The organism is Streptomyces sp. WMMB 322 (assembly GCF_900090145.1).
Classification (GTDB): Bacteria; Actinomycetota; Actinomycetes; order Streptomycetales; family Streptomycetaceae; genus Streptomyces.
Map to the genome: position 1 here is coordinate 81,722 of NZ_FMHI01000003.1, position 57,202 is coordinate 138,923.

General features: G+C 71.7%; 45 protein-coding genes, 2 tRNA genes and 1 pseudogene (1 of these 48 only partly in view). 21 read left to right on the top strand and 27 right to left on the bottom strand.

Annotated elements, in window-relative coordinates; translation table 11 throughout:
* Positions 1-912, top strand: partial view of a hypothetical protein gene (locus tag H180DRAFT_RS06280; protein ID WP_055485002.1) — the 3' portion only. It extends 42 nt beyond the left edge of the window; 912 of the gene's 954 nt are visible here — the last part of the coding sequence; its start codon lies beyond the left edge, outside the window; it ends in the stop codon at positions 910-912.
* Between the two features lie 74 nt (positions 913-986).
* Positions 987-1,709, top strand: coding sequence for a hypothetical protein (locus tag H180DRAFT_RS06285; RefSeq protein WP_055485003.1), 723 nt, complete (start codon positions 987-989; stop codon positions 1,707-1,709).
* Positions 1,710-1,971: 262 nt separating this feature from the next.
* Here H180DRAFT_RS06285 and clpX read toward each other — a convergent pair whose 3' ends face one another.
* The 5 genes from clpX to H180DRAFT_RS06310 form a co-directional block, all read right to left on the bottom strand.
* Complete coding sequence (gene clpX / locus H180DRAFT_RS06290) at positions 1,972-3,258, bottom strand: ATP-dependent Clp protease ATP-binding subunit ClpX (protein ID WP_055485252.1); 1,287 nt, start codon at positions 3,256-3,258, stop codon at positions 1,972-1,974.
* A gap of 152 nt (positions 3,259-3,410) precedes the next feature.
* Positions 3,411-4,073, bottom strand: coding sequence for an ATP-dependent Clp protease proteolytic subunit (locus tag H180DRAFT_RS06295; RefSeq protein WP_055485253.1), 663 nt, complete (start codon positions 4,071-4,073; stop codon positions 3,411-3,413).
* A 118-nt stretch (positions 4,074-4,191) separates the two neighbouring features.
* A complete protein-coding gene (locus H180DRAFT_RS06300; protein WP_107097596.1) occupies positions 4,192-4,794 on the bottom strand; it encodes an ATP-dependent Clp protease proteolytic subunit in 603 nt (200 codons plus the stop codon).
* A gap of 247 nt (positions 4,795-5,041) precedes the next feature.
* Positions 5,042-6,502, bottom strand: a complete 1,461-nt coding sequence (tig, locus tag H180DRAFT_RS06305) for a trigger factor (RefSeq protein WP_055485005.1) — start codon at positions 6,500-6,502, stop codon at positions 5,042-5,044.
* 112 nt (positions 6,503-6,614) lie between these two features.
* Positions 6,615-6,691: transfer RNA gene (locus H180DRAFT_RS06310), tRNA-Pro, on the bottom strand.
* Positions 6,692-7,235: 544 nt separating this feature from the next.
* On the opposite strand from H180DRAFT_RS06310, the gene H180DRAFT_RS06315 reads away from it, so the two are divergent.
* Positions 7,236-8,114, top strand: coding sequence for a serine hydrolase (locus H180DRAFT_RS06315; protein WP_055485006.1), 879 nt, complete (start codon positions 7,236-7,238; stop codon positions 8,112-8,114).
* Between the two features lie 281 nt (positions 8,115-8,395).
* Positions 8,396-8,466: transfer RNA gene (locus tag H180DRAFT_RS06320), tRNA-Gly, on the top strand.
* A gap of 175 nt (positions 8,467-8,641) precedes the next feature.
* On the opposite strand, the gene H180DRAFT_RS06325 is transcribed toward H180DRAFT_RS06320, so the two are convergent.
* Positions 8,642-8,836 (bottom strand): hypothetical protein, encoded by a 195-nt coding sequence (locus H180DRAFT_RS06325; protein ID WP_055485007.1) that lies wholly within the window; start codon positions 8,834-8,836, stop codon positions 8,642-8,644.
* A 610-nt stretch (positions 8,837-9,446) separates the two neighbouring features.
* Here H180DRAFT_RS06325 and H180DRAFT_RS06330 point away from each other — a divergent pair.
* Entirely contained in the window at positions 9,447-10,754 is a 1,308-nt protein-coding gene (locus H180DRAFT_RS06330) for an acyltransferase family protein (RefSeq protein WP_079099893.1), read from the top strand.
* A 256-nt stretch (positions 10,755-11,010) separates the two neighbouring features.
* On the opposite strand, the gene H180DRAFT_RS06335 is transcribed toward H180DRAFT_RS06330, so the two are convergent.
* Positions 11,011-12,168 (bottom strand): PP2C family protein-serine/threonine phosphatase, encoded by a 1,158-nt coding sequence (locus tag H180DRAFT_RS06335; RefSeq protein WP_055485254.1) that lies wholly within the window; start codon positions 12,166-12,168, stop codon positions 11,011-11,013.
* 148 nt (positions 12,169-12,316) lie between these two features.
* Here H180DRAFT_RS06335 and H180DRAFT_RS06340 point away from each other — a divergent pair, with 148 nt between their 5' ends.
* On the top strand, positions 12,317-13,555 hold the full coding sequence (locus H180DRAFT_RS06340) for a GNAT family N-acetyltransferase (RefSeq protein WP_055485008.1): 1,239 nt from the start codon (positions 12,317-12,319) through the stop codon (positions 13,553-13,555).
* Between the two features lie 119 nt (positions 13,556-13,674).
* On the opposite strand, the gene H180DRAFT_RS06345 is transcribed toward H180DRAFT_RS06340, so the two are convergent.
* From H180DRAFT_RS06345 to H180DRAFT_RS06355, 3 genes are all read right to left on the bottom strand, one after another.
* Positions 13,675-14,508, bottom strand: coding sequence for an Fpg/Nei family DNA glycosylase (locus tag H180DRAFT_RS06345; protein ID WP_055485009.1), 834 nt, complete (start codon positions 14,506-14,508; stop codon positions 13,675-13,677).
* 4 nt (positions 14,509-14,512) lie between these two features.
* The gene (locus H180DRAFT_RS06350) at positions 14,513-14,998 is read right to left on the bottom strand and encodes a ribose-5-phosphate isomerase (RefSeq protein ID WP_055485010.1); all 486 of its coding nucleotides are present in this window, start codon (positions 14,996-14,998) and stop codon (positions 14,513-14,515) included.
* 129 nt (positions 14,999-15,127) lie between these two features.
* Complete coding sequence (locus tag H180DRAFT_RS06355; RefSeq protein ID WP_055485011.1) at positions 15,128-15,745, bottom strand: biotin transporter BioY; 618 nt, start codon at positions 15,743-15,745, stop codon at positions 15,128-15,130.
* 455 nt (positions 15,746-16,200) lie between these two features.
* Here H180DRAFT_RS06355 and H180DRAFT_RS06360 point away from each other — a divergent pair, with 455 nt between their 5' ends.
* Together H180DRAFT_RS06360 and H180DRAFT_RS06365 are read left to right on the top strand one after the other, a co-directional pair.
* On the top strand, positions 16,201-17,697 hold the full coding sequence (locus H180DRAFT_RS06360; RefSeq protein WP_079099894.1) for an amino acid permease: 1,497 nt from the start codon (positions 16,201-16,203) through the stop codon (positions 17,695-17,697).
* A 167-nt stretch (positions 17,698-17,864) separates the two neighbouring features.
* Entirely contained in the window at positions 17,865-18,506 is a 642-nt protein-coding gene (locus H180DRAFT_RS06365; protein ID WP_055485012.1) for a superoxide dismutase, read from the top strand.
* A 181-nt stretch (positions 18,507-18,687) separates the two neighbouring features.
* On the opposite strand, the gene H180DRAFT_RS06370 is transcribed toward H180DRAFT_RS06365, so the two are convergent.
* A complete protein-coding gene (locus H180DRAFT_RS06370; RefSeq protein ID WP_055485013.1) occupies positions 18,688-19,320 on the bottom strand; it encodes a mycothiol-dependent nitroreductase Rv2466c family protein in 633 nt (210 codons plus the stop codon).
* A 224-nt stretch (positions 19,321-19,544) separates the two neighbouring features.
* Between H180DRAFT_RS06370 and pepN (H180DRAFT_RS06375) the strand changes: the two genes are divergently transcribed.
* The gene (gene pepN, locus H180DRAFT_RS06375) at positions 19,545-22,247 is read left to right on the top strand and encodes an aminopeptidase N (RefSeq protein ID WP_055485014.1); all 2,703 of its coding nucleotides are present in this window, start codon (positions 19,545-19,547) and stop codon (positions 22,245-22,247) included.
* A gap of 69 nt (positions 22,248-22,316) precedes the next feature.
* On the opposite strand, the gene H180DRAFT_RS06380 is transcribed toward pepN (H180DRAFT_RS06375), so the two are convergent.
* Positions 22,317-23,321, bottom strand: a complete 1,005-nt coding sequence (locus tag H180DRAFT_RS06380; RefSeq protein ID WP_055485015.1) for a LysR family transcriptional regulator — start codon at positions 23,319-23,321, stop codon at positions 22,317-22,319.
* 206 nt (positions 23,322-23,527) lie between these two features.
* Between H180DRAFT_RS06380 and snpA the strand changes: the two genes are divergently transcribed.
* A complete protein-coding gene (gene snpA / locus H180DRAFT_RS06385; RefSeq protein ID WP_055485016.1) occupies positions 23,528-24,193 on the top strand; it encodes a snapalysin in 666 nt (221 codons plus the stop codon).
* A 299-nt stretch (positions 24,194-24,492) separates the two neighbouring features.
* Here the strand turns inward: snpA and pepN (H180DRAFT_RS06390) are convergent, their stop codons facing one another.
* Positions 24,493-27,072, bottom strand: a complete 2,580-nt coding sequence (gene pepN, locus H180DRAFT_RS06390; protein ID WP_055485255.1) for an aminopeptidase N — start codon at positions 27,070-27,072, stop codon at positions 24,493-24,495.
* Positions 27,073-27,618: 546 nt separating this feature from the next.
* On the opposite strand from pepN (H180DRAFT_RS06390), the gene H180DRAFT_RS06395 reads away from it, so the two are divergent.
* The 3 genes from H180DRAFT_RS06395 to H180DRAFT_RS06405 all read left to right on the top strand — a co-directional run bounded on the left by H180DRAFT_RS06395 (position 27,619) and on the right by H180DRAFT_RS06405 (position 31,869).
* Positions 27,619-29,364 carry a TIGR03767 family metallophosphoesterase gene (locus H180DRAFT_RS06395; RefSeq protein ID WP_055485017.1) on the top strand — a complete coding sequence of 582 codons (1,746 nt, stop codon included), beginning with the start codon at positions 27,619-27,621 and terminating at the stop codon, positions 29,362-29,364.
* 62 nt (positions 29,365-29,426) lie between these two features.
* Positions 29,427-30,734, top strand: a complete 1,308-nt coding sequence (locus tag H180DRAFT_RS30305) for a DMT family transporter (RefSeq protein WP_055485018.1) — start codon at positions 29,427-29,429, stop codon at positions 30,732-30,734.
* A 10-nt stretch (positions 30,735-30,744) separates the two neighbouring features.
* Positions 30,745-31,869, top strand: a complete 1,125-nt coding sequence (locus tag H180DRAFT_RS06405) for a serine hydrolase domain-containing protein (protein WP_175437724.1) — start codon at positions 30,745-30,747, stop codon at positions 31,867-31,869.
* 244 nt (positions 31,870-32,113) lie between these two features.
* Here H180DRAFT_RS06405 and H180DRAFT_RS06410 read toward each other — a convergent pair whose 3' ends face one another.
* The 3 genes from H180DRAFT_RS06410 to H180DRAFT_RS06420 form a co-directional block, all read right to left on the bottom strand.
* On the bottom strand, positions 32,114-33,229 hold the full coding sequence (locus H180DRAFT_RS06410) for a hypothetical protein (RefSeq protein WP_055485019.1): 1,116 nt from the start codon (positions 33,227-33,229) through the stop codon (positions 32,114-32,116).
* Positions 33,230-33,500: 271 nt separating this feature from the next.
* Positions 33,501-33,683: a hypothetical protein gene (locus tag H180DRAFT_RS06415; protein ID WP_254665920.1), complete on the bottom strand. Its 183-nt coding sequence runs from the start codon at positions 33,681-33,683 to the stop codon at positions 33,501-33,503.
* Between the two features lie 186 nt (positions 33,684-33,869).
* Positions 33,870-34,163, bottom strand: a complete 294-nt coding sequence (locus H180DRAFT_RS06420; RefSeq protein WP_055485020.1) for a hypothetical protein — start codon at positions 34,161-34,163, stop codon at positions 33,870-33,872.
* Positions 34,164-34,898: 735 nt separating this feature from the next.
* Here H180DRAFT_RS06420 and H180DRAFT_RS06425 point away from each other — a divergent pair.
* Positions 34,899-38,168, top strand: coding sequence for a glycoside hydrolase family 84 protein (locus tag H180DRAFT_RS06425; RefSeq protein WP_055485021.1), 3,270 nt, complete (start codon positions 34,899-34,901; stop codon positions 38,166-38,168).
* Positions 38,169-38,283: 115 nt separating this feature from the next.
* On the opposite strand, the gene H180DRAFT_RS06430 is transcribed toward H180DRAFT_RS06425, so the two are convergent.
* Positions 38,284-38,823 (bottom strand): HNH endonuclease, encoded by a 540-nt coding sequence (locus tag H180DRAFT_RS06430; protein WP_055485022.1) that lies wholly within the window; start codon positions 38,821-38,823, stop codon positions 38,284-38,286.
* A 385-nt stretch (positions 38,824-39,208) separates the two neighbouring features.
* Between H180DRAFT_RS06430 and H180DRAFT_RS06435 the strand changes: the two genes are divergently transcribed.
* The 4 genes from H180DRAFT_RS06435 to H180DRAFT_RS06450 all read left to right on the top strand — a co-directional run bounded on the left by H180DRAFT_RS06435 (position 39,209) and on the right by H180DRAFT_RS06450 (position 44,090).
* Positions 39,209-40,363 carry a mechanosensitive ion channel family protein gene (locus tag H180DRAFT_RS06435; RefSeq protein ID WP_107097597.1) on the top strand — a complete coding sequence of 385 codons (1,155 nt, stop codon included), beginning with the start codon at positions 39,209-39,211 and terminating at the stop codon, positions 40,361-40,363.
* A gap of 183 nt (positions 40,364-40,546) precedes the next feature.
* Positions 40,547-41,797 carry an ROK family transcriptional regulator gene (locus H180DRAFT_RS06440; protein ID WP_055485023.1) on the top strand — a complete coding sequence of 417 codons (1,251 nt, stop codon included), beginning with the start codon at positions 40,547-40,549 and terminating at the stop codon, positions 41,795-41,797.
* Positions 41,798-41,814: 17 nt separating this feature from the next.
* Positions 41,815-43,107 carry a 6-phospho-beta-glucosidase gene (locus tag H180DRAFT_RS06445; RefSeq protein WP_055485024.1) on the top strand — a complete coding sequence of 431 codons (1,293 nt, stop codon included), beginning with the start codon at positions 41,815-41,817 and terminating at the stop codon, positions 43,105-43,107.
* Positions 43,098-44,090 (top strand): N-acetylglucosamine kinase, encoded by a 993-nt coding sequence (locus H180DRAFT_RS06450; RefSeq protein ID WP_055485025.1) that lies wholly within the window; start codon positions 43,098-43,100, stop codon positions 44,088-44,090. Before H180DRAFT_RS06445 ends, H180DRAFT_RS06450 begins: the two co-directional genes overlap by 10 nt.
* Positions 44,091-44,172: 82 nt before the next feature.
* Here the strand turns inward: H180DRAFT_RS06450 and H180DRAFT_RS30310 are convergent, their stop codons facing one another.
* From H180DRAFT_RS30310 to H180DRAFT_RS06480, 7 genes and pseudogenes are all read right to left on the bottom strand, one after another.
* Positions 44,173-44,832, bottom strand: coding sequence for an FHA domain-containing protein (locus H180DRAFT_RS30310; protein WP_254665909.1), 660 nt, complete (start codon positions 44,830-44,832; stop codon positions 44,173-44,175).
* A gap of 1,004 nt (positions 44,833-45,836) precedes the next feature.
* Positions 45,837-46,045 (bottom strand): annotated as a pseudogene (locus tag H180DRAFT_RS06460) (hypothetical protein); the annotation flags it as partial.
* A 211-nt stretch (positions 46,046-46,256) separates the two neighbouring features.
* Positions 46,257-47,762, bottom strand: coding sequence for a PP2C family protein-serine/threonine phosphatase (locus H180DRAFT_RS06465; RefSeq protein ID WP_055485259.1), 1,506 nt, complete (start codon positions 47,760-47,762; stop codon positions 46,257-46,259).
* 177 nt (positions 47,763-47,939) lie between these two features.
* Complete coding sequence (locus H180DRAFT_RS06470; RefSeq protein ID WP_074466661.1) at positions 47,940-49,313, bottom strand: coiled-coil domain-containing protein; 1,374 nt, start codon at positions 49,311-49,313, stop codon at positions 47,940-47,942.
* A 135-nt stretch (positions 49,314-49,448) separates the two neighbouring features.
* On the bottom strand, positions 49,449-49,580 hold the full coding sequence (locus H180DRAFT_RS30770) for a hypothetical protein (RefSeq protein WP_302622431.1): 132 nt from the start codon (positions 49,578-49,580) through the stop codon (positions 49,449-49,451).
* Between the two features lie 239 nt (positions 49,581-49,819).
* Complete coding sequence (locus H180DRAFT_RS06475; protein ID WP_055485260.1) at positions 49,820-50,554, bottom strand: sulfite exporter TauE/SafE family protein; 735 nt, start codon at positions 50,552-50,554, stop codon at positions 49,820-49,822.
* Positions 50,555-50,777: 223 nt separating this feature from the next.
* Complete coding sequence (locus H180DRAFT_RS06480; protein ID WP_055485027.1) at positions 50,778-51,746, bottom strand: methyltransferase domain-containing protein; 969 nt, start codon at positions 51,744-51,746, stop codon at positions 50,778-50,780.
* Between the two features lie 71 nt (positions 51,747-51,817).
* Here H180DRAFT_RS06480 and H180DRAFT_RS06485 point away from each other — a divergent pair, with 71 nt between their 5' ends.
* The 3 genes from H180DRAFT_RS06485 (at position 51,818) to H180DRAFT_RS06495 (ending at position 54,276) form a co-directional block, all read left to right on the top strand.
* On the top strand, positions 51,818-52,546 hold the full coding sequence (locus H180DRAFT_RS06485; protein ID WP_055485028.1) for an ABC transporter ATP-binding protein: 729 nt from the start codon (positions 51,818-51,820) through the stop codon (positions 52,544-52,546).
* Positions 52,543-53,622 carry an ABC transporter permease gene (locus H180DRAFT_RS06490; RefSeq protein ID WP_055485029.1) on the top strand — a complete coding sequence of 360 codons (1,080 nt, stop codon included), beginning with the start codon at positions 52,543-52,545 and terminating at the stop codon, positions 53,620-53,622. The genes H180DRAFT_RS06485 and H180DRAFT_RS06490 overlap by 4 nt, the downstream gene beginning before the upstream one ends.
* Before the next feature lie 240 nt (positions 53,623-53,862).
* Positions 53,863-54,276: a globin gene (locus H180DRAFT_RS06495; RefSeq protein ID WP_175437725.1), complete on the top strand. Its 414-nt coding sequence runs from the start codon at positions 53,863-53,865 to the stop codon at positions 54,274-54,276.
* A 113-nt stretch (positions 54,277-54,389) separates the two neighbouring features.
* On the opposite strand, the gene H180DRAFT_RS06500 is transcribed toward H180DRAFT_RS06495, so the two are convergent.
* Genes H180DRAFT_RS06500 through ettA form a run of 3 tightly spaced genes read right to left on the bottom strand, consistent with a single transcriptional unit; the run spans position 54,390 to position 57,148 of the window.
* Positions 54,390-55,052, bottom strand: coding sequence for a DUF8185 domain-containing protein (locus H180DRAFT_RS06500; RefSeq protein WP_055485030.1), 663 nt, complete (start codon positions 55,050-55,052; stop codon positions 54,390-54,392).
* Positions 55,021-55,464: an acyl-CoA thioesterase gene (locus H180DRAFT_RS06505; protein WP_368073111.1), complete on the bottom strand. Its 444-nt coding sequence runs from the start codon at positions 55,462-55,464 to the stop codon at positions 55,021-55,023. The genes H180DRAFT_RS06500 and H180DRAFT_RS06505 overlap by 32 nt, the downstream gene beginning before the upstream one ends.
* Positions 55,465-55,483: 19 nt before the next feature.
* On the bottom strand, positions 55,484-57,148 hold the full coding sequence (gene ettA, locus H180DRAFT_RS06510; protein ID WP_055485031.1) for an energy-dependent translational throttle protein EttA: 1,665 nt from the start codon (positions 57,146-57,148) through the stop codon (positions 55,484-55,486).
* Positions 57,149-57,202: the final 54 nt, after the last annotated feature.

The following is a 57,202-nucleotide window of genomic DNA, read 5'->3' on the forward strand; positions in this document are numbered from 1 at the left end:
CCGCCCGGACCGTACGGACAGCCCCCGCAGGGCCCGAACCCGTACGCCCAGGGCGCTCCGGGCGGGGCCCCGGGCCAGCCCGGCTACGGCTATCCGCAGCAGCCGCCCGGCCAGCCCGGTTACGGCTATCCGCAGCAGCCGGGACCGTACGGTCAGCCCGGTCCCTACGGTCAGCCAGGTCCTCCCGTGCCCCCGCAGGGAGGCGGCGGCATGGGAGGCAGGACGGTCGCCATCATCATCGGCTCGCTGGTCATGGTGGGTGTCGTCATCGGCGGAGTCTTCCTCTTCGGCGGGCTGGGGGGCGGCGGCGGTTCCGTCGCCGACGACGGGAAGAAGTACAAGCTGACGTCGCCGCAGACGGTCGCCGGCGAGTACCGGAAGGACGACGGCTACGGCAGCACGAGCTCGATGACGCAGTCCGAGCTCTCGGAGTTCGAGAAGGCGGGCGTCGGCGCCCCCAAGAACGAGCACGGCACGTACAAGTCCGGCAGCGGCACGGCCGTGAAGCAGCTCAGGTTCCAGGGGGTCTGGGGCGAGGTCGAGGACCCGGAGGCCACGGTCGACACGGCCTTCGCGAAGATGGCCGAGGACAGCGAGAAGAACGCGGAGCGCTCCGGCAGCAAGGCCGAACTCGAGGGCAGCCCCGAGAAGGTCGAGCCGGCCGGTCTTAAGGACGACGCCGTGATGAAGTGCCAGGTCATCAAGGTCAGCCTCGGCGCATCCACGTCGGCAGGAAGCGGCCGTCCGTCCGAGATCAAGTCGCCGCTGTGCATGTGGGGCGACCACAGCACGGTGGCGATGGTCTCCGCTCAGGACTCCGCCGCCGTCCTGACCGGCAGGAGCATGACGATCGATGAAGTCGCCGAGCTGTCGACGAAGCTGCGCGACGAGGCAAGGGTCGAGATCAAGTAGCCCGCGGGGCTGCGGTACCGGGACCTCCGGCCGGTGTGCCGGGGGTCCTTCGCCTGACGGAGGAGACGCAAGCGATGAGTGACGGTCAGCCGGCCGTGCACGGACAGGCGGAGGCGCCCGGCGCACCGGTGCCCCCGGAGGGCGGCGGCACCCGCCAGGACGGCACGGGCACGACGGCCGGTGGCAGGGGCGGCTTCAGCGGCCCGGCCAAGGCGGTGGCCGCCGGCGCGGCGGTCGTCGTGTGCCTCGTCCTGGGCGGGTACTTCTACCTGGGCGCGGACGACGCTCCCGAGTACAGGCTGACGACGCCGAAGACGGTCGCAGGCGAGTACCAGCGGGACGGCAAGGGCGAGAAGGGCGACGGCGAGGCCTTCGACAACAAGAAGGTGCCCGGGATGACGTCCAACGCCGACGTCAGCGCCGAGTACAAGGCCGGAACCACCAGGAAGCTGCAACTCGGCGGCGCCTACGGCTCCGTGGCGAACCCGGAGAAGGCCGTCGACTGGGTCTTCGAGCAGACGGGCAAGTCGCTGAAGACGGAGACCGGCGCGAAGGCGGAGGGCGCCCTCGGGAAGTTCTCCCCGTCCGGCTTCGACGGCGACGTGCTCAAGTGCCAGGAGTACAAAATATCCAGGATGAGCCTGGTCATGTGCGGCTGGGCCGACTCCAGCACCGTGGGCACGGTCTCCTCCATGATCCTCACCAGCGACGGCACGTCGACGGAGCCCGTGGACCTGAAGGAGACCGCCGAACTGACGGCGAAAGTGCGCAAGGACGCGCTCGTCGAGGCCGGCTGACGGCTCGGCTGGAGCTTGAACGGCCGAGCACGAGGGCCGGGCCGGCGGTCCCGCGGGGGCCAGGGCACACCGCAGGAGAACGGCACAGGAGTCACAGCACGACGAGAGGGGTGCCCGGCACACGAGGCCGGGCGCCCCTCTCGTCGTGCATGCCTCGTCGTGCCTATGTCTTCGTACTCGGCGGACAAGTGCACAACTGCCGTTGCTTTCAGCGAAGAAGAGCGAAGGCCCGCGGCCGGGCGCGGGCAGGGCCTGATGCGCGTTACGCGCTCTTCTCGTGCCGTTCCTGTTCGTTGCTGCGCGAGCGGGGCACGAGCGTCGGGTTCACGTTGGAGTGAACGACCTCTTCGGTGATCACGACGCGCTCGACATCCTTACGGGACGGCACCTCGTACATCACCGACATCAGGACCTCCTCCATGATGGCGCGCAGTCCGCGCGCCCCGGTGCCGCGCAGGATCGCCTGGTCGGCGATGGCCTCGAGCGCGGGACGGTCGAAGTCCAGTTCCACACCATCGAGTTCGAAGAGACGCTGGTACTGCTTGACGAGGGCGTTGCGCGGCTCCATGAGGATCTGCAGCAGCGCCTCACGGTCGAGGTTGTGCACGCTCGTCATCACCGGCAGCCGGCCGATGAACTCGGGGATCATCCCGAACTTCACCAAGTCCTCGGGCATGACGTCCTCGAACTGGTTGCTGTCCTCGATCTCCCGCTTGGAGCGGATGGTGGCGCCGAAGCCGATGCCCTTCGCACCCGCGCGGGCCTCGATGATCTTCTCCAGCCCGGCGAAGGCGCCACCCACGATGAACAGCACGTTCGTCGTGTCGATCTGGATGAACTCCTGGTGCGGGTGCTTCCGTCCGCCCTGCGGCGGCACCGAGGCCGTCGTGCCCTCCAGGATCTTCAGCAGCGCCTGCTGGACGCCCTCACCGGACACGTCACGCGTGATCGAGGGATTCTCACTCTTGCGGGCGACCTTGTCGATCTCGTCGATGTAGATGATCCCGGTCTCGGCCTTCTTGACGTCGTAGTCCGCCGCCTGGATCAGTTTCAGAAGGATGTTCTCGACGTCCTCGCCGACGTAGCCCGCCTCCGTCAGAGCCGTGGCGTCCGCGATGGCGAAGGGGACGTTCAGCATGCGGGCGAGGGTCTGCGCAAGCAGCGTCTTGCCGGAACCGGTGGGGCCGAGCAGCAGGATGTTGGACTTGGCGAGCTCGATGCCGTCCTCACGGCCCTGGGGGCCGCCGTTCTCACCGGCCTGCACACGCTTGTAGTGGTTGTAGACCGCGACGGAGAGCGCCTTCTTGGCAGCCTCCTGGCCGACCACGTACCCCTCGAGGAACTCCGAGATCTCGCGGGGCTTGGGCAGTTCGTCCCAGCGCACCTCGGAGGACTCGGCGAGCTCCTCCTCGATGATCTCGTTGCACAGGTCGATGCACTCGTCGCAGATGTACACGCCTGGCCCTGCGATCAGCTTCTTCACCTGCTTCTGGCTCTTCCCGCAGAACGAGCACTTGAGCAGATCGCCGCCATCACCGATGCGTGCCACGAGGTGCTTCCCCTTCGCCTGGGACCGGTCCATCAGCCGTCGGACCGAGGTACGTGCGTGTACGACGGTACCCTGCCGGGCCGTCGAATTGGGCCCCCCTTGGGACGACTCGATAGAGGCGCCCCAAGAGGGATACGTGACATGCGCCGGAGTCAGACTCCCATGCCGACGGACGACTTGCGGGTGGAGACGATCTGGTCGATCAGCCCGTACTCGAGCGACTCCTCAGCCGTGAGGATCTTGTCGCGCTCGATGTCGTCGCGGATCTGCTCGATCTCCTTGGTGGAGTGCTTCGCCAGCATCTCCTCCAACTGGACACGCATGCGCTGGATCTCGTTCGCGGCGATCTCCAGGTCGGAGACCTGACCGCGGCCCGTCTCGCTGTAGGGCTGGTGGATCAGGATGCGTGCGTTGGGAAGCGCCATCCGCTTGCCGGGGGTGCCGGCCGCGAGCAGCACGGCGGCGGCGGAGGCCGCCTGCCCCATGCAGACCGTCTGGATGTCCGGCTTCACGAACTGCATGGTGTCGTAGATGGCCGTGAGCGCCGTGAAGGAGCCGCCGGGCGAGTTGATGTAGAGCGAGATGTCCCTGTCCGGGTCCATCGACTCAAGGCACAGCAGCTGCGCCATGATGTCGTTGGCCGAGGCGTCGTCGATCTGGACGCCGAGGAAGATCACGCGCTCCTCGAAGAGCTTCGCGTACGGGTCGTACTCGCGCACGCCCTGCGAGGTGCGCTCGACGAACCGCGGCACGATGTAGCGGGAGTCGGGCTGCGGGCCCGTGTAGCGGCCCTCGGAGGCGTTCGCGCTCTCCATGCCGGGGCGTCCGCCGGGGGCGGGGAGTCCGGAAAGATTGGTCATCGGAGCCTTCTCCTGGTGATGGGCTGACTGCGGTCGCTGCGCTGCTGCTGAGCCTGCTGTCCTGCGGCGCGGCTCACGCGCCCGTACCGCCGCCTCCCGGAACCTGCGACGCCCTGCCGTACACCTCGTCGATCAGGCCGTATTCCTTGGCCTCCTCGGCGGAGAACCAGCGGTCGCGGTCGGCGTCACGGGTCCACTGCTCGATCGTCTGACCGGTGTGCTGGGCGGAGAGCTCCGCCATCTTCTTCTTCGTACGCAGCAGTTGCTCGGCGTGGATCTTGATGTCCGAGGCGGAGCCCGCCAGGCCGGCGGAGGGCTGGTGGATCAGGATGTCCGCGTTCGGCAGCGCGAAGCGCTTGCCGGGGGTGCCGGCGCTCAGCAGGAACTGGCCCATCGAAGCGGCGAGGCCCATGGCGATGGTGACCACGTCGTTCTTGATGTACTGCATGGTGTCGTAGATCGCCATGCCCGCCTGGATCGAGCCACCGGGGCTGTTGATGTAAAGGAAGATGTCCTTGTCCGGGTCGGCCGCCAGGAGCAGCAACTGAGCGGTGATCTGGTTGGCGATCTCGTCGTCGACGGGCTGGCCGAGGAAGATGATCCGCTCGTTGAGCAGCCGGTTGTAGACCTGGTCGCCGAGGCCACCACCAAGGTGCTCAGCGGCGGCGGAAGGCATCGGAAGCGTCACGTGTCCACCTGCTCGTGTCCGGACGGTAGCCGAAGGCGTGCCGTCTCTGGGGTCTTCATGCACTTGGGACCCTAACGCGCGGCACCGACGGAGCCATCCCGCATCGGGAGCTGTTCGCTGTCAGCGCAGGTCCCATGGGCCCTCCGTGCAGCCCCGGGGCCCGCGCACCGGAGAGGTGCGCGGGCCCGGCCGTGATCTTCCGGTGCGGGCTGCGGGGAGGGCGTGGAGAGGGAGGTCAGCCCTCTGACTTCTTCTCCTGCCCCTCGTCGGAGCTCTTGTCCGAGGCGTCCTCGGAGGCCGTCGCGGCCGCCTGCCCGGACTCGTCGCCGGTTCCGGCGCCCGCCTCGGCCGTGGTGGCCTCGACCGTCTCGGCGGTCTCGTCCTCCTCGTCGTCGAGGTCGACCGTCTCGCCGTTGGTGTCCTTGACGGTGGCCTTCTCGACGACGGAGGCGAGCGCCTTGCCGCGGGCGACCTCGCCGACGAGCATCGGCACCTGGCCGCCCTCGACGACGGCCTGCGCGAACTGGTCGGGGCTCATGCCGGAGGACTGGGCGCGGCGCATGAGGTGCTCGGTCAGCTCTTCCTGGCTGACGTTGAGCTTCTCCTTGTTCACCAGCTCGTCGAGCACGAACTGGGTGCGGATGCCCTTCTCCGCCTGCTCCTTGAGCTCCGCGTCGAAGTCCTCCTCGGACTTGTCCTGCATCTGCAGGTACGTCGCGAGATCGAGGCCCATCTGACCGAGCTGGTTGTTGACGAGGTTGTCCTTGCGGGTGCTGACCTCGTCCGCCAGCAGCTTGTCCGGGACGGGGACCTCGACGAGGCCGAGGAGGGCGTCAAGCACCTTCTCCTGCGCCTCCGTGGCCTGCTCGTACTTCTTCTGCTGGCCGAGGCGCTTGCGGCTGTCCTCGCGCAGCTCGTCGAGGGTGTCGAACTCGCTGGCGAGCTGCGCGAAGTCGTCGTCCAGCGCGGGGAGTTCACGCGAGGAGACCGTCTGCACCCGGACCGAGACCTCGGCCTCCTTGCCGGCGGCGGAACCGCCCTTGAGCTCGGAGGTGAAGGTGGCCTCGCCGCCGGCCTCGAGACCGGTGACGGCGGCGTCGATGCCGTCGAGGAGCTCGCCGGAGCCGATGGTGTAGTCGACGCCTTCCGCGACGCCGTCCTCGAGGACCTCGCCGTCGACCTTCGCCTGAAGGTCGACCTTGACCACGTCGCCCTCGGCGGCGGCCCGCTCGACGACCGTGGTGGAGGCGAAGCGCTCACGCAGCTGCTCGACGGCCTTGTCCACGTCCTCGTCTGAGACCTCGGCGGCCTCGACCTCGACCTCGATGCCCGAGTAGTCGGGGATCGCGATCTCGGGGCGGATGTCCACCTCGGCGGTGAAGGACAGCAGCTCGTTGTCCTTCAGGTCCGTGATGTCGACCTCGGGCTGGCCCAGCGGGTTCAGCTCGCCCTCCTCGACAGCCGACTGGTAGAGCTTCGGAAGCGCGTCGTTGACCGCTTCCTCCAGCACCGCGCCGCGTCCGAACCGCTGGTCGATCACCCGGGCAGGGATCTTGCCCTTGCGGAAACCGGGGACGGTGACCTGCTGGTTGATCTTCTTGTACGCCGCGTCGAGGCTGTCCTTGAGCTCCTCGAAGGGCACCTCGACTGTGAGCCGAACCCGGGTGGGGTTCAGGGTCTCCACGGCGCTCTTCACGGTCGGTCTCCTTGGGGGCTGACTGCTTGGGGAATTCGCGCTCTGCCGGGTGCCCCGCAAACCGCTCGGAATCCGGACACGACACAGGCACGCGCGCGTCTTGCATAGTACGTGGTCGGGGTGGCCGGATTCGAACCGACGACCTTCCGCTCCCAAAGCGGACGCGCTACCAAGCTGCGCCACACCCCGCTGGTGCGACACGTAGAGTACATGCCCTTCTACCGGGCCGCCCCGGCTCTTCCCCCTCCCCTCCGGGCGTTCTCCGCCGTCCGCACACCCCTTGTCCGCTGCGTTCCCGGCTCTCGCCGACAGGGATGTGAGCACACGCCCGCACCCTCGTGGGCGAGGGCGGTGACATCGCCCACGGCGGGAGAGCGGCGGCAGTGGGTGACACTGGGAAAAGCCGCGCGGCCAGCCCTCGGGCCGGGCCGACGGTCCCGCGGTGGGCAGCCCGGCATTCCCGGGAGCGGGACGGCGGCCCAGGGAGCGGGACGGCGACGGGACGCCCCGGACGCCTCCCCTCGCGTCGGACGCCTCCCCTCGCGCCGCCGCCCGCAGTTCTCACCGTCGACGCGACACAGGCCCGCGGAACACCTCGGCTGCCGCCCGGGGACCCTCGGCACATGTGGCATTCTTCGCAACCATGAACAACCCGGACCTCAGGTCGCCTCCTTCGCGGCCGGAGCCGGAAGGCCACCACCACAGAGCAACCCCAGACCGGGACGGAACCTCCATGTTCGGATCGCACACATCGGGCGCCGGGAGACGGGCGGCAGCGGCGGCCGTCGCCGCCGCGTCCGCGCTCACCGTCCTGACGTCGGCCGGCCCCGCCTCGGCGAGCACGGCACAGGCCCGCGTGGGGGGCTCGCAGGTCGTGTGCACCTCGCCCCAGCCGGGTCTGGCCTCGCGGCTGGCGCAGGACATCGCGGGCGCGGTCCGCGACCGCCGGGACAGCCCGGCGCTCGCCGTGTACGACCGGCGCACGGGGAGCAGGTGTGAGTTCAGGGCCGACGCCCGCTACGACTCGGCCAGCATCGTCAAGGTCTCGGTGCTCGCGGCGCTGCTGCGCAAGGCCCAGGAGGAGCACCGTGAGCTGACACCCCGCGAAGTGCGCTCGACCACCGCGATGATCACCAGGTCGGACAACGCGGCGACGTCCACGCTGTGGCGCCGGATCGGCCGGGACCGCTTCGCGCAGTTCCTGTCGCTGGCCGGCATGCGGGACACCGCTCCCGGCCGGAAGGCCTCCTGGGGCCTCACCCAGGTCACCGCCCGGGACCAGGTCAAACTGCTGCGGCTGCTCACGGCGCCCAATCCGGTCCTCACGCCGGCGTCACGCGCGTACGCCCTCGGACTGATGAACCGGGTTGTGCCGAGCCAGCGTTGGGGCGTGCCGGCCGGAGCACCCGGTTCGGCCACGGTCCACGTCAAGAACGGCTGGCTGCCGCGCAGCACGGGTGCCTGGCGCGTGCACAGCGTCGGGGCGTTCACACACGGCGGCAACGACTACGGCATCGCCGTTCTCTCGCAGGGCAACAGGACGATGAGGTACGGCATCGCCACCATCCAGGACGTCGCGGAGGCGGTTCACCGGGACCTCGGCCGCCGCTGAGCGCCCCGTCGGGGCCGGGACGGCCCGGAGAGTGTGCGGGGCGGACGAGTTGAAAGGCCGGGGCGCAGGCCCACCGCCTCCCGTTCGCCGGGGACGCATACCGGCAGGTCGGCGGTGCCGGGGCCTGCTCGTGCGCCCCCCGGCGCCAGGTCACGATCGTGAGCCGGGTGAGGATGCACTACGATGCAGTGCGTACCGCTTCGACGGACGTACCGGCCGAGGCCGTGACCGCGTCGAACAGACGCCGGGAGCATGCGGCGGACGTACGGAGCGGGGTGCTTGCGGGCGTAGCTCAATGGTAGAGCCCTGGTCTTCCAAACCAGCTACGCGGGTTCGATTCCCGTCGCCCGCTCGGAACGCGAAGGGCCGGCCCTGTCGGGGCCGGCCCTTCGGCGTGCTGCGGGGCCCTCGCTCCGCGTGGAGACGGTCTCCGTCCCCGGGTACTCGGCGGGGCCCCGTGCCTGTGCTGTTGTGCCGCCGGCGCGCGAGGGGTGCGCGGCCGCGGAACGCGCGGGGGTGCGGCCGCGCTAGAAGCTGATCTGATTGACCATGTCCGCCAGGGAGTTCATGAACCGGTTGACCGAGGGCGCGATGTCGGTCGAGGCCAGGAAGAAGCCGAAGAGCACCGCCACGATGGCGGGCCCCGCCTTTATCGAGCCGCCCCTGATCATCACCACCAGGATCACTGCCAACAGCAGCACCACAGACAGTGAAATGGCCACAACTGATCACACCCTTGCGGTCGGAACGCGTCACCGGTCGAGGGGCCGTCGCCATCGCTCCCCCGCCGCGGACCATCGTGCCACCAAGTCGCCTGTGCGTGGAGTTGAGTGACGAATCGTCGGCCGTGGGACCCTCCCCGGTCGTTGCGGTTCTCCCCCGTGCGCACATGCTCTACACGCTCCGGACACACCCGTGACGCATCTCCCACGGCGTGCCGGACGCCAATACGTACGGAATTTCAGGACCCACCACACCGATCATTGCGCTGCGCAGCGATAATGCAACATGTGCAAGAGCGGGCGTTGCTCCACGGCGGCTCCCGTGACGAATTGCCGCCGTATCGCCGCGTGTTGTGGAGTCGATCACAACGGGTTCCGGATACGGCCCGCCCGGACGGGAAACAAGCCCCGTTGAGGCGACGGGGTGACCACGGGAACCTCGTCCGAATGTCCGGGCATGGCGGACATGTCCGCCCAGAGCGACGGCCTGAGCAGGCATCGGTGCAGGAAATCCCTCCCGATGACGTGTGCCGAAAACTGTTCCGGGTAGGCCTGTTGGATTCTCGTCGGGAATTTACTCCTCACAGGTTTGAGGACTAGGGTTCGGCAGATGTTGCACGCTGGTTATGAGCGGGCACCGCTCCCCCCGGTCCGCCAGGAGCCCCACTCCGCGACGCCCGACGCGTCGGCGGAGCCTCCGGCCAAGGTCAAGAAAAAGCCCGCAGACCAGCGGGACCCCTTTCTCGACAACGCGAAGTACCTGACGATCCTGCTCGTCGCGGTGGGCCACGTATGGGATCCGCTGCGCGACGACAGCCGCATGGCCGGCGCGCTCTACTTCGTGCTGTACGCCTTCCACATGCCGGCGTTCATCATCGTCTCCGGCTACCTCTCCCGCAGCTTCGAGGGCAAACCACGGCAGATCAAGCGGCTCGTCACCGGCGTGCTGGTGCCGTACCTGATCTTCCAGACGGTCTACACCTTCTTCATGCGGTGGGCGAGCGACAACCCCGACCGGGAGTTCCACTACCAGGAGCCCGGCTTCGCGCTGTGGTTCCTCGTGGCCCTCTTCCTGTGGCGGCTGACCACCCCGCTGTGGAAGAGCATGCGCTGGCCGATGCCCGTGGCCCTGGCCGTGGCCGTGGCCGCCGGTGTCACCCCCAGCATCAGCAACGACTTGAACCTGATGCGGGTCGCCACCTTCCTGCCGTACTTCGTACTCGGCCTCCAACTGCGGCCCGAGCACTTCCAGATCGTCACGCGGCGCAGGTTCCGGATGCTGGCGCTGCCGGTTTTCGCCGGTGCGCTGCTGGTCGCCTACTGGGCCGTGCCGCGGATGTCCAAGGGCTGGTTCCTGCACGACAAGGCCGCGCAGGACCTCGGTGCCCCGGCCTGGGTGGGCGGCGTGATGACCCTCGCCACCTTCGGCTGCGGACTCGTGCTGACCGCCGCGTTCCTCGCGCTGGTGCCGCGTCGCCACATGTGGTTCACGGCCCTCGGCGCCGGAACGCTCTACGCGTACCTGCTCCACGTCTACCCGATCAAGGTCTCGCGTGAGTTCGAGTGGTACGACATGGACTGGGTCGACCACCCCGTCAGCCGCGTCGTGATCACGTTGATGGCCGTGGTGATGATGACCCTGCTGTGCACATCGCCGGTGCGCCGCGTCTTCCGCTTCGCCATGGAGCCGAAGATGGAGTGGTTCTTCAGGCGCGACGCGGGCGAGCAGGCACGCGCACGTGAGAAGGCCTCCGCGCCCCCGCGGACGCCGGCCCGGACCGACTCCGCGCACGTCGGCGCTCCGGCTCCCGCTCACGCCGAACCCGGCGCGGCCGCTCCCGATGCCGCGGAGTACGCGCGGTCGGGTTCGTCGTACGAGACGGGCGGTTCCCGCCGCGGCGGGAAGCACACGAGGTAGGCCGGCCGGGCAGGCGGACCCGGACCGGCGGACAGGCGGCGGGGAGAGACAGCTGTTCGGAGAGGCGGGCCGGGTGCTTCAGCGCAACCGGCCCGCTTCCGCATGCAGCAGCACCCGCGAGCGGTGCGGCCGCACTGCTCACGGGTGCTGCCGCACGTGCGTCGCCGGCCGTCCCGGGGCTCAAGTGCCGGGATTCGGCCGCGGGATTCGGTCCGGGGGCAGTCCCGGGGGCAGTCCGGGGGTTCAGCTGCGGGTTTCAGCCCCGGCAGAGCAGGAGCAGGGCTCGGTCGTCGTTGACGTCCCGCGCCACCGTTTCGATCAGGTGCCAGGCGGCCCCGCGGAAGCCCGAGGCGACGTGCCGGTCGGCCTCGCCCGTCAGCCGGTCGAGGCCGTCCGCGAGATCGCGTTCCGAGGTCTCCACGAGGCCGTCCGTGAAGAGCATCAGCACGTCGCCCTGGAGCAGCGTCCCCTTCACCGGGTCGAACTGGGCGCCCTGGTAGACCCCGAGCAGCGGGCCGTCGCCCGACTTCTCCTCCCACTTGCCGGTTCCGGCGCCCCGCTGGAGGGCGGGGACGTGCCCGGCGGAGAACAGTTCGTAGTCGCCGCTGTCCAGATCGAGAACGAGATGGACGGAGGTGGCGAAGCCCTCTTCCCAGTCCTGCCGCAGCAGATAGCCGTTGGCGGCGGGCAGGAAGGCGTGCGGCGGCAGCGAGCCCAGCAGGCCGCCGAAGGCACCGGAGAGCAGCAGCGCGCGTGAGCCCGCGTCCATGCCCTTGCCGGACACGTCCGTCAGCACGACCTCCAGAGTGCGCTCCCCCGGGCCCGTGCGCGCGGCGACGACGAAGTCGCCCGAGAACGACTGCCCGCCGGCCGGACGCAGCGCCATCTCGCGGTGCCAGCCCCGCGGGAGCCTGGGCAGCTTGCTCTGTACGCGGATGCGCTCGCGGAGGTCGAAGAGCATGGTGCCGCCGCGGCGCCAGGGCACACCTACGCGGCTTCGGAACTGGGCGACGAGAAGCCCGGCGAGCCCGGCCGTGGCCACGACGAGGATGGTGCCCGGCGTGACGCGCCCCGCACCGTCCTGGTACGGACCGAGCAGCGCGGACTCGACGATGAGGGCCGCAGCCGCACACGCGTAGAGCGCCAGCAGGCTCGCCGGACGCAGCAGCAGGCCGCCCGCTATCAGCGGCAGTACGAGCGCCTCCGGGGCGGCCCACAGCGGCATGCGGACCGTGAGGAAGGCGAGGAGCGGAACGACGAGAAGAAGTGCGGCGAAGGCGAGCCAGTCCGAGACGCCGCCGCGGAAATAGTCCACGGCGCTGCGGCGCAGCCTCGTCCGGGCCCGGTGCAACGCTCTTCGCGTTTTGTGCAACCGGGCCTTGGGGGGTGTGAGGCTCGGACGAGGTACAGCCATGCAGATGGACCTTATCGAGCCTTTGACCAGTGCGTCGATTCCGTTCACGACGTGCAAGAACGCCGGAACGTGCGTATGCACGTGCACGGACGGCCGGGCGTGGGGATTCACGTTGGCCGCTTCTCAAAACCCCTGCTAGAGAGAGCGCATGAAGACAGAGTTGCGCACGCTGCGCCGTTCCGAATGGGACTCCTGGTTCGACGGAATTCTTCGCGCTTTCGGCGCGGCCGGAGGCCTCGACCGAGAGCTTTACCGGGAGTTGACGGAGACCGACCGGTCGCTCGGTGCGTGGGACGGGGACGAACTGGTCGGCTCCGCAAGCCTGTTCTCATTCCGGATGGCCGTTCCGGGGGGCGCGCTGGTGCCCTCGGCGGGTCTGGCCATGGTGCACGTGTCGCCGACTCACCGCCGTCGCGGAATCCTCCGCTCCATGATGCGGCGGCAGTTGGACGAGACCCGGGACGCCGGCGTGGAACCGCTCTCCCTGCTCACCGCTTCCGAACCGGGCATATATGGACGCTTCGGGTACGGAATGGCCACGCGCCGGCTCGATGCCGACATCGACACCGCTCGCGTCACCCTGAAGACCCCGCCGGGCTCGGACCGGCTGCGGATGCGTCTCGCCGACGACGCCGCATCCGTGAGCGACGCGTGCGAGAGCGTCTACGCGCGGCGGGTGCCCGAGCGCCCCGGCATGCTGGAGCGCGCCCCCGGGTGGGAGCGCATGCCGCTGACGGACCCGCCGGAGAAACGGAAAGGCGCCGGTGCTCTCGCCTGTGTGCTGGCGGAGGACGAGGCCGGGGAGGTGCGCGGCTATGCGCGCTACGCCCTCAGGCACGGATCGGACGGGACCGGCGTGGCACGGGGCACCGTTCTGCTGCGTGACATGGAGGCACTGGACACCGCGGCGTACGGAGCCGTCTGGCGCTACCTGTTCGACCTCGATCTGATGACGGACCTCCGCGTGCGGGACCGCCCCGTGGACGATGCGTGGCTGCACATGGTCGGGGACAGCGTTCGGCTGTGCAGGCCACGGTGGCGGGACTCGCTGTTCGCGCGACCGGTGGAGGTGGGGGCCGCACTGGCGGCCCGTACCTACACCGCGCCGGTCGATGTGGTCATCGACGTCGAGGACGCCTTCTGCCCGTGGAACGAGGGGCGCTGGCGGCTCTCCGGGGACGCCGGCGGCGCGAGGTGCGAACGCACCCGGGACGCGGCCGATCTCGCCCTGTCCGTACGGGAGTTGGGTGCGGCTTATCTGGGCGGCACGGCCCTGCGGGCGCTCGGTTCGGCAGGTCGCGTGCGGGAGTTGCGGCCGGGTGCGCTGGGCGCGGCCTCCGCCGCCTTCGCCACGGACCAGGCTCCGTGGCTCTCCCACGGGTTCTGACGCACGGTTCCGGCGCGGAAAGTACGGCACGGAAGTCCGGCGCAAGAGCCCGGCGCACCGGTCCCGCGCCGGGCGTGCTCCGTGAAGGCGGGACGGTCCGACGGGTCAGGCCGGGCAGGTCAGGCCGGCTGGCAGGCGGGGCACCAGAAGAGGTTCCGCGCCGCCAGTCCCGCCGTGCGCACCGGCTCACCGCACACGTGGCACGCCATGCCGGCCCGCCGGTAGACGTACACCTCGCCGCCGTGGTCGTCGACGCGCGGGGCGCGCCCCATCGCCTCCGGCGTGTGCTGGGGGCGCACGGTGTCGATGCGGTTGTTGCGCACACCCTCGTGCATCAACTCGACGAGGTCGGCCCAGATCCCGTCCCATTCGGTGCGGCTCAGCCCGCGTCCGGGGCGGTACGGGTCGATCCCGTGCCGGAAGAGCACTTCTGCCCGGTAGACATTGCCCACGCCCGCGACGACCTTCTGGTCCATCAGCAGCGCCGCGACGGTGGTGCGGCTGCGCGAGACGCGGGCCCAGGCCCGCTCGGGATCGGCGTCCGCGCGCAGGGGGTCGGGGCCCAGCCGCTCCTCGACGGCCCGCTGCTCGTCCTCCGTGATCAGCTCGCAGCGGGTCGGCCCGCGCAGATCCGCGTGGACGCCGCTCGCCTCTCCGCCGCCGTCCCCCTCGGCGACGAGCCTGAGCCGCACCTGTCCCACCGGCGCCGGGGCCGGTCCCGTGCCGAAGGTGAACTTGCCGTAGAGGCCAAGGTGTACGTGCACCCGGCCGGCACCGTCGAAGCCGAGGAAGAGGTGCTTGCCGTGGGCCTCGGCCCCCGTGAGGACCTGCCCGTCGACGAGGGCCGCCCCGGCGGAGAACTTCCCCTGCGGGCTGGCGGCCCGCACCTTGCGGCCCCCGAAGCCCTCCCGGAAATCCCGGGCGAGCCGGTGGATCGTGTGCCCCTCGGGCATGCGGTCAGGACTCCGGGTGGTGTGCGGGCACGGGCGGCAGCTTCCCCGTGTCCTCGTACGCGGAGAGCATCCCGATACGGCGCTCGTGCCGGTCGTCGTCCGAGAAGGGCGTGTTGAGGAAGGTCTCCACGAACCTCAGCGCCTCGTCGGTGGTGTGCATCCGCGCGCCGATGCTGACGACGTTCGCGTTGTTGTGCTCGCGCGCCAGCGACGCCGTCTCCTCGCTCCAGGCGAGCGCGCAGCGCACGCCCTTCACCTTGTTCGCGGCCATCTGCTCGCCGTTGCCGGAACCGCCGACGACGATGCCCAGGGCCTCGCTGTCCTCCGCGGTGCGCTCGGCCGCACGGAGGCAGAACGGGGGGTAGTCGTCGGCCGCGTCGTAGATGTGGGGGCCGCAGTCGACGGGGTCGTGCCCCGCGTTACGCAGCCATTCGACGAGACGGTTCTTGAGTTCGTAGCCGGCATGATCGGAGCCGAGGTACACGCGCATGGCGCCGAGTCTATGACGCCGCCCGGCACCGCCCGGCACCGGGCGTGACCTCGGACGACGCCGTCCGCGCCGGTACCGGGCGGAACTGTGGGCGGTGCTCCCGGGAACGCCCGGTACCGGCCGCGTGCGTCAGCCTCGGCGGCCGGCCAGCCTCCATGCCCCCGGCAGCGCGACCATGGCGAGCGCCGCCTTGAGCAGGTCGCCGATCAGGAAGGGCAGCAGACCGGCGGCGACCGCTTCGGACGCGGACATCCCCGTGGCGACGGCGAGGTAGGGCACGCCGACCGCGTACGTGAGAGCCATGCCGACGGCCATCGTGCCGGCCGTGCGCAGCGGACCGCGGTCGCCTCCGCGACGTGCCAGCGCTCCGACGACGGTGGCGGCCAGCAGCATTCCGAGCACGTAGCCGAAGGACGGCATCGCCGCACCGGACGACGCCTCCGCGAACCAGGGCATGCCCGCCGCCCCCGCCAGCGTGTACAGCGCCATGGCGAGGAAGCCGCGGCGCGCGCCCAGCCCCGCGCCGACGAGGAGCGCCGCGAAGGTCTGCCCGGTGACGGGGACCGGCGATCCCGGTACCGGCACGGCGAGTTGGGCGGCGACGCCGGTCAGGGCCGCGCCGCCGAGCACCAGGACCGCGTCGCGTACGTGGGCGCGGGGGCCGGTGACGGTTGCCGTCCCCCTCGTCAGCAGGTCGGCGAGGACAGCGCCGGGACGGGGGTCGGCGGCGGATGTGAGGGCGCTCATCGGGCGGCTCCGGGTCGTGTGTGTCGGTACGGGTCTGCTGCTCCGTCCGCGAAGGTGTCCGCGGATCTGTCCGCGACCCGCGGTGTGCGAACCGCTGGGTGTGCGAACCGTTCGACGCTAGCCGAAACCGGCACAGGGGGCAGTGACGGATCGGACAGAACCGGGCCTGGTCCGCTTGAGGGGTCCGGTCGGGAGCCGGTCGGGGGTCCGCTCCAGAACTCCTCGCCCGAGACGTCTTCGCGCGAGTGGTTCCCGGGTGGTCCTCGCGCAGCCGCTCGGCGCCGCCGCGGGGCGGTGGCGGCACCCCTGCGTGTGACGTCCGCAACACCCCCGGCGTGGCACGGCGTTGGCGTGGCCGTGCTGTTCACGGGGCGCTTGCAGCACGTCCGGGGCCCGCTGCGAGACTGGTTTGCCGTTACAACGACCACCCGAAGTCTTCTCAGGAACGGCCTTTCATGACGCGCACCGAGCTGTCCGACGCGCCACCTCCCGGCTCAGGGGATTCCAGAACCGAACGGGGGCAGTCCGCGCTGTCCCACGGCCTCAAGCAGCGCCATCTGTCCATGATCGCTCTGGGGGGAGTGATCGGGGCGGGGCTGTTCGTGGGCTCCGGCGCGGGCATCGCCGCGGCGGGCCCCTCGATCGTCCTCGCCTACGCGGCGTCCGGTCTGCTCGTGATGCTCGTGATGCGGATGCTCGGGGAGATGTCGGCGGCCAACCCGGCGTCCGGGTCCTTCTCCGTCCACGCGGAGCGGGCGCTCGGCCCGTGGGCCGGATTCACCGCGGGCTGGATCTACTGGGTGCTGCTGTGCGTCGCGATCGCGACGGAGGCCACCGCGGCCGCGGACATCGTCACCAAGTGGATGCCCGGAACCGAGCCGTGGATGTGGGTCGCCTTCTTCATGGCCCTCTTCTGCCTCACGAACCTCGTGGCCGTGCGGAACTTCGGTGAGACCGAGTTCTGGTTCGCGGCGCTGAAGGTCTTCGCCATCACGGCCTTCCTGCTGCTGGGCGCCCTCGCCGTCGTCGGCCTGCTGCCGGGCGTCGACGCCCCGGGCACGGCCAACCTCACCGGTGAGGGGGGCTTCCTGCCCGCCGGCACGAACGGTCTCGTCATCGGCCTGCTCGCCTCCGTCTTCGCCTACGGCGGACTGGAGACGGTGACCATCGCGGCCGCCGAGTCCGAGGACCCGGTCAGGGGCGTCGCGAAGGCGGTGCGCACCGCGATGTGGCGCATCGCCGTCTTCTACGTCGGCTCCATGCTGGTGATCGTCACGCTCATCCCGTGGGACGACAAGTCGGTGGTGGCGGGCCCGTACGCGGCCGTGCTGGACCACATCGGCATCCCCGGGGCAGGGCAGGTGATGAACACCGTGGTGCTGGTGGCACTGCTCTCGGCGATGAACGCCAACATCTACGGGGCCTCCCGGATGGCCTACTCCCTCATCGCCCGCGGACAGGGCCCGGCTTTCCTGGGGAGGGTCAGCGCGAGCGGCGTGCCGCGTCCGGCGGTCGTCGCCTCGTCCGTCTTCGGCTTCGTCGCGGTGCTGCTGAACTTCTGGTGGCCGGACACCGTCTTCCTGTGGCTGCTGAACATGGTCGGCGCCGCGACCCTCGTGGTGTGGGGCTTCATCGCCGTCTCCCAGCTGGTCAGCAGGCGCCGCCTGGAGCGCGAGGCGCCGGAGAAGCTCGTGGTGCGGATGTGGGGCTTCCCCGTGCTGACGGTCGTCGCCCTGCTCGGCATCCTCACGGTGCTGCTGCTGATGCTGCGCGAGGGGGACACCCGTACCCAGCTGGCCTTCACCGGATGCCTGACGGTCGTGCTGATCGCGACGGGACTGGCACGGCAGAAGGCACGGGAGAAGGCGCTGCCCCGGGTGCCGGACGGCGGCGGGCGCGCCGGCGACGCGGCCGGGCCCGGCGGTGCGCAGTCGGGTGACGGCCCGGTCTGACCCGCCCGGAGGCCGGAGCCACCGGCCCGCGAGCACTCCACGGAGCGGTCCCGCACTGCGGGGCCGCTCCGTTTTCCGTGCTGCTGTTTTCCGTGCTGCTGTTGCAGTTGCTGTTGCTGCTAGCGTCCTCTTGCAAGTAATGTGCAATAAGCGGAGGAGAGAACGCCATGGCCCTGTATTCACTGCCTGAGCTGCCCTACGACTACTCCGCGCTGGAGCCGGTCATCAGCGGCGAGATCATCGAACTGCACCACGACAAGCACCACGCCGGTTACGTGAAGGGCGCCAACGACGCCCTGGAGCAGCTGGCCGAGGCCCGCGAGCGCGACCAGTGGGGCCCGGTCAACGGCCTTGAGAAGAACCTCGCGTTCCATCTGTCCGGGCACATCCTGCACAGCATCTACTGGCAGAACATGACCGGCGACGGCGGCGGCGAGCCCCTGGAGAAGGACGGGACGGGCGAACTGGCCGACGCCATCGCCGAGTCCTTCGGCTCCTTCGAAAGGTTCAAGGCACACCTGACCAAGGCGGCGGCCACGACGCAGGGCAGCGGCTGGGGCGTTCTGGCGTACGAACCGGTGACCGGACGGCTCATCGTGGAACAGATCTACGACCACCAGGGCAACGTCGGCCAGGGCAGCGTGCCGATCCTGGTCTTCGACGCCTGGGAGCACGCCTTCTACCTCCAGTACAGGAACCAGAAGGTCGACTTCGTCGAGGCGATGTGGCGCGTCGTGAACTGGCAGGACGTCAGCCGGCGTTACAGCGCGGCGAAGGAGAAGGGGAACACCCTGCTCACGGCGCTGTGAGCAGCCCCCGCAAGGACCACCTGCCCTCGTGATCGTCTTCTCACCTTTCACCGGGCAGGCGGAGAAAAAGGGAGGGCCCCGTACGGATGTGGCGTACGGGGCCCTCCTGTTCGTGCGGCCCACGGCCCCGGACGGGGCCGGGGGCGAGGGACCGGGGGCCAGAGGACCGGGCGCCCGGGTGTCAGTCGTCGAAGACGGGCCCGACGTCGCGGGTGCGCTTGATCTCGTAGAAGCCGGGCGTGGAGGCCACCATCAGCGTGCCGTCCCACAGCTTCGCCGCCGCCTCGCCCCTGGGCGCGGGGGTCACGACCGGCCCGAAGAACGCTATGGGCGACCCGTCCGATCCGGGGACGGCGATGACGGGGGTGCCGACGTCCTGGCCGACCAGGTCGATGCCCTCCTTGTGCGACGCCCGCAGCGCCCCGTCGTACTCCGTGGAGTCGGCGGCGTCGACGAGGCCGGCAGACAGTCCCGCCTCGTCCAGCGCCTCGGCCAGCAGCTCACGGGACAGCTCCTGCCCCCGGTTGTGCAACCGGGTGCCGAGCGCCGTGTAGAGGGGGCCGAGCGCCTCGCTCCCGTGCTTCTGCTCCGCCGCGATGCACACGCGTACGGGCCCCCAGGCCGCGGCGAGCATCTCGCGGTACTGCTCGGGCAGCTCGTCCAGCTTGTCCTCGTTGAGGACGGCCAGGCTCATCACGTGCCAGCGGACCTCGACGGGCCGTACCTTCTCGACCTCCAGCATCCACCGGGAGGTCAGCCAGGCCCACGGGCACCTGGGGTCGAACCAGAAGTCGGCGACGGTCTTCTCTGTCATGGCACGTTCTCCTCGGCTCTCCTGAGCGTTGCGCTGTCCGGCCTCAGCGGCAACGCCCCGCCCCGCGCCGCAATTCCCGCGTGTGCCGCGCACGCGCCGCGTGACATGCTGAACGCCGTCGCCGGAGCCCCGATGCGGGAAGCAGCGCGCCGGGGCCGTCGCCCCGCGCGGACCGCGGCAGGGCGAGAAGCCGGGATTCGAGAAGACGAGAAGAGGAGCCACGCGTGCCCGGAGAGAACCTGACCCAGCACGAGGCGGAGCGACGGGCCGGGCTGCTGACCGTGGACAGCTACGACGTGGCTCTGGACCTGCGCTCGGCGACGGCTCCCCCGCCCGCGAAGGGGCCCCGTACCTTCCGTTCGACGACGACGATCCGGTTCCGGTGCTCGGAGCCGGGCGCATCCAGCTTCGCCGATCTCGTCGCACCCCAGGTGCACTCGGTGACCCTCAACGGCCGCTCCCTGCCCGTCGACACCGTCTTCGACGGCACGCGCGTCGCCCTCGACGGCCTGGAGGCGGAGAACGAACTCCTCGTCGACGCGGCCTGCGCCTACAGCCGCACCGGTGAGGGCCTGCACCACTTCCTCGACCCCGAGGACGGCGAGGTCTACCTCTACACGCAGTACGAACCGGCCGACGCCCGGCGGGTGTTCGCCAACTTCGAGCAGCCCGACCTCAAGTCCCGCTTCACCTTCACCGTCACCGCTCCCGCCCGGTGGACGGTGCTGAGCAACGGGCGGCAGCAGGGCGAGCCGGAGCCGCTGGACGAAGGGGCGGCCGCATGCTGGCACTTCACGCCGACCGAGCCCGTCTCGACGTACATCACCGCCGTGGTCGCAGGGCCCTACCACTACGTCACCGACACATACCGCCGTGCGGCCGGTGACTCCGGGGAGGAGCTGGAGATCCCGCTCGGGGCGCTGTGCCGGAAGGGGCTGGCCAAGCACTTCGACGCCGAGGACATCTTCACCGTCACCAAGCAGGGCCTGGACTTCTTCCACGACCACTTCGGCTTCCCGTACCCCTTCGGCAAGTATGACCAGGCCTTCGTCCCCGAGTACAACATCGGCGCGATGGAGAATCCCGGACTGGTCACCTTCCGCGAGGAGTTCGTCTTCCGCGGGAAGGTCACGGAGGCGTCGTACGAGCACAGGGCGAACGTCATCCTGCACGAGATGGCGCACATGTGGTTCGGCGACCTGGTCACCATGCGCTGGTGGGACGACCTGTGGCTGAAGGAGTCCTTCGCCGACTTCATGGGCGCGCTGGCGCTGGTGGAGGCGACCCGCTTCAAGGACGGCTGGATCACCTTCGCCAACCGCCGCAAGTCCTGGGCCTACCGCGCCGACCAGCTGCCCTCCACGCACCCCGTCACCGCGGACATCGGCGACCTGGAGGACGCCAAGCTCAACTTCGACGGGATCACCTACGCCAAGGGCGCGTCCGTCCTCAAGCAACTCGTCGCCTACGTGGGCCGGGAGACCTTCCTGGAGGGCGCGCGGCGCTACTTCCAGCGGCACGCGTGGGGCAACACCACGCTGGCGGACCTGCTGGCCGTCCTGGAGGAGACCTCGGGACGTGACATGGACGAGTGGTCGCGCGCCTGGCTGCAGACGGCCGGCGTCAACTCGCTGACCCCGCAGGTCACTTGCGACGCCGAGGGCCGGATCACCGAACTGGCCGTCGTCCAGGAGGCGCCGGAGACGCATTCCGTGCTGCGCCCGCACCGCGTCGCGGTGGGGCTCTACCGGCGCGAGGACTTCGACCGCCGGCTCGTCCGCTACGCGCGCGCCGAGACGGACGTCAGGGGTGCGCGCACGGTCGTCGCGGAACTGGCGGGGGCGGAGCGGCCCGACCTGGTACTCGTCAACGACGACGACCTCACGTACTGCAAGACCCGCCTCGACGAGGCCTCGCTGGCCACGCTGCGGGACCACCTCGGCGAGCTCGCACCTCCCGGTCCGGCAGGCGGGCGGGGCACGGTCCCCGAGGCGGACGGCGCGCACAACCCCACGCTGTCGAGGGCGCTTTGCTGGTCCGCGGTGTGGAATCTGACGCGCGACGGCCTGATGCCCGCCCGGGACTTCGTCTCGCTGGTGCTCTCCTTCGCCGGCGCCGAGACGGACGTCGGCGTGCTCCAGACGCTGCACGGCTGGAGCCGTGGGGCGGTCGTGCACTACGCGGCGCCGGAGTGGCGTGCGGAGGGCCGGCGCGCCCTGGCCGAGGGGGCGCTGAGCGGCCTGCGGCTGGCCGGGCCCGGCAGCGGGCACCAGCTTGCGTGGGCCCGCTTCTTCGCCGCGGTCGCCTCGGACGAGAGGGATCTGCGGCTGGTGCGGGGGCTGCTCGGGGTGCCCGGCCCGGACGGTTCGAAGCCAGGCGCCGGCGCCGCGCGGATCGACGGGCTCGTCGTCGACCAGGAGCTGCGGTGGACGTTCCTGGAAACGCTGGCCGCTCACGGCGAGGCCGGCGCGGATCTCCTCGACGCGGAACTCGCCCGCGACGACACCGCGTCCGGCAAGCGGCACCATGTGCGCTGTCTCGCGGCGCGCCCCTCGGCCGAGGTGAAGGCACAGGCGTGGAAGTCCGTCATGAAGTCCGACCGGCTCTCCAACGCCCTGGTCGAGGCGACCATCGCCGGCTTCGCGCAGCCCGGCCAGGAGGAGTTGACGGCCCCGTACGTGCGGCCGTACTTCGACAGCCTGGAGGAGGTCTGGCGTACGCGGTCGATCGAGATCGCGATGGCCGTCGTCCGCGGCCTCTTCCCGGATCTGCAGGGTGACCGGGCCACGCTGGACGCGGCCGATGCGTGGCTCGCCGGGCACGAGGACTCCGCTCCCGCGCTGCGCCGGCTCGTCCTGGAGGCACGCGACGACCTCGCCCGCGCCCTGCGGGCCCAGCGCTGCGACGCGGCCGCCGCGAAGGCCTGAGGGCCCGGCAATCCCCGTGGCGCGGGCGGGCCGCCCTGCCGTACGACGTGGAGCGGCCGCGGTGATGCCCTATGCGACGACGGTGAACGGCAACGTCGTGCTGTCGTCCTGCTGTTGGTACCAGTAGCGGTAGGTGTCGCTCGCCCACGCCACCTCGCGGTAGGCGACCTGGAGGTCCGCGAGGAGGGCCGCCGGTTCGATCGCCGGTCCCGTACCGGAAGTCCCGCCGGAGGTCTTCCCGCGGGTCGCCAGCAGCAGCCGGACCGCCAACGGGTCGCCCAGCAGCGGCCGTACGACCCGTCCGGGACGCGTGGGCGCGGTGGGCTGGCAGGGCGCGACGACCTCGCCCGCCGCCACGAGATCGGCGGCGGCGAGATTGTCGCCGTGCACCACGCGGGGGCTGATGCCGGCCTCGGCGAAGACCCTGCGCAGACCGGTCCATTCACCGTCCGCGGCCGGGTCGACCATCCACCGCTCGTCCGCGAGTTCCCCGAGGCTGAGCACCGCACGTGTGGCGAGCGGATGGGTCGCCGAGAGGGCGACGAACTGCGGTTCACGCTCGAGGAGTACGTACACCTCGAGTCCGTCCGGTATCCGCAGCGGCGAGCCCTCGACCTCGTGCACGAAGACGGCGTCGAGCTGGTTCGCCACGACCATGCGCAGCAGCGTGTGTGCGGAGGCGTCCATGTGGAAGGTGGTGTCGGCCTCGGGGAACCGGGCTCGCAGCCTGCGCAGCCAGCCCGGAACGGCGGGACTTCCGGTGCTTCCTATGCGCAGATACTCGCCGCCGGCGCGGTTGGCGGCGGCCCTCGCCTCACCCACGAGCGCGGACATCTCGGCCACGAGCGGCCGTGCCCGGCACAGTACGAACTTGCCGAGCGGTGTGGGGACGCTCCCCGTACGCTCGCGGGAGAACAGCTGACCTCCCACAGCCTGCTCGATGCGGCGCAGCTGAGTGGTCAACGACGGTTGAGTCATGCCGAGTTGACGGGCCGCCTTGTGCACGCTGCCCGTGTCGGCTATCGCGCACAGCGCACGAAGATGCCTCACCTCGAGCTCCACACGGCGGAGCATATCCAAGCGGGTGTTCGTCACACCAGACACCGAGGAGCCGCGAGACGTCCTGCGTATCGGGTGATGTGACGGAGTTATCGCCACTTGCCATCATCCCCCGCGCCTGACTCTCCAACAGACTCTTCGTCGGCAGGAGTTCTTCCGGCAGCACACGAGCGCACCCCACCTTGCAGCGGCTCGGTGCTTCGGACCGAAGGAGACCCCCCATGAAACACCGCACCATGGCCGCTTCGGCGGCGCTCGGCCTCGGACTGGCCCTGGGACTGGGTGCGATGCCCGCCTCGGCCGCGACTCCCGACGACAGCGGCAGCACGTCGAAGAGCAGCGCGACCCGCGCCGGGTACATCGGAGAGTCGAACAAGGCGACCGAGGCGTTCTTCAACGCCGTCGTCAAGGACGCTCTCAAGAAGCAGGCCGCCAAGCCCGGCATCCAGGCCGTCACCGTCCGCTACGACGCGAGCGGGGCACCCACGTTCGCCGGCGAGATCGCCAACAGCACGGCCGTCTGGAACGCGGCCGTCGACAACGTCACGCTGACCGAGGGCAGCGGCGCCAGCTTCGACTACCGCGAGGGCAACGACCCGCGTGGCTCGTACGCCTCCACGGACGGACACGGCAACGGGTACATCTTCCTGGACTACGCCCAGAACCAGCAGTACGACTCCGACCGCGTCGTGGCCCACGAGACCGGGCACGTCCTCGGCCTCCCGGACCACTACGAAGGCCCGTGCAGCGAACTGATGTCGGGCGGCGGCCCGGGCACGTCCTGCACCAACGACCGTCCCAACGCGGCCGAGGCCGCCCAGGTCGAGTCGCTGTGGGCCAACGGAGTCGCGAGCGCGGCCTTCGACCAGGCGGCGTTCGCCAAGTAACAGTGCCGGCCCCCACCAAGCCGGAAGCAGCATGGACAAGCCGGCAGGGCACGACGCCGGAACAGCGTGACGAGGCACGGAAGACCGTGCAACACGCTTGAGGAACAGCGCAGTTGTTCGCACCACGCCTGAGAGACGTACGGCCCGAACCCCCCACTCGGAGGCCCCCGGCGCATTGCCGGGGGCCTCCGGGGTTGCTGCACGGCGGGCCGGGCGGAAGTGACCGTCCGTGCCCGGTCCCGCGCCCGGCCCGTGCCGGGGTCACCGCGGCGGGACCGCGGCTCCCCCGGCACCGTGGCTCATCCGGCCGCCGCGTCCGCCGCCTGCGCCCGCAGGGCCCGCTCGACCCCCGCGCGCGACTCGGTCACCAGGCGCCGCAGCGCCGGAGCGGGCTGGGCCCGCTCCAGCCACGCGTCCGTGGCGTCGAGGGTCTCCTGCGAGACCTGGAGCGTCGGGTAGAGGCCGACGACGATCTGCTGCGCCATCTCGTGGCTGCGCTGCTCCCAGATGTCCTTGACCACCTCGAAGTACTTCTCGGAGTACCGGGCGAGCAGTTCCCTCTGGTCGGTCTGGAGGAATCCGCCGATGACCGCCTCCTGCACGGCGTTGGGAAGACCCGCCTCCCCGGCGGCCCCGCTGCCGACCACCGAGGCCCACGCCTCCGACTTGGCCTCCTCGGTGGGCCGCGCGGCGCGGGCCATCGCAGCGTACCGCTCGCCCGCCGAGGTCGCGTCGCGCTCCAGCTCCGCCGCGATCTCCTTCTCGCCCGCCCGTCCGGTGGCGGCGAGGCGCTGGAGCAGCGACCAGCGCAGCTCCGTGTCGACAGCCAGGCCCTCCACCGACTGGGCACCGTCCAACAGGCCCTCCAGCAGCGACAGTTGATCGTCGGTACGCGCCGCGGAGGCGAAGGCCCGCGCCCAGGCGAGCTGGTGGTCGCTGCCGGGAGCCGCGGCACGGAGCTGCTCCAGCGCCGCCTCGGCCCAGCGCAGGAGGCCGGTCTCGCGCCACTGCGGGTCGGCGTACAGGTCGAGGGCGAGCTTGACCTGCCGCTGGAGCGACTGGACGACGCCGATGTCCGACTCCTTGGTGATGCCGGAGAGGACGAGACCGAGGTAGTCGCGGGCGGGCAGTTCGCCGTCGCGGGTCATGTCCCACGCGGACGCCCAGCACAGCGCGCGCGGCAGGGACTCCTCGAAGTCGCCGATGTGCCGCGTGACCGCCTCCAGCGACTCGGCGTCCAGACGCACCTTCGCGTACGAGAGGTCGCCGTCGTTCAGCAGGACGACGTCCGGGCGCTTGCGGCCCACCCACTGCGGCACCTCGGTGAGTTCGCCGGTCACGTCCATCTCGACGCTGTCCGTGCGGACGAGCTTGCCCTCCCGCAGCTCGTACGCCCCGACGGCGATGCGGTGCGGACGCAGCGTCGAGGTGCCCGTGGCGCCGGGCGGGAGGGACGGCGCAGCCTGACGCACGGCGAAGGACGTGAAGCGGTCCTCCCCGTCCGTCACGAACTCGGGCCGCAGAACGTTGATCCCCGCGGTCTCCAGCCAGTGCTTCGACCAGGCCGTCAGGTCGCGGCCGGAGGTCTCCTCCAGCGCACCGAGCAGGTCGCTCAGGCGCGTGTTGCCCCACTCGTGGCGCTTGAAGTAACGCTGCACGCCGCTGAAGAACTCGTCCTCGCCGACGTAGGCGACGAGTTGCTTCAGCACGGACGCGCCCTTGGCGTAGGTGATCCCGTCGAAGTTGACCAGGACGTCGTCCAGGTCGCGGATCTCGGCCATGATCGGGTGGGTGGAGGGCAGTTGGTCCTGCCGGTAGGCCCACGTCTTCATCTGGTTGGCGAACGACGTCCACGCGTGCGGCCAGCGGGAGCCCGGGGCGGCGGCCATGCACGCCACGGAGGTGTAGGTGGCGAACGACTCGTTCAGCCACAGGTCGTTCCACCACTCCATCGTCACGAGGTCGCCGAACCACATGTGGGCCAGCTCGTGGAGGACCGTCTCGGCGCGTCCCTCGTACGCGGCGTCCGTCACCTTCGAGCGGAAGACGTACTGGTCGCGGATGGTGACCGCGCCCGCGTTCTCCATGGCGCCCGCGTTGAACTCCGGCACGAAGAGCTGGTCGTACTTGGCGAACGGGTAGGGGTAGTCGAACTTCTCCTGGAACCAGTCGAATCCCTGCCGGGTCACCTCGAAGAGCGCGTCGGCGTCGAGGTGTTCGGCCAGCGACGGCCGGCAGTAGATGCCCAGCGGGACGGAGCGGCCCCCGCCCTCCCACGTGCTGTGCACCGAGTGGTACGGGCCGGCGATGAGCGCGGTGATGTAGGACGAGATGCGGGGCGTAGCCTCGAAACGCCACAGCCCGTCCTCGGGCTCCGGAGCGGGCGAGTTCGAGATCACCGTCCAGCCCTCGGGGGCGCGCACCGTGAACTGGAAAGCGGCCTTCAAATCAGGCTGTTCGAAGCTGGCGAAGACGCGCCGCGCGTCGGGCACCTCGAACTGGGTGTACAGATAAGCCTGCTGGTCGACCGGGTCGACGAAGCGGTGCAGGCCCTCACCGGTGTTGGTGTACGCGCAGTCGGCGACGACCAGCAGTTCGTTCTGCCCCCGGGCGAGACCGTCGAGCGCGATCCGCGAGTCGGCGAAGGCCGAAGCCGGGTCGACGGCCCGTCCGTTCAGGGTGATCTCGTGCACCGCCGGTGCCACGAGGTCGATGAAGCTGGAGGCGGCCTCGGCGGCCTCGAAGCGCACGAGCGTGCGGGAGCGGAAGGTACCTCCGTCCTGCGCGCCGCTCAGATCCAGCTCGATCTCGTAGGAGTCGACGCGGAGGAGCCGCGCACGCTCACGGGCCTCCTCGCGTGTCAGATTCGTGCCAGGCACCTGGTGCTCTCCCATGCTCTCGCGGGCTCACTATGTCGTAGTTCGGCCATCCTTCCACGTGGCGGCCGCGCGCGGTTCCCACCCGTCCGGCGAACCCGGCAGAACGACGGGGGCGCCCTGCGCCGAGGCGACGCGGACGCCCTGCGCGGAGGCGACACGAGCGCACGACGCGGAGACGACGGAGCGCACGGCCGGACCCCGGCTCGCCGCGGGGCACCGGCCTCGTGAGCGTGGCGGCCGGGGCACGGCTCCGCGGACGCACCGCGTGTGCGCGGCTCCGGCCGCGCGGGGCCGCGGCCGCAGGTGAACGGCGGATGAGCAGCAGACCGACGCGCGGACGGCGCCGGGCTACGGGGAGAAGGCCCAGGTCCCCGGTGGTGATCGATGAGTGGGGATGGGTGTCCGGCGTTCGGCCGTCGTTCAGACGCAGGTCACTCCCGCTGCCAAACATCCCTGGTGAGCGGGTGTTTCCCGACAGGTCCGCGCTGGCGGCGCGGTGCGGGGCGCGCTCCGCTCCGCGTCCGTCCACCAGGAGAGGCAGCCCGCATGGACCGCAGCAGCCTGAGGCAGACACGTCTGCCCCACCGCCGCACCCTCCTCACGCTCGGCGCCGCAGGCGCAGCCGCCGCACTGGGTGCCGGGCCGGTGTTCAACGGCAGTGCCACCGGCGCCGGCCGGCCGCCGAAGGCGGCGATGTCCCCCGCGTCCGCGGCCCGTTCCCGCGCCGCCCGCGCACGCGCACACGCCCCCGTCACCCGCGACAACCCCGTCGAACCCTCGCCCGAGGGCACCACTCTGGAGAGCGTCGCCACGCCGCGCGGGGACAGCGGAGGCTACCGCCGGCTCGGCGACGGCCCGGGCTGGAAGCGGCAGGTGCGCACCGACCTGGCCCGTGCACGGCGCGCACGGGCCGAGAAGCGGCGCACGCTGGCCGCGTTCGTCCAGTTCACGGACCTGCACCTGGTCGACGTGCAGCACCCGCTGCGCTACGAGTTCCTGCGCGCCGAGACCACCAGCGCGTGGCGCCCGCAGGAGGCGCTGTCCGTCGCGGGCACCGTCTCCATGATCGAACGCGTCAACGGGCTGCGGGGCGGCCCCGCCACCGGCGAGCCGCTGTCGTTCGCCGTGACCACCGGCGACAACACCGACAACAACTGCCGTGCCGAACTCGACTGGTTCCTCACGGCGATGACCGGCGGGCGCATCACCCCCAACACCGGCGACGTCGACCGCTACGAGGGTGTGCACAACAGCGGGCTGAAGCTGTACTGGCACCCCGAGGACGAACTCCGCGACGACGACAAGGCGTTGGGCTTCCCCCGCATCGACGGCTATCTGCGGGCGGCCATCCGGGAGGTCAACAGCCCGGGCCTGGCGCTGCCCTGGTACTCCACCTCCGGCAACCACGACGCCCTGCCCGGCGGGTGCTTCTCGGGCAGCGCCTTCTTCGCGGACTTCGCCGTCGGCGGCAGGAAGCTGATGGACCTGGGCAGCAAGGCGGAGGCCGCACGGCTGTGGAAGGCGGTGGAGGACGGCGGCGACCCGAAGGGCGAGCAGTTCGCGGAGGCCCTGCGCTCCCGGACGGACTCGCGGCAGATGCGGCGGGTCACCCCGGACCTGGAGCGCGCCCCCTTCTCCAGGAAGGACTGGGTGCGCGCCCACATGCGCCGCCGCCACGCGGGCGCCGGCCCCGTCGGCCACGGCTACACCGAGGCCAATCTCGCCGAGGACCGTCTCTACTACACCTTCCGCGTCGCGGAGGGCGTGACGGGCATCAGCCTGGACACGACACGGCACGACGGGGGTTACAAGGGCAAGGTCGGCGACGCTCAACTCGACTGGCTGGAGCGGCGGTTGCGCGAGGAGCGCTCGAAGGGCACCTACGTGCTGATCTTCAGCCATCACACCAGCACCACGATCCCGGACGGCGGCGAGCGGCTCATGTCCCTGCTGAACCGCAATCCGCACGTCCTGGCCTGGATCAACGGCCACAGCCACAAGAACCGCATCAGATCACGGCGTACGTTCTGGGAGATATCCACGGCCTCCCACATCGACTTCCCGCAGATGGCACGGACACTGGAGCTGGCCGACAACGGTGACGGGACGCTGTCGCTGTTCACCACGCTGATCGAGTCCTCGGCCCCGGCACGCACCGACTTCCACGACCTCTCCCAGACCGGCCTGGCCTCGCTCTACCGCGAACTCGCCCTCAACTCGCCCGGTGCGCGCACCGACCTGGCCGGCGAACCCGACGACCGCAACACGGAACTGCTGCTGCGCAAGCCGTAGACGCGGCGGAGCCCGCCGAACGGCGTTGTCGTTTCTCCGCCCTGAGGAGCAGAGTGTCGGGCATGGCGAGCACGGAGAAGGCCGGGGAGGCAGCGGCGCCGGCGGCGCAAGGAGAGGCGGCGGAACGCAGGTGGCGCGGGGTCCGGCCGGGCCCCGCGCTCATGGTCGTTGCGGGGGCGGCGTGTACTTCGTCGTCGGGCATGTTCATCAAGCTCTCCGAGGTGAACGCCGGTACCGCAGCCTTCCTGCGGTGCGCGCTCGCGCTCGTGGTGCTGGCGCCGATGGCGTTCGTCGAGTACCGCCGCGTCGGGCCCCGCCGTCCGCGTCTGCTCGCCCTGGACCTCGCAGCGGGCGCCCTGCTCGGTCTCGACTACGTGTGCTGGGTGCAGAGCATCCACGATCTAGGCGCGTCCATCGCGACGCTGCTCCTGAACATCCAGCTCGTTGTCTTCCCGCTGCTGGCGCGGTTCCTGACCGGTGTGCGGCTCGCGCGGCGGTTCTGGCTGACCGCGTCCGTGCTGCTGACGGGGCTGGCGCTGGCCGGCGGCGCGATCGGACGGGCGGAACCGGGCAGCGACCCGGTCTCCGGGGTGCTCTTCGGGACCGTCGCGGGCATGGCGTTCGCCGGGTATCTCTTCCTGATCCGGCTCGGCGGGGACGGACGCCCGGCCGGCACCTCTCAACTGCCGTCCGCCGCAAGCCCGGAGGAGACCGGCCGCACGTCCGGTCCGGCTAGGGGCTGTCCGACGGATCTTCGTGGATCAGCGAGCGGCGTCCGGCGCATGGGGCCTCCCCCGCGAAAGCGAGGGGACGCATCGCAAGGCGGAGGGGCGCCCTCATACCGGGGTTCCCCATGCCGAAGGCCAGGGGAGTATTCGGGCGATCCCGACAACGCTGGGGGCACCGCCCGGCGAAGCCAGGGGGAGAGGTGCGGTGCCTGGGGGCACCCCCGGACGAAGTCCAGAGGGCGTCGCGAGCCCGCGAAGATCCGCCGGACGGGCCCTGGCACATCCCGCGGTGCGGGCGGTCCGCACACGGTGACGCCCGTGTGCACGGCGACGTTCGCGGCAGCCGTCGCCGCCGGCGTACTCGGTTCGCTGTGGACGGGCGTGGACCTCGACCCGGGCCCGGCGGCGTGGGGTTGGCTGATACCGATGGCGTTCCTCGGGCAGGTGCTGGCCTGGCTGCTCATCAACCCCGCGCTGCCGCGCCTCTCCCCGGACAAGGGCGCCACGCTGCTGCTTCTGCAGCCGATCCTCGCGCTCCTCTTCGGTGTCGGATTCCTCGCCGAACGTCCCACTCCAACCCAGTACGCGGGCTGTGTACTTGTCGTTCTCGCGGTATGGCGCACCACGCGCACAGATCATTAGAGTCGGGCGCATGTCGCTGCGTTCCACCGCCGTCGCCATGGCGGTCGCCGCTCTGGCGGCGTTCCCCCTGGCCTCCTCGGCGGCGGCCGACCAGGGTCACTCCGCCACGCAGGACGCGATGGACGCCCTGGTCCAACAGGACCACGTACCGGGCGTGTCGGGGCAGGCCCGGGACGGCGGCGGCGTGTGGCACGGCTCCTCGGGGATCGCGGACCGGGCGACGCACCGCCCGCCGATGTCCCAGGACAAGTTCCGCGTCGGCAGCCTGACGAAGCCCTTCATAGCCGCCGTGATGCTTCAGCTGGAGGCGGAGGGCAGCGTGGATCTGGACGCGCCCGTCGAGCGCTGGCTGCCCGGCACCGTACGGGGCGGCGGGCAGGACGGCCGCATCGTCACCGTTCGCCAACTCCTCGGCCACACAAGCGGTCTGTACGACTTCACGGCCGACCCCGGCATGCAGCGCGACTACTTCGGTCCGCGCTTCGCGGCCCACAGGTACGACTCGCACGACGCGGCGTCGCTCGTGCGCACCGCCACGGCGCACCGGCGCGCCTTCGAGCCGGGCACCGACTGGGGCTATTCCAACACCAATTACGTCCTGGCCGGCATGGTCATCGAGAAGGTGACGGGTCGTTCCTACGCGCACGAGGTCGAGCGCAGGATCATCCGGCCGCTGAAGCTGCGCGACACGTCGTTTCCGGGGACCTCCCCCGGCATCCCGGAACCGCACGGGCGCGCGTACTCGAAGCTCGCGCCTGCGGGTTCGGGGACGCGCGTGCACGACGTCACCGCTCTCGATCCGTCACTCGCCGGCGCGTCGGGCGAGATGATCTCCTCCACCGGCGACCTGATCCGCTTCATGCAGGCGCTCCTCGGCGGAGACGTGCTGCCGGCCCGGCAGCTCGCTCAGATGAAGTCCACCGTCCCCGCCGACGGGGGCGACCGCTACGGGCTCGGCCTCACCCGGTACCGGCTCTCCTGCGGGACCACCGTGTGGGGTCACGAGGGCACCATCCAGGGCTCGCACTCCACTGCCGTCACCACGGCGGACGGTTCACACCCGGCGGCGTTCAACGTCAACGCCGACTGGTCGAGCGGCATGGCCGACATGATCGAGGCGGAGTACTGCGGCTGACCCGGCGGCCGGTCCGCCTGCGCCGCGCTGCCCCGGACGGGTTCTAGGCCCTGTCTGACAAATAGCGTCGTACGTCCGTCAGGACGTGGGTTGCGGTGTCTGGTGCGTGCGGTCGCAAGGCGGAGGAGGAGAGCGCAGCGGGCTGCGCCGACGATCGACAACGCAGCGTGGGGGCGCCCCCGGCCGAAGGCTGGGGGAGTGCGTGCCAGGCATCGCAGCCCAGACGGGATTTGTCAGACAGGGCCTAGCGCGGCGTCACGATCACGTATTCGGCGGGCTCCCTTTCGACGGCCGTCATCAGGGCCGTGCGCACGATCGCGGCCTGCTGCTGGAGCGATTCGCGCAGCTTCCCGGGGGTGAGATGGACCACGGTGATGCCGAGCCCCTCCAGCGCCTCGCGCTTGCGGGCGTACTCCGACCACTGCGCGTCCTGGTCGAGGTGCGGACGGGGCGCGCGGGTGTCCAGTTCCAGGGCCACGGCCTGTTCGGGCCAGTAGGCGTCGACCCCGCCCAGGTGCGGGCCGCCCGGGAGACGGAGGTCGACGTTCCAGCAGGGGTCGGGGAGCCGGTGCCGGAAGACCATCTCGTAGAGCATGCCCTCGGCCAGCGCCCGGCTCTCGGCGACCAGCGCGTCGACGGCGTCCCGCACGTGGGGCCGTCCGAGCAGCCGCGCCCGCAGCAACTCCCCCACTACGGCGCCCGATTCGCAGTACCCCCCGCGCACCGACTCCACGAGCAGCCGCCGTACGACTCCGGCGTCCGTCAGCTGCCCGACGGTGTCGGCGAGGGCGCGTGCCACCGGCGCGACGGGCAACCCCGTGATCTCTTCGGGGTCCGGCACGCTCTGGCCGCGCACGATGTGGACGCAGCCTGTGGAGCGCAGCCGCGTCGTGCGCGGCACGAGTACGTCGATGCGGTCGAGGGCGCGCAGTGAGGGTGAGCCGGCGAAGCCGTGCAGGGTCAGTGCGGCGAGGCCGGTGATCATCGCCCTGGGCGGGTGCGGAGGCGGGCAGTGTCCGGCGGCGGACCGGCCGGAGGGCGTTCCGGACGGGGCGGCCGTCCGGGCGGCGGCGTGGCAGGACGTGCGGCCACCGCCCTGCTGGGCGGGGATGGGCGGGCACTCGCCGCCCGCGTAGAGCAGTGCGGCGTGCAGCCGTTCGTCACTGGTGGGCAGGCCGGGGTGGAGCAGGTAGACACCGGGGAGCAGCAACTGCCAGGGGCCGCCGGGCCGGCAGCGCTCGTTGGCGACGGCGGCGGTGATGCCGTGCGCGCGGAGGGCGGTCGCGGTCAGCACGCGGTGCTGCGGCGCTTCGGTGAGGTGGCTGAGAGGGCGAGGGGAGAGCGGGGTGTTGTGCGTCATGTCCGGGCGATTCCCAGCCCCGGCCCGCCTACCAACCTCTGTTACGAGCTCGTCGACAAAGCCGGACAACTCTGCCCTAAAGTACGCGCGTTCGAGTGTCGAGCAAGCCACCGCCCGGGGAACGTTCCGCCCGCGAAGCGGTCGACTGCCGTACGCGGCAGTCGAGTTCGAAAGGCGCGGACGACGGCGGCTGCGCGGACGGGACAAGGCCGCGGCGGCCGCCCGGGAAGCACGAAAGGCCCCGAGGCGAAAGCCGCCGGGGCCCGGTGGGTCAGCGCTGCTGCTTGCCGCTGCCGGTCCTGCCGCCCAGCATCACCAGGGCGGAGATCGCGAGGAAGATCGCGACGGGAAGAGCGACGTACAGCCCGAGGGTCTCGGCGACGCTCAGCCCGGGGCCCGGGTCGTCTCCGTCGTCGGGGTTGACCGCGAAGGCGGGGAGGGACACCAGCATCATCAGCGCCGAGGCGGCGGTGACCGTGCCGGCCCGCAGCGCGCTCTTGCTGACCTTCGAATTGGCGTTGTCGTTCACGTCGTCAACATAGCGGACCGCGCGGAGCTCCACTCATCCGGGGCACTCCGGGGCGCCGGCCGCCCCGCACGAGCGGGGCGCGGCCCTCGGAAGACGATCGGGTCAGCCGGATCAGATCTCGGTGCTGTCGGCGCTGAAGCCGTTGCCGGTGGGCTCACTGGTGAGCGGCAGCTCGGCGAGAGGCGGTTCGGAAGTGAGGGGCGCCACGTCGGCGAGGGGCGGTTCGGAGGTGAGCGGTACCTCGAGGCACTCGCAGGAGCACGAGCCGTCAAGTCCGGAGTCGGGGTGGGACACACCGGACAGGTCTACCGGCTCGTGCCCGTGTTTGGAGAGGACTCCGCGTTTCGAGATCACCTGTCGCGGGAGCGGGTTCAGGACGGCGAGAAGTTCAGCGGACGCGGCCACCGTGGGCCTCCGTTCGTTGACGGCGGATGGTCAGATGGATTGCCTTACCCAGTCGAGCGGGCCGCAGACGTGATCGGGGGGCGAACGTGGCCGAGGTCACGTTCGCGCCGACAGGCGATTTACCTGCGGGCGGCCTCGGGGGGCGAACGGTCGACGGGTTTCCGGGCTGTTGCGCCCAAAATTTTACAGGCCGCTCACCCAAGGTCACCACCTGGCGGAACGATTGCGGCCCTTCTCACCTTCCGTACCCGGGCAACGGAAAGCCCCTGTCACGTTCCGTCACCGTGGGTGTGCGGCCCGGCGTGGCCCACCCCGGCGGCCGGGGCCGGCCGCGACGCACCGTCACGGACCGCACCGCAGCGTGGCGCCACCCCGGAAACGTCCCGCCCGCGGTGGGCCCGCCCCCTGAGGCAGAGGAACCGGAACGGCAGCGCTCCGCGTCCGGACCGGGTGGATGCGGAGGGCCGCATGCCGCCGGCGAACCGCGCGCGTTCCGTGCGCCTCGACACGTCCGGCGGGTGCGCGTTGACACGTCCGACGGGACGGTGATGGGCTCGCTCCTCGAAGTGTGCCCCGCGCGCCGGGTGTTCGGCTCTGGTGAACAATGTGACCGATGTGAGCGAGCCGGACGGCGTACGGCCGGAGGAGGCCGTACGGGCGGCGCGGTGACACCGCGACACGGCAACGTCGCGAGAACCGCGGGCGGTTCGGAGACGGGGAGGACGGGAGGACGTCGTGGGCGCAGCGCCCCAGGGGGACAGAGCACGCAGACGGGCGGGAGCGACGGCACTCACCGCGGCCGTCATCGGCGGGCTTCTCGGCGGTGTGCCCACGGCGCACGCGGCTCCCGGCCCCGGCCCCGGAGAACACTCCGCGGGCGCCGCCGGCCAGGAACGCGACAGCAGGGCGAAGGCCGGGGACGCCTCCGTACCGGCGGTGTGGCCGCGCCCGCAGTCCATGCGGCAGCAGGGCTCGTTCGTGCCGGTGGGCCGGAACGTGACGCTCGTCGCGGACGAGGACACCGACGCACCCGCTCTCGACGCACTGCGGGCCGCACTGCGCGGTGCCGGCGCGCACGACATCACCGAGGTGCGACCCGGACAGCCGCTGCCCGGCCGGGACGACCTGGTCGTACGCGCGGACGCGTCGGCAGTCACCGCCCTCCGTGCGCTGAACGCGCCCCCGCGCGGCGATCTGCCGCGCGGGGGCTACCGCCTCGCCGTCGGCCGGACCGGGTCGCGCGACACCGTCGCCCTCGAAGGGGCCGACGGCGAGGGCCTGTTCCACGCCGCGCAGACGCTGCGGCAGCTGGTGTCCGAGGAGGACGGCAGCCGGGGCTTCGCCGGCGTGACCGTCCGGGACTGGCCCACCGCGCCCGTGCGCGGCATCGCCGAGGGCTTCTACGGCGGTTCCTGGACGCAGCAGGAGCGCCTGGAACAGCTGGACTTCCTGGGCCGCACGAAGCAGAACCGCTATCTCTACGCCTCGACCGACGACCCGTACCGGCAGTCCTCCCGCTGGCGCGACCCCTATCCGGCCGCGCAGCGCGAGGAGTTCCGCGCACTGGCCGAGAGGGCACGCCGCAACCACGTGAAGCTCGGCTGGGCCGTGGCGCCCGGTCAGGGCATGTGCTTCTCCTCCCCCGACGACCGCCGGGCGCTGCTGCGCAAACTGGACTCGATGAGGGCGCTGGGCTTCCGGGCGTTCCAGCTCCGCTTCGAGGACGTCAGCTACAGCGAATGGCACTGCGACGAGGACGCGCGGTCCTACGGCACCGGCCCGAAGGCCGCGGCGCGTGCCCACGCCGAACTGGCCGGCGACGTCGCCCGCCATCTCGCCGTGCGGCACCCGGACGCCGAGCCGCTCTCCCTCATGCCGACGGAGTTCTACCAGGACGGCGACACCGACTACCGCACGGAGCTGTCGAAGAGGCTGGCCCCGGGCGTGCAGGTCGCCTGGACGGGCGTCGGCGTGGTGCCGCGCACCATCACCGGGGGCGAACTGACCGCGGCGCGCTCGGCGTTCCACCAGCATCCGCTGGTCACGATGGACAACTACCCCGTCAACGACTACGCGCAGGACCGGATCTTCCTCGGCCCCTACCGCGGCCGCGAACCGGCCGTCGCCGCCCGCTCCGCGGCCGTGCTGTCCAACGCCATGAAGCAGCCGACGGCTTCGCGCATCCCGCTCTTCACCGCCGCCGACTACGCCTGGAACCCGCAGAGTTACAGCCCCGAGGCGTCCTGGCAGGCGGCGATCGCCGACGTCGCGGGAGGCTCCGAGCGGTCGCGCGAGGCAGTGCACGCGCTGGCGGGCAACGACGCCTCCTCGGTCCTCGGGGGGCGGGAATCGGCCTATCTGCGGCCGATGTTGAAGGACTTCTGGGACGCCTACGACGCGGCCGACCCGGAGGACGACGCCTCCATGAAGCGGCTGCGGCGCACCGGGGAGCGGCTGAGCGACGCGTTCCGTGCGATGCGTACCGCCCGGGATCACGTACCGGACGCCCTCGCGCGCGAGGTGCGCCCCTGGCTGGACGAGCTGGCACGCCACGGCGAAGCGGGAGAGCACGCGGTGCGGATGCTCACGGCGCAGGCGCGCGGCGACGGCGGTTCCGCCTGGGACGCGCGGCTGGCGGCCGAACGCCTCCACACCAAGGACCCGGAAGGCCGGGAGGGCGCAGAGCCGGCCGCGACCGTCGGGAAGGGCGTGCTGTCCGGCTTCGTGAAGCGTGCGCTGAAGGCCTCCGACAGGTGGACGGGCGCCGATCACGCGCCGTCGGGCCGCCACCGGGCGACGGCTCAGGGCGGCCCCGCCGCCCGCCCCGACTCGCCCGCGGAGGCCGCCGTGGACGGCGACCCGGACACCGCGTACCGGGCCGAAGCCGCCCCGTCGACGGGGTGGTTCGCCCCGCGCGCCGCGCTGCCCGGGGCTTCGCTGCCCGGCGGCCTCGGCCAGCAGGACGACGCGGGCGGGGGCCGGTCCGGCCACGGACGGGACACCGGCGAAAGCAGCCCTCACGCCCCCGCCCTCACCGTCGAGCTGCCCGAACGGCGCCCCCTGGAGGCCGTGACCGTGCAGACAGGCCCCGGCTCCGGCACCCGCGCACGCGTCGAGGCGCACGTGCCCGGCGAGGGCTGGCGGCGTCTCGGCCCGCTCTCCGGCAGCGGCTGGACCCAGCGGGACGCGCAGGGCCTGCGGGCCGATGCGCTGCGCCTCGCCTGGTCCCCCGGTTCCGACGAACCGGTGGTGCACGAGATCACCCCCTGGTACGCGGACCGGCCGGACGCCTCCCTGTCGCTGTCGCGGGACGACGTCGACGCCTCCATCGGAGGCGGCAGGAGCGAAGTGACAGCTGAGCTCCACGGACACCGCCCCTCCGAACTGCACGGCAGGATCACCGCCGAGGCGCCCGAGGGGTTCACGGTGCGCACCCCCGAGCGGACCGTCGTGCCGCGCGGCGGAACGGCAAGGGTGCCCGTCGAGATCGAGGCCGACTCGTCCGTGCGGCCGGGCAAGCACCGCATCCGGCTCTCCTTCGGTGAAGAGAAACGGACACTGACCGTGCGGGCCTTCCCCCGCGCCGGCGGGCCGGACCTGGCACGGGACGCGGAAGCTTCGTCCTCGGGCGACGAGACCGACGAGTTCCCGGCGTCGGCCGTCGTCGACGGCCGCAAGGACACCCGCTGGTCCTCCCCGGCGAAGGACGGCGAGTGGGTGCAGCTGAAGCTGCGGCAGCCCGTGCGGCTGGGCGAGCTGGTCCTGAACTGGCAGGAGGCGTACGCGAAGCGCTACCGCGTGCAGGTCTCCCCCGACGGCAAGCGGTGGCGCGACGCGGCGACCGTACGGGACGGCAAGGGCGGCAGGGAGACCGTCCGCATGGACACTCCCGACGACACCCGCTATGTCCGCATCCAGGGGGAGGAGCGGGCAACGAAGTTCGGATACTCGCTCTGGGAGCTCCAGGCGTACGCGGTCCTCGGGGAAGCCGCACGGGACCGCTGAGCGGTCGGCGCCCGCGTGTTCCGGCGGGCAGCGCGAGGGGCGGGCCCGGCAGCGGCCCGCCCCTCGCGGTCCCACGGCGGCGGTCCACGGCCGTGAGAAACGACGAAGCCCGGTCTCAGGCGGTTGCTCTGCCTTCGATCCGGGCGAGTGCGTCGTCCGCGCCGTACGGCTGTAGGTACGGCATCCAGCGCGGGTCTCGGTGTCCCGTGCCGATGATCCGCCAGGCCAGGCCCGACGGCGGCGCCGGTTGGTGGCGCAGCCGCCAGCCGATCTCGGCCACGTGCCGGTCGGCCTTGACGTGGTTGCAGCGGCGGCAGGCCGCCACCACGTTCTCCCAGGTGTGCTGTCCGCCGCGGCTGCGCGGAATGACGTGGTCGACGCTGGTTGCGACACCACCGCAGTACGCGCACCGGCCGCCGTCGCGCGCGAAGAGCGCCCGGCGGGTCAGCGGAACAGTGCCCCGAAAGGGCACCCGCACGAAGCGCTTCAGCCGTACGACGCTCGGAGCGGGTATGACACGGGTCGCGCTGTGCATCAGGGCGCCGGACTCCTCGAGGCTGACGGCCTTGTCGTTGAGGACGAGGATGAGCGCGCGACGTAGCGGTACGACACCGAGCGGCTCGTACGACGCGTTGAGGACCAGGACATGCGGCACGGTGCCTCCTTGTACGTCTGCGGCGCGTGGCTCGCGCCGGGACGATCTGTACTCAGTGTGTCCCGCGCCCTGGCCATTCCGCCACCACGACCGGGTAACGCCACGGGAGTGTTTTCAACCACACCCCCTGACTCCCCCTTGAACTTCTGCCCCGCTTCCGATCAGTCAAGACGTGGTGAACCCCGCCGCCGGACGGGCGCCCGGCGGCCGGATGCTTTCCCTCGGCAGCCGCCGCGGCCACTTGTGAAGGCCGTGCGCCGTTAGTGTGGTTGCCGCGTTCGGGGCCCGCATCTGCGGGCCGCCGGCGCTTGGTTGGTCATGGCCCCGCCCGGAAGGTTCTGCTGTGTTCTGGCTGATCGGTGCTGCCACCCCGTCCACTCTCGCGGTGCCCCACCGTGCGGGAGCCGGAGCGGGGGACGGCGGGCAGAGCCCTCCCTCGCTCGAGGACGCGCACGACTCGGCGTCCGAGGCGGCCGGATGGATCGAGCAGAACTGGTCGGAGTGGGTGGCTGCCGGGCTGCGCATCGTGCTCATCGGGATCATCGCGATCCTGTTGCGGCATGTGATACGCCGTGCCATCAGCCGGCTCATCAAGCGCGTGAACCGCAGAGCGGAGGCCGCCGACAGCGCCAACGCGCTGCGCGGGCTGCTGGTCAGCGGCGAGCGGCGGCGGCAGCGCTCCCAGGCGATCGGTTCGGTGCTGCGGAGCATCGCCTCCTTCGTGATCATCGGCACCGCGCTGCTGATGGTCCTGTCCGATCTCGGCATCAATCTGGCTCCGCTGCTGGCCAGCGCCGGTGTCGCCGGTGTCGCGCTCGGCTTCGGCGCCCGCGACGTCGTCACGGACCTGCTGGCGGGGATCTTCATGCTCCTGGAGGACCAGTACGGCGTGGGCGACCGCGTCGACGTCGGTGAGGTCTCCGGCACGGTCCTGGAGGTCGGGCTGCGTGTGACGCAACTGCGCGGCGAGAGCGGTGAGATCTGGTACATCCGCAACGGCGAGATCAAGCGGGTCGGCAACCTGAGCCAGGGCTGGGCGACGGCCGCGGTGGACGTGCGGGTGGCGCCGGGCGAGGACCTCGACGAGGTACGCGACGCGATCGTCGCCGTCGGCGAGGAGCTGGGCGGCAGCGAGCCCTGGGACGAACTGCTGTGGGAGCCCGTCGAGGTGCTGGGCCTGGATTCGGTGACCCTCGAGGAGGTCGTCGTACGGGTCACGGCGAAGACCATGCCGGGCAAGGCGCTGAGCGTGGAACGCGAGCTGCGCTGGCGCATCAAGCAGGCGCTGGACCGCAGGGGCATCGAGAGCGCGGGCGAGGAGCCGCGTTCCGTCGAAGCGGCCGGCGTCGCCGGGCAGGCGGCCCGGGAACACCCCGGCAGCGGCGAGAGGGGCGAAGGGAAGAGCGGCAGGGGCGCCTCCGGCGGAGACCGCGCCGCGCGCCGCGAACGCGACACCGAAGTGGCCGCTGCCGCGCATGTGCGGCAGGCGGCCGGAAAACGCGGCGGCGGGGACGTGCCGCTGCAGAAGACCCCCAAGTAGCCGGTTCCGGGGCGCGCCGGTCGCGCCGTCCGGTCCACGCGGTCCCGATGCGACGTCGCCTGCGCTTCCGCGATGCCGCCTGCGCTTCCATTGACGGGGCCGAGGCCCGGGCTCTACGGTCCGACGACTGGAAGGCTTCCTAACAGTGGGAGGCCGCGGGCCGGGGCCGGAGGCGGAGCGCAGATGGCCGGTACGAGGCCGGGGACTCCACGCGTCCTGCGCGCGATGAACGACCGGGCCGCCCTCGACCTGCTGCTCGCCGAGGGGCCCCTCTCCCGCGGGCGCATCGGCGAGCTGACCGGCCTGTCCAAGCCGACGGCCTCACAGCTGCTGGCCCGGCTGGAGGCCGCGGGTCTCGTCGTCGTCACCGGGAGGAGCGAAGGCCGCCCCGGCCCCAACGCGCAGCTCTTCGCCGTCAACGGTCGAGCGGCTCATGTCGCCGGAGTCGACGTCACCGCGGCCCGCGTCCTCGCCGCCGTCGCCGACATCACCGGCCGCGTCGCCGGCACCTTCGAGCTGCCCGCCCCTGCCCGGCCACGGGAAGGCCCGGCTCCGCCCGAGCTGGTCCGGCGGGCCGTCGAGGGGGCCGCCGGGGCCGCGGGCGTCGACCCGTCCGCGCTGCACCGCGCGGTCGTGGGCACGCCCGGCGCCTTCGACCCGGGTACGGGGCGGCTGCGCTACGCCTCGCATCTGCCCGGCTGGCACTCCCCCACGCTGCTGGAGGAGATGGCCGCCACGCTGCCGGTGCCCCTCGGATACGAGAACGACGTCAATCTCGTCGCCGTCGCGGAGCAGCGGCTCGGAGCGGGCCGCGGGCACGACGACTTCGTGCTGCTGTGGAACGAGGAGGGCATCGGTGCCGCCCTCGTCCTCGGAGGGCGGCTGCACCGTGGACGCACGGGCGGCGCGGGCGAGGTCGGTCTCCTCCCGGTGCCCGGCACGCCCCTCGTCCGCGACCCGGCGCGGTGCAACAGCGGCGGCTTCCAGGAACTGGCGGGCGCCGGCGCCGTACTGCGCTGGGCGCGTGAACTGGGCCTGCCCCACGAGCACGACGGCTCGCTGCACGCCCGAGCCGCCGCTCTGGTCGCGCGCGCCGCGTCGGCCGCCACGGGCGCGGACGGTGCACCCGGCGAGCGGGGCGGGAGCGGCCCGCACGCCGGACTGCTGCGGCGGCTGGCCACGGGAACGGCCGTCGGGCTGGCGTCCATGGTCGCCGTGCTCGACCCGGAGCTGATCGTGCTCTCCGGGGGCGTACTCGCGGCCGGCGGGGAGCGGCTGCGACGGCTCGTGCAGGACGAACTGACCGAACTCGCCGTGCCCCGGCCGGCGTTGAAACTGGGCACGGTCACCGGCGAGGCCGTGCTGCACGGGGCGCTGGAGAGCGCGCTGGCCACGACCCGTGACGAAGTGTTCGACACCTCGCGCCGAAGCTGAAGGGACTGCAGGACGACATGAGAATCGCAGTGGTCGGCGGTGGCTCCACGTACACCCCCGAACTCGTCGACGGCCTCGCACGGTTGCGGGACACGCTCCCCGTGAGCGACCTGGTGCTCGTCGACCCGGCGAAGGACCGGCTGGAGCCGGTGGCCGGCCTGGCACGCCGGATCCTCGCCCAGCAGGGCCATCCGGCGACCGTCACCGCCACGTCGGACGTCGAGGCGGGCACGGCCGGTGCCGACGCCGTGCTGCTCCAGCTGCGCGTCGGAGGGCAGGCGGCACGGCACCAGGACGAGACGTGGCCCCTGGAGTGCGGCTGCGTCGGGCAGGAGACGACGGGGGCGGGCGGGCTGGCCAAGGCCCTGCGGACCGTTCCCGTGGTGCTCGACATCGCGGAACGTGTGCGGCGGACCAGTCCGGACGCGTGGATCGTCGACTTCACCAATCCCGTCGGCATCGTCACCCGCGCCCTGCTCCGGGCCGGGCACAGGACGGTCGGGCTGTGCAACGTGGCGGTCAATCTCCAGCGCAGGTTCGCAGGGCTGCTGGGGGTGCCCCCGGAGGAGGTCCACCTCGACCACTACGGGCTCAACCACCTCACGTGGGAGCTGGGCGTGCGGCTCGGCGGCCCGGGCGGAGCGGACGTCCTGCCGCGGCTGCTCGACGAGCACGCCGACGCCTTCGCCCTGGAACTGAGGATGCCTCGCCGCGTGCTGGAGACTCTCGGCGTCTTCCCGTCGTACTACCTGCGCTACTACTACGCGCACGACGAGACCGTCGAGGAGCTGCGTACGAAGCCGTCACGGGCCGAGGAAGTCGCGGCGATGGAGCGGGAGCTGCTGAGGATGTACGACGATCCCGCCCTGACCGCGAAGCCCGCCCTGCTCGGCAAGCGCGGCGGCGCCTTCTACTCGGAGGCGGCGGTGGCACTGGTCGCGGCGCTGCTGGGGACGTCCGGCGGACAGGACGGGGACGGGAAGCCGGGTTCGAACGTCCAGGTCGTCAACGTGCGCAACGACGGCACGCTGCCGTTCCTGCCCCGCGACGCGGTGATCGAGGCACCGGCCCGGGTCGGACCCGACGGCGCCGTGCCACTGGACGCGCCCGCCGTCGGCCCCCTCCAGGCCGGACTGATCTCGCACGTCCACGCCTACGAGGAGCTGGCGCTTCAGGCGGCACTCCACGGCGGACGCGAGCGGGTCTTCAAGGCGTTGCTGGCGCACCCGCTGGTCGGTCAGTACGACCGCGCCGAAGCGCTGACCGACCGGCTTGTCGCCCACAACCGGGAGCACCTGGCGTGGGCCTGAGCACCTCGGCCTGCCTCGCGATCGACGCAGGCAACACCAAGACGGACGTGACGGTCGTCGACGTCGGCGGCGCCGTGCTGGGCAGAGGGCGGGGCGGCGGCTTCCAGCCGCAGGCCACGGGCGTTCAGGCCGCGGTGGACGCACTCGGGGTGCCGGTCGGCACGGCACTCGCGGAGGCGGGGGCCGCGCCCGGGCAGCCGGTCGCGCACGTCTCGGCCTGCCTCGCCAACGCCGATCTGCCGCGCGAGGAGAGCGAGTTGAGCGCGGCCCTGACCGCGCGGGGCTGGGGCCGCACCACCCGCGTCGCCAACGACACCTTCGCCGTCCTGCGGGCCGGACTGCCGGACGACGGTTCCGTCCGGCACGGGGTGGCGGTCGTCTGCGGCGCGGGCGTCAACTGCGCGGGCCAGGACGGCGAGGGCGGCACGCACCGCTTTCTCGCCCTGGGCCGGCTCTCGGGCGACTTCGGCGGTGGCGGGGGACTCGCCGCGGAGGCCGTCTGGTTCGCGGCGAGGGCCGAGGACGGGCGCGGCGAGGACACGCAGCTCGCGCGGGAGGTGCCCTGGCACTTCGGACTGACCTCGATGCACGCGCTCATCGAGGCCCTGCACCTGGGCGACCTTCCCCGTACCCGCATGCACGAGATCACGCCGATCCTCTTCGAGACCGCCTCCGCCGGTGACGCGGTGGCCCGCGCCATCGTGGAGCGGCAGGCGGACGAGCTCGTCTCGATGATCGGGGTCAGCCTGAGGCGTCTCGGGCTGCTGGAGACGGCGACGCCGGTCTTCCTGGGCGGCAGCGTCGCCGCGGCCCGCCATCCGCTGCTGCACGACCACCTCGCACGCGGACTGGCCGTGCGCGCCCCGAAGGCGACGCCCCAGCTCGTGACGGCGCCGCCGGTCCTGGGAGCGGCGCTGCTCGGCCTCGACGAGGCCGGCGCACCGCCCCAGGCGCACGCCCGCCTGCGGGCCCACTACGCGTGAGCGTGCGCACCCTCACGAGCGGAAGGGTGCGCACCCTCGTACGGACAGGCCGGGCCCGGCGGGCAGGCCCCGGAGGTGCCGGTCAGGTGAGGTGGAGCGTGATCGTCGTCCATGCCCCCACGTGCACGCGGTCGCCGCTCTTGAGCGGAACGGGGACGAAGGGCTGGATCGGGTCCTCGGCGCCGTTGATGGTGGTTCCGTTCGTCGAGTCCTGATCGACCACCGACCAGCTGCCGTCGGGCTGCTGCACCAGCACGGCGTGCTGGTGCGAGACACCCGGGTCCTCCGGCGTGCGCGCCAGGTCGATGTCGGGCGCCTCGCCGGTGGAGTGGCGCCGGCGGCCGATGGTGATCTGGTTTCCGGTGAGCGGGAGCTGCTGCTCGGGCGAGTACGCGGGCAGGTTCAGGTTCGAGGCCTCCGGACCGCTGCGGTCCATCATCGCCGCGAAGTACTGGCGGTCGGGCGCGATGACGGCCACCCACGATCCGGACAGCCCGGACGACTGCATCTGGCCCTGTTCGTGCCCACCCGTCCCGGGCTGCTGCGGGTACTGGTGCTGGGGCTGGGGCTGCTGCCCCTGCCCGGGGGCCTGTCCCTGCCCGGGGGCCTGCCCCTGGCCGGGAAACGACGGCGGTCCGGGCGGCTGCGACTGCTCCTGCTGCGGGGGCGCGGGCGGCGGGATGGACCAGTCGCCGCTCGGCGACGACGGCTGCTGCGGCCCCCCGGGCGCGGGCGGCGCCATGGGCCCGCCCTGGCCCTGGCCCGGACCTGGCCCCGGACTGCCCGGACCTGGCCCCGGACCCTGGCCGAAGCCCTGGTCGGGACCTTGTCCCGGACCCTGGCCGAAGCCCTGGTCGGGACCTTGTCCCGGACCCTGGCCGAAGCCCTGACCCGGCCCCTGCCCGGGGTATCCGCCGAACCCCTGCGGAGGCTGATCCGAAGTGAGCGGCTCCGCGGGCCGGTTGACCTCGGAGGGACGGTCCGCGCTGTCGAAGTCGTACCGCTGGTCCGCGCCGGACGAGGGAGCACCGGGAAACGGCGGGGGCGGAGGCTGACCCTGCTGACCCTGCTGACCAGGCGGCGGTGGGGGAGGCGGAGGGGGCCCCTGCCGGCCCTGCGGCCCGGGGGGCGGCGGAGGCGGACCGGGCTGGCCCTGCGGGCCGGGGCCGTTCTGGACGCCCGGCCGGGAGAAGGCGTCCGGCTGCGGCGACTGGTCCGCCGGTACGTACGTCATCGGCGAGTTCGTCAGGAAGTTGTAACGGCAGTTGTCGCAGAACGGCACCTGCCCCTCGCGGGGCTTGCCGCACTGGGGGCATGTCTCACCCTGGGCCTGAGGCCCGGGACCGCCGGGAGGTGCCGGAGGGCCGGCGGGAGCGGGACCACCGGGGCCACCGGGTGCAGGGCCACCGGGGCCACCCGGGCCGCCGGGACCGTCGCTCATGGGCCCCGGGTAGCCGTAGCCCTGGGACGGAGGGCCGGGAGGGACCGGTCCGCCGCCGGGCGCACCCTGTCCGCCCGGCGAGGCAGAGGGGCCGGGGTAGCCGTAACCGCCTCCGGGCACCGGCGGCGAGGATGACGGCGGAATCGCACCGGCGGGTGCGGAGGTCGATTCGGCCATGCGGTGACCGCATACCTCGCACCAGTCGTCGGCGGCCGACTGGTGTCCGTTCGGGCAAGTCGGCATGATGAGTGCCTCCCCCTTGTGCTCTCGCTTCCGTACCTGCGGTACGGCCCTCGCGGGCTCTGTCACCTCTTCACACGGACCGTCTTCGTGGACCGCGTCCCAGTGTCATCTCGTCGGCGTCGGCAACCTTCGCCTTCAGCCGAACAGTACCGCTCGCGGCGTCGATGACGTCCACCACCTTCGAAAGCAGCTTCGAGGTATCTGCGTCACCGGAAGCCCCGACCGACCGTACGGCGCACCCCGGTTGTACGGTTGCGCCCTCTTCGTCCCCCTGGCCTGCGCCGCTCCGGCCCGTCCTCGACCGCCTCGGTGACCGCCTCGGTGAGCCCCGCCGGCATGCGGCCCTACGGACCGGGCACCGGCCGGGTCCCCATGGACGGACGGCCTCGTGACGACGGACGGCCTCGGCGACGACGGACGGCTCCGGCCCGCATCGCCCGCCTCCTCGTCCCCGCGGCGGTTCAGGACAGGCCCCCGGTCCCCTACGACGGGCCGGGGAAGGGGATGACGGCCACGGTCGCGTTGTCGTGTCCGCCGCCGTCCAGCGCGAAACCGACCAGACGCTGCGCGGCCTGCAGGGGGCGTGCGCCGCTGTCCGCCGGTACGGCCGCCGCCATCTGTTCAGCGGACTCCGCGTAGTTCCAGACGCCGTCCGTGCAGACGATCACGACCCCTGCGCCCTCCGGCTTGTACGAAGCGGTGTGCGGTTCGACCTCGTAGGCGTCCGCGCCGAGCCATCCCGTGATGGCGTGCGCGCGCGGGTCGGCGTAGGCCTCGCCCTCGGTCATCAGTCCCGCCGCGACCATCTGCGCCGCCCACGAGTCGTCCTCGGTGAGGCGCGCGGGCGGCGCACCGTGCGCCTCGGGCACCCAGTAGGCGCGGCTGTCCCCGATCCAGCCGACGGTCAGGATGCCTTCGGCGGTCAGGGCACCCACGATCGTGCATGCCGGTGCGTTCTTGGACGGCTCGTTGGGGCCTTCGGCGGCGAGGGCGGTGACCGCCTCGGATGCGGCGACGAGCGCGTCGTGCATGGCCTGCTGCGCGGGTGTGCCGCGCGGCACGGCTTCGCTCATCGACGCGCCCGCGGCGAGGGCCGCCGCAGCGGAGGCGTCGTCGGGCCGGGTGGCCGAGGAGACGCCGTCACAGACCACGGCGATGGTCACCGGGGCGCCCGACGGCGTCGCCGTCTCGTGCAGCGAGAAGAAGTCCTCGTTCCGGTGGTGACGCAGCCCGCGGTCGCTGGCGGCCGCCACCGAGGGCAACGCGCCTTCCATGTGGTCGCGTTCCCGCGGCTGCTGGTGACCGCAGTGGTCGCAGTAGCCGTCTCCGTCCACGGCTCCGGTGCCGCAGGCGACACAGCGCGCCGAGGCGGCGGCAGCGGGCGTTCCCGCGGGCTCCGTGGTGTGCGGCGACGGTCCGTCGTGCGGCGAATCGTCCAGCGTGAGCCGGGGGTCGGCGGCGCGAGGATCAGGAGCCGCCGGCGGCGACGGATGCGGCGGTGCGGACGGATGCGGCGGTACCACCGGCGGCTGCGCCGGTGGCGCGGACGGCTGCGGCGGCGCCACCGGGCCGTCCGGTGTCCCCGGGGGCGGCTGCTCGTGCGTCGACGACGCAGGCACCGCGGGCGGAGCCGGCAGCGGCGGGCCCTGGACGGAGGGACCGTCGCCCTGCGGTCCCGGTACGGGCGGCCCCTGCACATCCAGCCGCCCCCGTACGCCCGGCCCCGCATACCCGGGGCGCGCGCCCGGTACGGGGTTGTCCGCCGGCGCCAGCGTGAAGTCCGGTTCGCCGGGAGGCCGGGGCGGCATGCCCGGTGGCATGTCCCCTGCCCAGCCGCCGGGTGCGACCGGCCGCACGCCACCGGGGGCCCCGCCGGTCCCGCTGCCGGGGCGGGCGGCACCCAGATCTGCGCCGCAGACTCCGCAGAAGCGCTCCCCCGCCGCCAGTGGTTCGGAGCAGCGCGGACACGCGGACAGTTGATCAAGCATGGTCACACCCACGTCCTGGGGCGGAAGGGGCAGGCCCGTTCCGCCGGTTCGGTCCTCTCGGTGCCGGGCTGCGCGAGCCGGACACGTAAGCGGCACACACATGTGCGGCATCTGTGGCACGCACCGTGGCGGCACGTGCGCCGTCGCGGCCGGGGCGTGCCGTTCCCCGGACTCCGCTCACGCGTCCGTCACCCCTTCCACCCGTGCGGGACCGCCTTCGCCGTCCTGCCGCGACGCCGTCAGAACCTGCTGTGCCGCGTGCTGATAACGCCGCACCGCGTCCTCCGCGGCCCGCAGATCGCACGGCGCGCTCCACAGCATGCGCCGTGCCGCGTCGTAGCGCTCGGTCAGCATCCGCTCCTCCCCCATGCCTTGCTGTGCCACCTTTGCCTTGTACGCGTCGAGACGCCCGCGCAGTTCCGCCCGTACCGCCAACGGTGCCGTAACGGCGGCGAGCTGGGCACGTGCGCGGTCCAACTCGTCCTCCGCGCGCTGCTCCAGGCTCTCCAGCAGCGGCGAGAGGCGGTGCCACTGGGAGCGGCGCCTGTATTCCGCCGCGGCGGACAGCTGCTCCTGGAGGGCGGTCGCGGGGCCGCTCACCGCGGGGACCTCGGAGGCCGCGATCTTGGCCAGTACCTCGCCACGAGCCGCGCGGGCCTCCGCCAGTGTGCGGTCCGCGCGGGAGAGGACGTCACGCAGCCGCATCAGCCGCTGTTCGGAGTCCTGGCGGACGTTGAGCACGGCGTCGATCTCGCGGCGGATGTCCTCGAGTTCACGCGCGGCGCGGTCGTAGCGGGAGGTGTCGGGCCTGCCCCCGCCGGGTGCGCTGCTGCCGCCCGCCGGCGTCCAGAAGGCGAGCGGGTCGGAGACCACTTCGGCGCGCAGCGAGGTGAGTTCCTCCGTCGTACGCTCCAGGTCGTCGCCCGAGGGATGCTCCCCAGGGCGTACGCCGACGGAGTGCGCGAGGGAGCGCACGCGGCGCAGTTCGGCGGCGAGCATGTCTATGCGGGCGGGCAGTGCCGACCAGACCGAATCGGCAGCCGCCACGACATCGAGGGCCTGCGCGTACCAGCCGTTCATCCACTCGACGAGCGTGCTGAGAGTCGCCTCCTCCTCCGGCTGCGGGCCTCCGCCGCCCCCACCGGGGCCCTCGACGGCGCCCGCGGAGCTCTCGACCCCGTCCGCCGGGTTGCCCGCACCTCCCGCGGCGCTGCCGGGAAGTGTGTGGAACCCGCGCAGCAGCTGCGTCAGTTCGGCGAGATCCTCGCGGCTGGGCCAGCGACGGCGCTCGCGCACCTCCTGTGCCTTGGCCAGCGCACCGCTGTAGTACTCGAAGACGTTCCACAGCCTGGTGACGGCCTCCTCGGCCCGCGCCCAGCGTCCGGCCGTCGTGCCGGTCAGCTGCGCGCCCTCGAGCAGGCGGCGCCCCGCGTGGTCCTGCAGCGCCAGCAACGACGACTCGACCGCCTCGTGTTCGGCGGTGAGCCTTTCCAGAGCACGGTCGGCCTCCTCCCGGCTCATCACCGGTCCCGTGGGTCCCGCGGGCCCCATCGATCACCTCGCTGCTTCCGTCGTGTCTGCTGTCCGTGCCGGGGCGGGCCGCTGCCGGCCGGCGGTCCGGGCCTGTTCGGGGCCGCCTCTCAACGGGCCGGCCGAAGGGAGTCGCACACCTCGTCGCACCCGTCCTCACCCCACCCCGACGGCATCGTTGACGACGGCATCGTTGACGACGGCGCCGGCTGTGAGCGAGACGGCGAGGACCGCGGCACACGGGCCGGGCACGGAGTCCCCCGCCGGACGCGAGTACAGCTCTGTCACCGGTCGCCGCCCTCCCCCTGGTCGTTGCCGGGCCGTCCGCCACGCCTACGTTGTGCGATGCGTCTGTCGCAACGGGTTGAGGCCCACGGCCAGAGTATGGCCACGCGGAACATCAACCACACTGTTTCCACCGGGATCTTGTTCGGATCGGGATCTGCGGCGGCCGCCGGGAACCCCCGGAACTCACCGGGTCCGCGGTTCCTTCCGGGTACACGCCGCCCGTACGGCGCCGGTTCCCCTCACACCAGCAGCCACAGGCCCTTCGCCGCCGTTGCGACTCCGCCGGCGAGCGCGAGCCCCAGGATGATGCGGCGCGCCCCCTTTTCCGGAGTACGGGCCGCGAGCAGATGCCCGAGCACGATGCCCGCGGCCATGGTTCCGGCGACCAGCAGCCAGGCGGGACGCGTCAGCTGGGGAAGTCCCTTGACGGAGGCCGACATCAGGTTGACGACGAGTCCGTAGAACTGGGCGTTGGGCACGAACTCGGCAGCCCTCCAGCCCGCGTTGACCGCGTAGAGGGAGAGCGCGGGACCGCCGGTCCCCGCGGCCGAGTTCATGAATCCACTGGCCGCGCCGGCCGCCACGGCACCGCCCCTTCCATGCAGGGCCCTGATACGGGCGCCGCACAACACCAGCAGCACGGCGGCGGTGATGAGTCCACCGAACGCGGTGAGCAGCACGGGCTCCGGGAGCCGCAGTGCGAGCCACGCTCCCAGGGGCACCGTGAGGGCCGCGGCGGCGACGAGCGGGACCATCGTCGCCAGCCGTACCTGCCGCCAGCTCGTCGCGAGCCCCGCGACGCCGATGACGACGCCGGCGCAGTTGACCAGCGCGACACCCTGCACGGGCCCCATGAGCAGCACCAGTCCGGGGGAGGCGAGGAGCCCGAAGCCGATGCCGGCCAGCCGCTGGACCGACGAGCCCAGCAGCACTACGCCGCCGAGCAGGGTGAGGAAGGACCAGCCGCTGATCACACCCCGAAAGTAGATGCCGGCGCTGGAGGGCTGTAGAGCCTGGCGCACACATTCCTTCCGGAGTGCGGAAATTCACATCCGAAAAGCGAAGTTCCATCGGGAAATGCACCACACTCAGGGCCCCTCGGCCCGTGGAAACCTCCCCCGGCCACGTCCCCGGCCACGTCCCCGGCCGCCTCACCGACCGCCTCCCGGAACCTGGTCCAAGTGCCGGCCCCAAGCCTCACGCACCGCCCTCCAGGGGCCCGCCGAGAGACCACGTGTGCGGCCCGTACGGGTCGTCGAGCCACGCCCACTGGAGCCCGTCCCTGACGGTCACTCCGTAGCGCTCCCGCTCGGGCCGGCCGGCGTCGCGCCACAACTCGTAGGCGTCGTACGGCGCCAGCGAACCGCCGGCGAGGCCGAGGAGGAAATGGAAGGAGCCCTGCCGCAGCGCGTGCGGAGGGACTGCGCACGCGCTCGGAACCGGGTGAACCTCCTCCCCCTGCGGGGCGCCGCCCCTGAGCGGCACGAAGTGCGCGGGCGTGGACAGGAAGCGGCCCTCGCCGTCCCGCGGCCCCTCCACGCGCAGCGGTACGAGCCCGGTGCCCACCGGCGCGAGGACCAGCGCCCCCGGCACGCTCTGCGCCAGCCAGGCGGGTGGCACCGCCCGCACCGCACACGTGGCGATGACGCGGTCGTAGGGGGCGTACGCGGGAGCGCCGAGCACACCGTCCCCCGTGACGATCCGTGGCCGGTAACCGGCGGCGGCAAGGTGCTCCCGGGCGGTGCCGGTGATGCCGGGGTCCAGGTCGACCGTGGTGACCCGCGCACCGCCCAGCCGGTGCGCGAGCAGAGCGGCGTTGTAGCCGGAGCCGGTGCCGATCTCCAGTACGCGCATGCCGTCCCGCACCTCCAGCGCCTCCAGCATGCGGGCCATCAGCGAGGGCTGGCTGCTGGAGGAGAGCAGCTCGCCGTCGCGCACCCGGGTGGCCAGCGGCTGGTCGTCGTAGACGCCCGAGAGCCAGCGCGCGCGGCGCTCCGGATCGGGGTCGTCCCGCCACAGCCGCTCCCGGCGCCCGCCGGAGACGGTCACGTAGTAGTACGGCACGAAGACCTCGCGGGGCACCTCGGCGAAGGCCGCCTGCCACGCGGGGTCGGCGAGCGCCCCGCGGGCGGCCAGACGACGCATCAGATCCGAAGCAGCCGGCATGCCTCCACTGTGCTGCTCATGTGCGGTGCCCGCGAGGCTTGAATGTGACGTTCCGCCGATAACCTCCGCGCATGACATCGAAAGCGATCACGGTCGAGGGGCTGCGCAAGCGCTACGGGGAGACCAAGGCCGTCGACGGCGTCTCCTTCGAGGTGGAGCGGGGGGAGTTCTACGGCATCCTCGGGCCGAACGGGGCGGGCAAGACCACGATTCTGGAGATCGTCGAAGGGCTGAGGGAGCCCGACGAGGGCAGCGCCCGGCTGCTGGGAGAGTCCTCCTGGCCGCGCAAGGCGGAACTGCTGAACCGGATAGGCGTGCAGTTGCAGGCGTCGGCGTTCTTCGAACGGCTCAGCGCACGCGAGCAGATACACACATTCGCCTCCCTCTACGGCGTCCCGGGAGCCCGCGCCGACGAGATGCTGGAGACCGTCGGGCTCACCGACAAGCGCGGCACCCGCGAGAACAAGCTCTCGGGCGGCCAGGCGCAGCGGCTGTCCATAGCCTGCGCGCTCGTGCACGACCCCGAGCTGGTCTTCCTCGACGAACCGACCACCGGCCTGGACCCTCAGGCGCGGCGGAACCTGTGGGATCTGCTCCGCACGATCAACTCCGAAGGCCGGACCGTCGTGCTGACGACGCACTACATGGACGAGGCAGAACAGCTGTGCGACCGCGTGGCCGTGATGGACCACGGCCGGATCCTGCGGGTGGGCGCACCCGCGCAACTGGTCGAGGAGCTGGGGGTGCGGTCGCTGGAGGACGTCTTCCTCCAGCTCACGGGGAGGGAGTACCGGGAATGAAGAGCTTCCTGAGCCTGTCGAAGGCCATGGCGCTCGGACTGCTGCGGGACCGGGCCGCCGTCTTCTTCATGCTGGTCTTCCCGCTGATGTTCCTGGCGCTGTTCGGCGCACTGTTCGACAACGACTCCACGCCCGGGGCGAAAATCGTCCAGGTCGGCGACGTGAAGGTCCTCGACGACATCCCCGACCGGCAACGCGCGGAACTGCGCGGCGTGTTGAGCATCGAGAAGACGGACGGCTCGGCTGCCGCACGCACAGAGGCGCTGCGGAAGGTGCGCGAGGGCGACACGGACGCGGCCGTCTTCCAGGACGGCAAGGGCGAGATCGCGCTGCGCTACTCGGCAGCCGACTCGGTGCGTGCGGGCAACGTACGCGGCATCGTCGACTCCGTCGTCCAGCAGGCCAACCAGGCGGCGACGGGGCAGCCCCCCGCCTACCGCCTGACGACGCAGCGCGTCGAGGACGAGTCGGTCAAGCCCATCCAGTTCCTCACTCCGGGGCTGCTCAGTTGGGCCGTGGCGATGGGCGGCGTGTTCGGTTCGGCGTTCAACCTCGTCAGCTGGCGCAAGAAGCGCATCCTGCGGCGGCTGTGGCTGGCGCCCATCGGGGCGGGTTCGGTGGTCGGCGCACGGGTGGGCGTGAATCTGGCACTGGCGTTCGCACAGACCGGCATCTTCATCGGAATGGCGACGCTCCCCTTCTACGGGCTCCAGCTGGCCGGGAACTGGTGGCTGTGCCTGCCTCTGGTCGCGTGCGGCACGCTGGCGTTCATGTCGATCGGCCTGCTCATAGGTTCGTGGGCGAAGACGGAGGAGGCCGCGAACGGTCTCGCGCAGATCATCGTGCTGCCCATGGCCTTCCTGTCCGGGTCGTTCTTCCCGCTGGAGATGGCGCCCGCGTGGGTGCGCAGCGTCTCCGACTTCCTGCCGCTGACACACCTCGCCGAGGCGATGCAGGCGGTGCTCAGCAGAGGTGAGTCCTGGGGTGCGGCGCTGCCCGTGATGGGCGGACTGCTGCTGTTCGCGGCTGTGGTCACGCTGATCGCCTCCCGGCTCTTCCGCTGGGACGACGCGTAGGGGCAGGCGGCACGCGGCGCTCCGGCACGCAGGCGGCGGGCCGGGCGCGCGGCGCCCGTTCCCCGGCGGGGGCGGGCGCCGTCGGCCGTGGGGGCCGCACGGGAGCGTGGCGGCACCGGCCGGGCACGACCGCGCGCTTCCCGCGCCGGAAGCGCGTCCGGCCCGCCCCCGGGCGTCCGGGCGCCCGGACCGAGGGAGGAGGGAACGACGCCACACGACGTCGCGGAGCAATCTGCGACCATGGAGGACGTGATGGAGATTCCGCGCGGCAGCTTGCAGACGCAGACCTTCTACGAGCAGGTCGGAGGCGAGGAGACCTTCCGGCGGCTGGTGCACCGCTTCTACCAGGGTGTCGCCGAGGACCCGCTGCTGCGGCCCATGTACCCGGAGGAGGACCTCGGCCCTGCGGAGGAGAGGCTGACCCTCTTCCTCATCCAGTACTGGGGCGGCCCTCGCACCTACAGCGACCAGCGGGGACACCCGCGGCTGCGCATGCGGCACGTACCGTTCAAGGTCGACCGCGCCGCCCACGACGCGTGGCTGAAGCACATGCGGGACGCCGTCGACAGCCTCGACCTCGCACCCGAGCACGAGCGTCAGCTGTGGAACTACCTCGTGTACGCGGCGGGGTCCATGGTCAACTCCCCGGACTGAGCGCCTCGTTCACCCGAAGCTGCGCGCGAGCGAAGCGGACGGGCCACAGGGGCGCACCGGCCGCAGGGGTGACACCGGCCGGACGGCGGCCAGGTGTCCGGAGTCGGACGGGGTCAGACGGGGGTGACGCTCAGCCCCGGCGCCTTGTCGCTGCCGCTGCGCACCGCCACCGAACCGGCAGGCGTGCGCAGCCGCAGCCATGAACCGGCCCGGAGAAGCTTCAGCTGTCCCCCGCCCGTGAGGAAACCCAGCGCGTGCGCCGCGTGCGCGGCACGCAGCGGCATTTCAGTCCTGCCCAGCGGCCGCGACCAGATCTCCTCGGCGAGCGCGTCGAGCCTCTCGCGGGTGCGCTCCTGCCGTTCCAGCTTCTCGGCACGCTCGCGGAATTCGCCGACAGCCGCCGCGGCGACCGCCCGCACCGCGTCTGCGGGGACCTCGCCGAAGACTTCCCAGCCTCCGCGCGGCGGCAGGACGCCCGCCCACGGCGGGCCGGTCACCGCCGCGGGCACCGTGAAGGCCTCGGCCGACTCCTCCACGCCTTCCAGGAGTTCCCCCGCCGAGACGGTGGTGTCCGCCTCCGCCGACTCCAGCAGCCGCGCCGTACGCACCACCAGCACCTCGAACCGGGCGGGCTTGGCGAAGAAGCCGACGACGCCGTTCCAGGCCTGGATGCGCACGGCTGCTGCCTTCTCCCAGCGCAGCAGCCGCTTGAGAAAGGCGCCGAGACCCGCGGCCTCGCCCGGGTCAGCGAATACGAGGCGCGGCCGCGCTGTCATCGAAGTAGCCCTCCAGGAACGCCCGTTCACCGGCGGTGAGCCGGCGCGGGTGCTCCTTCTCCAGGTCGTAGGGGACGATGACGGTCTCGGCCCGCACGTAGACCGTCCCCGCGTCCTTGATCTCGTAGGCGATGGTGGCCGAGGCCGCGTTCAGCTTCGTCACCCAGGTCTCGACCGTGACCGGCTCGTACCGGTGGAAGAGCGGCTTCAGATAGTCGATCTCGTGCCGGGCCACCACGCATCCGGCCTTGAACGGCGCCGGCTCGTCCTCGGCGGCCACCGCCTCCCCCGCCAGCCGGAACATGAAGTCGATCCGCGCCTCCTCCAGGTAGCGGAGGTGGACGACGTTGTTGACGTGCCCGTAGGCATCCATGTCCGACCAGCGCAGGGGGCACTGGTATGTGTGACGCACGTGAACCGATCAGCCTGCCTCAGCCGCGGGTGAGCTTCTTGTACGTGGCGCGGTGCGGGCGCGCGGCGTCCGGCCCCAGCCGCTCGATCTTGTTCTTCTCGTAGGACTCGAAGTTGCCCTCGAACCAGAACCACTTGGAGTCGCCCTCGTAGGCGAGGATGTGCGTGGCCACGCGGTCGAGGAACCAGCGGTCGTGGGAGACGACGACGGCGCAGCCGGGGAAGTCCAGCAGCGCGTTCTCCAGCGAGGAGAGCGTCTCGACGTCGAGGTCGTTGGTCGGCTCGTCGAGCAGGAGCAGGTTGCCGCCCTGCTTGAGCGTGAGTGCCAGGTTCAGCCGGTTGCGCTCACCGCCGGACAGCACGCCCGCGGGCTTCTGCTGGTCGGGGCCCTTGAAGCCGAAGGCCGAGACGTATGCGCGTGAAGGCATCTCGACCTGGCCGACGTTGATGTAGTCCAGCTCGTCGGAGACGACGGCCCACAGCGTCTTCTTGGCGTCGATGTTCGCCCTGCTCTGGTCGACGTAGGAGATCTTGACGGAGTCGCCGACCTTGATGACGCCGGAGTCCGGCTCCTCGAAGCCCTGGATCATCTTGAACAGCGTCGTCTTGCCCGCGCCGTTCGGACCGATCACTCCGACGATGCCGTTGCGCGGCAGCGTGAAGGAGAGGTCGTCGATGAGGACCTTGTCGCCGAAGGCCTTGTGCAGGTGCTCGACCTCGACGACGACGTTGCCCAGGCGCGGGCCCGGCGGGATCTGGATCTCCTCGAAGTCCAGCTTCCGGGTCTTCTCCGCCTCGGCGGCCATCTCCTCGTAACGGGTCAGCCTGGCCCGCGACTTGGCCTGCCGGCCCTTGGCGTTGGAGCGGACCCACTCCAGCTCGTCCTTGAGCCGCTTCGCGCGCTTGGCGTCCTTCTGGCCCTCGACCTTCAGGCGGGACTGCTTCTTCTCCAGGTACGTGGAGTAGTTGCCCTCGTAGCCGATGGCGCGGCCGCGGTCGAGCTCCATGATCCAGCCGGCGACGTTGTCCAGGAAGTACCGGTCGTGGGTGATGGCGACGACGGTGCCCGGGTACTGCGCGAGGTGCTGCTCCAGCCACTGGACGGACTCGGCGTCCAGGTGGTTGGTGGGCTCGTCGAGGAGCAGCAGGTCGGGCTGTTCCAGCAGGAGCTTGCACAGCGCGACGCGGCGCTTCTCACCGCCGGAGAGGTTGGTGACGGGCCAGTCGCCGGGCGGGCAGCCCAGGGCGTCCATGGCCTGTTCGAGCTGGGACTCCAGGTCCCACGCGCCTGCGTGGTCGAGCTGCTCCTGAAGCTTGCCCATCTCCTCCATGAGCTCGTCCGTGTACTCGGTCGCCATCTGCTCGGCGATCTCGTTGAAGCGGTCGAGCTTGCCCTTGGTCTCGGCGACCCCCGCCTCGACGTTCTCCAGGACGGTCTTCGACTCGTCGAGCGGCGGCTCCTGGAGGAGGATGCCCACGGAGTAGCCCGGAGCGAGCTGTGCCTCGCCGTTGGAGGGCTGTTCGAGCCCCGCCATGATCTTGAGCACCGTCGACTTGCCGGCGCCGTTCGGTCCCACGACACCGATCTTCGCGCCGGGCAGGAAGCTCAAGGTGACGTCGTCAAGGATCACCTTGTCTCCGTGCGCCTTGCGCGCCTTGCGAAGGGTGTAGATGTACTCAGCCAAGAGGAACCGTCCGGCAGTCAGTAGTTTTCGGTGCGCGGCTTCGCCGCATGGGCA

Excerpts from the sequence above, each read along its gene's own strand:
- H180DRAFT_RS06285 (WP_055485003.1), top strand. The coding sequence starts at position 987 with ATGAGTGACGGTCAGCCGGCCGTGCACGGACAGGCGGAGGCGCCCGGC.
- H180DRAFT_RS06295 (WP_055485253.1), bottom strand. The coding sequence starts at position 4,073 with ATGGAGAGCGCGAACGCCTCCGAGGGCCGCTACACGGGCCCGCAGCCC.
- H180DRAFT_RS06300 (WP_107097596.1), bottom strand. The coding sequence starts at position 4,794 with ATGCCTTCCGCCGCCGCTGAGCACCTTGGTGGTGGCCTCGGCGACCAG.
- H180DRAFT_RS06315 (WP_055485006.1), top strand. The coding sequence starts at position 7,236 with ATGTTCGGATCGCACACATCGGGCGCCGGGAGACGGGCGGCAGCGGCG.
- H180DRAFT_RS06330 (WP_079099893.1), top strand. The coding sequence starts at position 9,447 with ATGTTGCACGCTGGTTATGAGCGGGCACCGCTCCCCCCGGTCCGCCAG.
- H180DRAFT_RS06335 (WP_055485254.1), bottom strand. The coding sequence starts at position 12,168 with ATGGCTGTACCTCGTCCGAGCCTCACACCCCCCAAGGCCCGGTTGCAC.
- H180DRAFT_RS06340 (WP_055485008.1), top strand. The coding sequence starts at position 12,317 with ATGAAGACAGAGTTGCGCACGCTGCGCCGTTCCGAATGGGACTCCTGG.
- H180DRAFT_RS06345 (WP_055485009.1), bottom strand. The coding sequence starts at position 14,508 with ATGCCCGAGGGGCACACGATCCACCGGCTCGCCCGGGATTTCCGGGAG.
- H180DRAFT_RS06350 (WP_055485010.1), bottom strand. The coding sequence starts at position 14,998 with ATGCGCGTGTACCTCGGCTCCGATCATGCCGGCTACGAACTCAAGAAC.
- H180DRAFT_RS06355 (WP_055485011.1), bottom strand. The coding sequence starts at position 15,745 with ATGAGCGCCCTCACATCCGCCGCCGACCCCCGTCCCGGCGCTGTCCTC.
- H180DRAFT_RS06360 (WP_079099894.1), top strand. The coding sequence starts at position 16,201 with ATGACGCGCACCGAGCTGTCCGACGCGCCACCTCCCGGCTCAGGGGAT.
- H180DRAFT_RS06365 (WP_055485012.1), top strand. The coding sequence starts at position 17,865 with ATGGCCCTGTATTCACTGCCTGAGCTGCCCTACGACTACTCCGCGCTG.
- H180DRAFT_RS06370 (WP_055485013.1), bottom strand. The coding sequence starts at position 19,320 with ATGACAGAGAAGACCGTCGCCGACTTCTGGTTCGACCCCAGGTGCCCG.
- H180DRAFT_RS06380 (WP_055485015.1), bottom strand. The coding sequence starts at position 23,321 with ATGCTCCGCCGTGTGGAGCTCGAGGTGAGGCATCTTCGTGCGCTGTGC.
- snpA (WP_055485016.1), top strand. The coding sequence starts at position 23,528 with ATGAAACACCGCACCATGGCCGCTTCGGCGGCGCTCGGCCTCGGACTG.
- H180DRAFT_RS06395 (WP_055485017.1), top strand. The coding sequence starts at position 27,619 with ATGGACCGCAGCAGCCTGAGGCAGACACGTCTGCCCCACCGCCGCACC.
- H180DRAFT_RS30305 (WP_055485018.1), top strand. The coding sequence starts at position 29,427 with ATGGCGAGCACGGAGAAGGCCGGGGAGGCAGCGGCGCCGGCGGCGCAA.
- H180DRAFT_RS06405 (WP_175437724.1), top strand. The coding sequence starts at position 30,745 with ATGTCGCTGCGTTCCACCGCCGTCGCCATGGCGGTCGCCGCTCTGGCG.
- H180DRAFT_RS06410 (WP_055485019.1), bottom strand. The coding sequence starts at position 33,229 with ATGACGCACAACACCCCGCTCTCCCCTCGCCCTCTCAGCCACCTCACC.
- H180DRAFT_RS06415 (WP_254665920.1), bottom strand. The coding sequence starts at position 33,683 with ATGATGCTGGTGTCCCTCCCCGCCTTCGCGGTCAACCCCGACGACGGA.
- H180DRAFT_RS06440 (WP_055485023.1), top strand. The coding sequence starts at position 40,547 with ATGGCCGGTACGAGGCCGGGGACTCCACGCGTCCTGCGCGCGATGAAC.
- H180DRAFT_RS06445 (WP_055485024.1), top strand. The coding sequence starts at position 41,815 with ATGAGAATCGCAGTGGTCGGCGGTGGCTCCACGTACACCCCCGAACTC.
- H180DRAFT_RS30310 (WP_254665909.1), bottom strand. The coding sequence starts at position 44,832 with ATGGCGCCGCCCGCGCCCGGGGGGCCGCAGCAGCCGTCGTCGCCGAGC.
- H180DRAFT_RS06465 (WP_055485259.1), bottom strand. The coding sequence starts at position 47,762 with ATGCTTGATCAACTGTCCGCGTGTCCGCGCTGCTCCGAACCACTGGCG.
- H180DRAFT_RS06470 (WP_074466661.1), bottom strand. The coding sequence starts at position 49,313 with ATGGGGCCCGCGGGACCCACGGGACCGGTGATGAGCCGGGAGGAGGCC.
- H180DRAFT_RS06480 (WP_055485027.1), bottom strand. The coding sequence starts at position 51,746 with ATGCCGGCTGCTTCGGATCTGATGCGTCGTCTGGCCGCCCGCGGGGCG.
- H180DRAFT_RS06485 (WP_055485028.1), top strand. The coding sequence starts at position 51,818 with ATGACATCGAAAGCGATCACGGTCGAGGGGCTGCGCAAGCGCTACGGG.
- H180DRAFT_RS06490 (WP_055485029.1), top strand. The coding sequence starts at position 52,543 with ATGAAGAGCTTCCTGAGCCTGTCGAAGGCCATGGCGCTCGGACTGCTG.
- H180DRAFT_RS06495 (WP_175437725.1), top strand. The coding sequence starts at position 53,863 with ATGGAGGACGTGATGGAGATTCCGCGCGGCAGCTTGCAGACGCAGACC.
- H180DRAFT_RS06500 (WP_055485030.1), bottom strand. The coding sequence starts at position 55,052 with ATGACAGCGCGGCCGCGCCTCGTATTCGCTGACCCGGGCGAGGCCGCG.